General features: G+C 60.0%; 42 protein-coding genes and 1 pseudogene. 25 read left to right on the top strand and 18 right to left on the bottom strand.

Going from position 1 to position 47,437, the window contains the following annotated elements; translation table 11 throughout:
• The first annotated feature begins 323 nt into the window (after positions 1-323).
• On the top strand, positions 324-2,216 hold the full coding sequence (mrdA, locus tag AACY52_RS24410; protein ID WP_339428132.1) for a penicillin-binding protein 2: 1,893 nt from the start codon (positions 324-326) through the stop codon (positions 2,214-2,216).
• Position 2,217: 1 nt separating this feature from the next.
• Here mrdA and AACY52_RS24405 read toward each other — a convergent pair whose 3' ends face one another.
• The gene (locus AACY52_RS24405) at positions 2,218-2,619 is read right to left on the bottom strand and encodes a GFA family protein (protein WP_339421131.1); all 402 of its coding nucleotides are present in this window, start codon (positions 2,617-2,619) and stop codon (positions 2,218-2,220) included.
• 385 nt (positions 2,620-3,004) lie between these two features.
• On the opposite strand from AACY52_RS24405, the gene AACY52_RS24395 reads away from it, so the two are divergent.
• From AACY52_RS24395 to AACY52_RS24375, 5 genes are all read left to right on the top strand, one after another.
• A complete protein-coding gene (locus tag AACY52_RS24395) occupies positions 3,005-3,241 on the top strand; it encodes a hypothetical protein (protein WP_339421130.1) in 237 nt (78 codons plus the stop codon).
• Positions 3,242-3,320: 79 nt separating this feature from the next.
• Positions 3,321-3,785: an SRPBCC family protein gene (locus tag AACY52_RS24390; protein ID WP_339439436.1), complete on the top strand. Its 465-nt coding sequence runs from the start codon at positions 3,321-3,323 to the stop codon at positions 3,783-3,785.
• A gap of 105 nt (positions 3,786-3,890) precedes the next feature.
• The gene (locus tag AACY52_RS24385; RefSeq protein ID WP_339560860.1) at positions 3,891-6,248 is read left to right on the top strand and encodes a DNA polymerase II; all 2,358 of its coding nucleotides are present in this window, start codon (positions 3,891-3,893) and stop codon (positions 6,246-6,248) included.
• 66 nt (positions 6,249-6,314) lie between these two features.
• Complete coding sequence (locus tag AACY52_RS24380; protein WP_339560859.1) at positions 6,315-6,947, top strand: glutathione S-transferase; 633 nt, start codon at positions 6,315-6,317, stop codon at positions 6,945-6,947.
• Positions 6,948-7,111: 164 nt separating this feature from the next.
• The gene (locus tag AACY52_RS24375) at positions 7,112-7,693 is read left to right on the top strand and encodes a DUF4174 domain-containing protein (protein ID WP_339421126.1); all 582 of its coding nucleotides are present in this window, start codon (positions 7,112-7,114) and stop codon (positions 7,691-7,693) included.
• A gap of 150 nt (positions 7,694-7,843) precedes the next feature.
• On the opposite strand, the gene AACY52_RS24370 is transcribed toward AACY52_RS24375, so the two are convergent.
• Genes AACY52_RS24370 through AACY52_RS24315 form a run of 12 tightly spaced genes read right to left on the bottom strand, consistent with a single transcriptional unit; the run spans position 7,844 to position 23,208 of the window.
• Positions 7,844-8,899, bottom strand: a complete 1,056-nt coding sequence (locus AACY52_RS24370; RefSeq protein ID WP_339439440.1) for an acyltransferase family protein — start codon at positions 8,897-8,899, stop codon at positions 7,844-7,846.
• 22 nt (positions 8,900-8,921) lie between these two features.
• Entirely contained in the window at positions 8,922-10,325 is a 1,404-nt protein-coding gene (locus tag AACY52_RS24365; protein WP_339560858.1) for a murein biosynthesis integral membrane protein MurJ, read from the bottom strand.
• Complete coding sequence (locus tag AACY52_RS24360) at positions 10,325-11,752, bottom strand: O-antigen ligase family protein (RefSeq protein WP_339421135.1); 1,428 nt, start codon at positions 11,750-11,752, stop codon at positions 10,325-10,327. Before AACY52_RS24360 ends, AACY52_RS24365 begins: the two co-directional genes overlap by 1 nt.
• Positions 11,753-11,754: 2 nt before the next feature.
• On the bottom strand, positions 11,755-12,858 hold the full coding sequence (locus AACY52_RS24355) for a glycosyltransferase family 1 protein (protein ID WP_339560857.1): 1,104 nt from the start codon (positions 12,856-12,858) through the stop codon (positions 11,755-11,757).
• Entirely contained in the window at positions 12,849-14,066 is a 1,218-nt protein-coding gene (locus AACY52_RS24350; RefSeq protein ID WP_339421121.1) for a glycosyltransferase family 4 protein, read from the bottom strand. Before AACY52_RS24350 ends, AACY52_RS24355 begins: the two co-directional genes overlap by 10 nt.
• Positions 14,067-14,074: 8 nt before the next feature.
• Positions 14,075-15,403, bottom strand: coding sequence for a cellulase family glycosylhydrolase (locus AACY52_RS24345; protein WP_339421120.1), 1,329 nt, complete (start codon positions 15,401-15,403; stop codon positions 14,075-14,077).
• A complete protein-coding gene (locus AACY52_RS24340; RefSeq protein WP_339421119.1) occupies positions 15,393-16,583 on the bottom strand; it encodes a glycosyltransferase in 1,191 nt (396 codons plus the stop codon). Before AACY52_RS24340 ends, AACY52_RS24345 begins: the two co-directional genes overlap by 11 nt.
• The gene (locus AACY52_RS24335) at positions 16,583-18,574 is read right to left on the bottom strand and encodes an exopolysaccharide transport family protein (RefSeq protein ID WP_339421117.1); all 1,992 of its coding nucleotides are present in this window, start codon (positions 18,572-18,574) and stop codon (positions 16,583-16,585) included. The genes AACY52_RS24340 and AACY52_RS24335 overlap by 1 nt, the downstream gene beginning before the upstream one ends.
• A 15-nt stretch (positions 18,575-18,589) precedes the next feature.
• Complete coding sequence (locus AACY52_RS24330) at positions 18,590-19,366, bottom strand: polysaccharide biosynthesis/export family protein (protein WP_339421116.1); 777 nt, start codon at positions 19,364-19,366, stop codon at positions 18,590-18,592.
• A gap of 29 nt (positions 19,367-19,395) precedes the next feature.
• Positions 19,396-20,307: a glycosyltransferase gene (locus AACY52_RS24325; RefSeq protein ID WP_339439445.1), complete on the bottom strand. Its 912-nt coding sequence runs from the start codon at positions 20,305-20,307 to the stop codon at positions 19,396-19,398.
• A gap of 1 nt (position 20,308) precedes the next feature.
• Positions 20,309-21,769, bottom strand: coding sequence for a mannose-1-phosphate guanylyltransferase/mannose-6-phosphate isomerase (locus AACY52_RS24320; RefSeq protein ID WP_339421112.1), 1,461 nt, complete (start codon positions 21,767-21,769; stop codon positions 20,309-20,311).
• Positions 21,769-23,208 (bottom strand): undecaprenyl-phosphate glucose phosphotransferase, encoded by a 1,440-nt coding sequence (locus tag AACY52_RS24315; protein ID WP_339421110.1) that lies wholly within the window; start codon positions 23,206-23,208, stop codon positions 21,769-21,771. Before AACY52_RS24315 ends, AACY52_RS24320 begins: the two co-directional genes overlap by 1 nt.
• A 669-nt stretch (positions 23,209-23,877) precedes the next feature.
• Here AACY52_RS24315 and AACY52_RS24310 point away from each other — a divergent pair.
• On the top strand, positions 23,878-24,507 hold the full coding sequence (locus AACY52_RS24310) for a LysE family translocator (protein WP_339493525.1): 630 nt from the start codon (positions 23,878-23,880) through the stop codon (positions 24,505-24,507).
• A 14-nt stretch (positions 24,508-24,521) separates the two neighbouring features.
• On the opposite strand, the gene inhA is transcribed toward AACY52_RS24310, so the two are convergent.
• Positions 24,522-25,202 (bottom strand): isonitrile hydratase, encoded by a 681-nt coding sequence (gene inhA / locus AACY52_RS24305; RefSeq protein ID WP_339439447.1) that lies wholly within the window; start codon positions 25,200-25,202, stop codon positions 24,522-24,524.
• Positions 25,203-25,292: 90 nt separating this feature from the next.
• Here inhA and AACY52_RS24300 point away from each other — a divergent pair, with 90 nt between their 5' ends.
• The gene (locus AACY52_RS24300) at positions 25,293-26,261 is read left to right on the top strand and encodes a GlxA family transcriptional regulator (RefSeq protein WP_339421106.1); all 969 of its coding nucleotides are present in this window, start codon (positions 25,293-25,295) and stop codon (positions 26,259-26,261) included.
• Here the strand turns inward: AACY52_RS24300 and AACY52_RS24295 are convergent.
• The 3 genes from AACY52_RS24295 to AACY52_RS24285 all read right to left on the bottom strand — a co-directional run bounded on the left by AACY52_RS24295 (position 26,258) and on the right by AACY52_RS24285 (position 29,896).
• Positions 26,258-27,157: an alpha/beta hydrolase gene (locus AACY52_RS24295; RefSeq protein WP_339421104.1), complete on the bottom strand. Its 900-nt coding sequence runs from the start codon at positions 27,155-27,157 to the stop codon at positions 26,258-26,260. The two genes, AACY52_RS24300 and AACY52_RS24295, sit on opposite strands and share 4 nt — an antisense overlap.
• Positions 27,158-27,279: 122 nt before the next feature.
• The gene (locus AACY52_RS24290) at positions 27,280-29,103 is read right to left on the bottom strand and encodes a glycoside hydrolase family 15 protein (RefSeq protein WP_339421103.1); all 1,824 of its coding nucleotides are present in this window, start codon (positions 29,101-29,103) and stop codon (positions 27,280-27,282) included.
• The gene (locus AACY52_RS24285; RefSeq protein ID WP_339421102.1) at positions 29,096-29,896 is read right to left on the bottom strand and encodes a glucose 1-dehydrogenase; all 801 of its coding nucleotides are present in this window, start codon (positions 29,894-29,896) and stop codon (positions 29,096-29,098) included. The genes AACY52_RS24290 and AACY52_RS24285 overlap by 8 nt, the downstream gene beginning before the upstream one ends.
• A 254-nt stretch (positions 29,897-30,150) precedes the next feature.
• Between AACY52_RS24285 and AACY52_RS24280 the strand changes: the two genes are divergently transcribed.
• The 13 genes and pseudogenes from AACY52_RS24280 (at position 30,151) to AACY52_RS24225 (ending at position 40,982) form a co-directional block, all read left to right on the top strand.
• Entirely contained in the window at positions 30,151-30,855 is a 705-nt protein-coding gene (locus tag AACY52_RS24280) for an HAD-IA family hydrolase (RefSeq protein ID WP_339439450.1), read from the top strand.
• A gap of 25 nt (positions 30,856-30,880) precedes the next feature.
• Positions 30,881-32,104 carry a transaldolase family protein gene (locus AACY52_RS24275; RefSeq protein ID WP_339421099.1) on the top strand — a complete coding sequence of 408 codons (1,224 nt, stop codon included), beginning with the start codon at positions 30,881-30,883 and terminating at the stop codon, positions 32,102-32,104.
• The gene (locus AACY52_RS24270; RefSeq protein ID WP_339421097.1) at positions 32,101-32,829 is read left to right on the top strand and encodes a sulfotransferase family protein; all 729 of its coding nucleotides are present in this window, start codon (positions 32,101-32,103) and stop codon (positions 32,827-32,829) included. Before AACY52_RS24275 ends, AACY52_RS24270 begins: the two co-directional genes overlap by 4 nt.
• Positions 32,830-32,839: 10 nt before the next feature.
• Positions 32,840-33,565, top strand: a complete 726-nt coding sequence (locus tag AACY52_RS24265; RefSeq protein WP_339421095.1) for an SDR family oxidoreductase — start codon at positions 32,840-32,842, stop codon at positions 33,563-33,565.
• The gene (locus tag AACY52_RS24260) at positions 33,562-34,698 is read left to right on the top strand and encodes a hypothetical protein (protein WP_339428141.1); all 1,137 of its coding nucleotides are present in this window, start codon (positions 33,562-33,564) and stop codon (positions 34,696-34,698) included. The genes AACY52_RS24265 and AACY52_RS24260 overlap by 4 nt, the downstream gene beginning before the upstream one ends.
• Positions 34,699-34,705: 7 nt before the next feature.
• Positions 34,706-35,476, top strand: coding sequence for a class I SAM-dependent methyltransferase (locus AACY52_RS24255; RefSeq protein ID WP_339421092.1), 771 nt, complete (start codon positions 34,706-34,708; stop codon positions 35,474-35,476).
• A 10-nt stretch (positions 35,477-35,486) separates the two neighbouring features.
• A complete protein-coding gene (locus tag AACY52_RS24250; protein ID WP_339428142.1) occupies positions 35,487-36,716 on the top strand; it encodes an MFS transporter in 1,230 nt (409 codons plus the stop codon).
• The gene (cysC, locus tag AACY52_RS24245; RefSeq protein ID WP_339421089.1) at positions 36,713-37,327 is read left to right on the top strand and encodes an adenylyl-sulfate kinase; all 615 of its coding nucleotides are present in this window, start codon (positions 36,713-36,715) and stop codon (positions 37,325-37,327) included. Before AACY52_RS24250 ends, cysC begins: the two co-directional genes overlap by 4 nt.
• Positions 37,328-37,434: 107 nt before the next feature.
• On the top strand, positions 37,435-38,079 hold the full coding sequence (locus tag AACY52_RS24240; protein WP_339421087.1) for a CGNR zinc finger domain-containing protein: 645 nt from the start codon (positions 37,435-37,437) through the stop codon (positions 38,077-38,079).
• An 82-nt stretch (positions 38,080-38,161) separates the two neighbouring features.
• Positions 38,162-38,377 (top strand): annotated as a pseudogene (locus tag AACY52_RS32345) (hypothetical protein); the annotation flags it as partial.
• 473 nt (positions 38,378-38,850) lie between these two features.
• Positions 38,851-39,423, top strand: a complete 573-nt coding sequence (locus AACY52_RS24235) for a hypothetical protein (protein ID WP_339419978.1) — start codon at positions 38,851-38,853, stop codon at positions 39,421-39,423.
• Between the two features lie 169 nt (positions 39,424-39,592).
• On the top strand, positions 39,593-39,847 hold the full coding sequence (locus AACY52_RS24230; protein ID WP_339419980.1) for a hypothetical protein: 255 nt from the start codon (positions 39,593-39,595) through the stop codon (positions 39,845-39,847).
• A 217-nt stretch (positions 39,848-40,064) separates the two neighbouring features.
• Positions 40,065-40,982 carry a hypothetical protein gene (locus AACY52_RS24225; RefSeq protein WP_339419982.1) on the top strand — a complete coding sequence of 306 codons (918 nt, stop codon included), beginning with the start codon at positions 40,065-40,067 and terminating at the stop codon, positions 40,980-40,982.
• Positions 40,983-41,035: 53 nt separating this feature from the next.
• On the opposite strand, the gene AACY52_RS24220 is transcribed toward AACY52_RS24225, so the two are convergent.
• Positions 41,036-42,187 (bottom strand): MFS transporter, encoded by a 1,152-nt coding sequence (locus tag AACY52_RS24220; protein ID WP_339560856.1) that lies wholly within the window; start codon positions 42,185-42,187, stop codon positions 41,036-41,038.
• Between the two features lie 349 nt (positions 42,188-42,536).
• Between AACY52_RS24220 and AACY52_RS24215 the strand changes: the two genes are divergently transcribed.
• From AACY52_RS24215 to AACY52_RS24200, 4 genes are all read left to right on the top strand, one after another.
• Positions 42,537-43,523 (top strand): diaminopimelate epimerase, encoded by a 987-nt coding sequence (locus tag AACY52_RS24215; RefSeq protein ID WP_339419986.1) that lies wholly within the window; start codon positions 42,537-42,539, stop codon positions 43,521-43,523.
• Positions 43,524-43,827: 304 nt separating this feature from the next.
• On the top strand, positions 43,828-45,846 hold the full coding sequence (gene tssI, locus AACY52_RS24210) for a type VI secretion system tip protein TssI/VgrG (RefSeq protein ID WP_339419988.1): 2,019 nt from the start codon (positions 43,828-43,830) through the stop codon (positions 45,844-45,846).
• A complete protein-coding gene (locus tag AACY52_RS24205; RefSeq protein WP_339560855.1) occupies positions 45,846-46,682 on the top strand; it encodes a DUF4123 domain-containing protein in 837 nt (278 codons plus the stop codon). Before tssI ends, AACY52_RS24205 begins: the two co-directional genes overlap by 1 nt.
• Positions 46,675-47,361 (top strand): hypothetical protein, encoded by a 687-nt coding sequence (locus AACY52_RS24200; RefSeq protein ID WP_339560854.1) that lies wholly within the window; start codon positions 46,675-46,677, stop codon positions 47,359-47,361. Before AACY52_RS24205 ends, AACY52_RS24200 begins: the two co-directional genes overlap by 8 nt.
• Positions 47,362-47,437: the final 76 nt, after the last annotated feature.

Genomic DNA, 47,437 nt, shown 5'->3' with positions numbered 1-47,437 from the left:
TGAAACGATGCATCGCCGATGGTAGTGTGGGGTTTCCCCATGTGAGAGTAGGTCATCGTCAAGATTAAATTCCGAAACCCCTGTTTGCTAACGCAAACAGGGGTTTTGTTTTGGGCGGTTGGAAAGTCCCAGGAGGAAGGGCTTGTCACCGTTCCCCTTACCGTAATCCGAGCCTCCATGAAAAATCCCTCATCCGGCATACCGTTGGGTAAAACGATACAAAGTGTTTCTGCATTTTTGGTATGGTGCAGCACATTTTCACAGGGATTGATCTTTAATCCGCAGGACGCGGCGTCGACCTTCTTTAACGAGATGCTGTAGAAATGCCTGAACCGATACCGATCAAAGATCACGAAAAAGAAAACCGCCTTGTCAACAAGCGCCTGCTCGCCTGCGCACTGTTAGTGATTGGCATCACCTGCGCCTTGGTAGGCCGTATGTATTTTCTGCAGGTGGTGCAGTACGACTATCACTCCACGATTTCTGAAAACAACCGTGTCCACGTGTTGCCCATCACACCAACGCGCGGGTTGATCTATGACCGCAATGGTGTGGTGCTTGCCGACAACCGCCCCAGCTACAACCTGATCATCACCCGTGAGCGCACCACTGACCTCAAAGGTGAGCTGGACGCCATCATTCGTTTGCTGCACCTGCCCGCCGAAGAACGTGCTGTGTTCGACAAGGCGCTCAAACAAGCACGACACCCCTTCGTGCCTGTGACATTGTTTTACGAGCTGACCGAAGAACAGATCGCGCTGCTGGCTGTGAACGAATTCCGCCTGCCTGGGGTAGACGTAGAACCGCAATTCGTTCGCCACTATCCTCTGGGCGCCCACTTTGCCCATTCCATCGGGTATGTGGGGCGGATCAATGAGAAAGAATCCAAAGCCCTCGACTCTGTGGAGTATCGCGGTACGCAATCCATCGGCAAGACCGGTATCGAGCGCTTCTACGAGTCCGAGCTGCATGGTCACGTAGGCTATGAAGAAGTCGAGACCAATGCTCAGGGCCGCGTACTTCGCGTACTCAAACACACGGATCCGATCCCGGGCAAAAACATTGTGCTGAGCCTCGACGTGCACCTTCAGGAAGCGGCGGAAGAAGCCCTCGGTAATCGCCGTGGCTCGGTGGTTGCCCTCGACCCGCAAACCGGGGAAGTGCTGGCCATGGTCAGCAAGCCGAGTTTCGACCCAAACCTGTTCGTCACCGGCATCAGCTTCAAGGAATATGCCGCGTTGCATGACTCCATCGACCGGCCACTGTTCAACCGCGTCCTTAGAGGACTTTACGCGCCGGGCTCGACCATCAAGCCTGAAGTCGCCATTGCCGGCCTCGACAGCGGTGTCGTCACGCCGCAAACCCGTGTCTTCGACCCCGGTTACTACCAACTGCCGGATTTTGACCACAAATACCGCAATTGGAACCACAGCGGCGACGGCTGGGTAGACATGGACGCCGCCATCATGCGCTCCAACGACACCTACTTTTACGAACTGGCCCACAAGCTGGGCATTGACCGCCTGCATGACTACTTGGCGGAATTCGGCCTGGGCCAGAAAGTGTCGCTGGATATGTTCGAAGAGTCAGCTGGCCTGATGCCATCCCAGGCCTGGAAGCGCGCCACCCGGCGTCAGCCGTGGTTCCCGGGCGAAACCGTGATCCTCGGCATCGGCCAGGGCTATATGCAAGTCACGCCGTTGCAACTGGCCCAGGCCACTGCTTTGATCGCCAATAAAGGTGTGTGGAACCGACCGCATCTGGCCAAGACCATCAACGGCGTGCCGCCCGTGGATGAAAATCCGATGCCTAACGTGGTCCTTAAGGACCCGCGCGATTGGGAGCAGGTCAACCACGGCATGCAACTGGTCATGCACGATCCACGCGGTATTGCACGCGCGGCGGCACAAGGCGCGCAATACCGCATTGCCGGCAAGAGTGGTACAGCGCAAGTCGTGGCGATCAAGCAGGGTGAGCGTTACAACCGCGAAAAGACCCAGGAGCGCCACCGTGACAACGCCTTGTTCGTTGGTTTCGCTCCGGCGGAGCATCCGAAAATCGTGATCTCGGTGATGATCGAAAACGGCGAGGCCGGAGGCCGCGTCGCGGGGCCGGTAGTACGTCAGATTATGGATGCCTGGTTGCTCGATCAGGAAGGCCACCTGAAACCGCAATATGCGACGCCGACTAAGGCGCCTGGCGACCCAAAGGTTTAAATCATACTTGCCATTCGTCCCATTGCTCTACGCCTTGGTAGGTAAGCCAGGGCACGTCATGGGCTGTCCAGATATGCGCGGTGGCCGTGACACCCGGATCATCATCCAGCGTCGCCACCCGCACAATGACATGGGGTTGATGCACACGCTCTGCCATCAGATGCGAGCCACAGCGCGAGCAGAAATGCCTGAGTTTGCCTGGCGAAGATTCGAAAGACGCCAGCAGCTCCACGCCCCGCGTCCAGCGAAAGTGTTCGCGCATCACGCCGGCCGTCGCCACAAAGGCCGCCGCATGCACCTTGCGGCAGCTGTAACAATGGCAGTGACTGACGGGCATATCCAAGCTGTCTAGCTGATACTGCACGGCTTTGCAGAAACAACTTCCATGGAGCTGTTCAGTCATGGTGCGTCACCTCAGGGGGGGGGAGGTGGGAGAATCTACCTTTTGCCGCCGCGTTGCGCATCACTGTCATACAAGCCATTTGCCTTAGTGCTAAATTGCGAAGCGTTCTCATTCTTACGCAATATCACTATGCCGTTGTCCGCTGGGCCTCATCCTACCCACGAACCTATTGGCCAACTCTACAGTGGCCACCCCCGCTGATTGGTCAGTTGGTTACCTGCGCGCCTGGGTTGTTCCCATCAGGCTGCAGACCTGGCTCAAGACACCTTATCCGTTTGTTGCTGGCCGAGCGCGCGAAGCCGGTGGCCGCTGACTTGAAGGAGGCCCGGCACTTTCTTGTGACGATTGCCAAGCGCGTGATGATACAGCTTTCGCCGAAAAGCCCTTGAGCACGCCTACCTCCAGGCCATCGCTGGCACCACCACGCGCGGTGTCGAAACTGAGATTTCCGGTGAATTGGCCGCAGGCTGGAACGTGTTCGGCGGCTATACCTCCCGCGAGTCTCACGGCGAACGTCAACAACCTGTTCGACAAAAAATATTACGACGGCATGGGCACATTCAACTCAGGTTCCTACGGCGATCCGCGCAATGCGATGGTCAACGCCAAATGGAAATTCTGAAGTAAGTAGCAACACCAATGCGTGACCGAAAGGTTGCGCATTAGTCGATGTCGCCTACTGTCAATGCAGGAGGTGACGTATGCACGTATTGGACCGCATAGAACGAAAAGTACTGCTCAATGCTCCACGTAAACAGGTGTGGGAAGCACTGACAGACGCCGAACAATTCGGCCGATGGTTTCGGATTGCACTCACGGGCAAGGCGTTTGTCGCGGGGCAAACCGTTGAAGCGCCTATCACCTACCCAGGTTACGAACATGTGATCTGGAAGGTGAAAATCGAACGCATCCTGCCGCAAACACTGTTCTCTTTCTGGTGGCATCCGTTCGCGGTAGAAGAGGGCGTCGACTATGACCAGGAGACCCCGACGTTGGTGGAGTTCACCATTGAAGACCGTGCTCCGGGCATTCTGCTACGGGTGGTCGAATCGGGTTTTGACGCAGTGCCTGAGGCGAGGCGGCAAAAAGCCTTCAAAATGAATTCCCGTGGCTGGGACGAACAGATGAGCAACATCGAAACCTATCTGAGCCAGGCTGGGCCCTAAACAGCATCATGATTGTTGGGGCAGCCGTCATGAGCGTTAACGTGCCGCACTCGTGCGATGCCGAGTAGAATCACGCCCTGAAAGCGATTCCTGAGGTGCGTTACGGTGGATTTACAGCAGGGTTTTGTCCTGACCCGGCATTGGCGTGATACCCCGGCGGGCACGGAGGTGAGCTTCTGGCTGGCGACCGACCACGGCCCTAGGTTTATCCGCCTCCCCGTGCAGACCTCGGTGATGTTTATCCCCGAAGCCCATCGCAAGCCGCTGGATTGGCTGCTCAAGGGTGAGCGCGACATCGAATTGCGCCCGTTGCAGTTGTGCGATTTCCATCACCGCCCGGTCCTGGGTCTTTACACCCGCCAGCACCGCCAGGCGATGGACGTGGAAAAACGCCTGCGCGCTGCCGGTGTGGATGTCTACGAAGGTGACGTGCGCCCACCCGAGCGCTACATGATGGAGCGTTTCATCACCGCACCGGTGTGGTTCGGTGGCACTCCCGACGCAAACGGCGTGCTCTGCGACGCGCAGATGAAACCCGCGCCCGACTACCGCCCGCCGCTGAAACTGGTGTCCCTCGACATCGAGACTACCGCCGAGGGGGATCTCTATTCCATCGCCCTCGAAGGCTGCGGCGAGCGCCAGGTGTACATGCTCGGCCCGCCGAACAACACCGACGCAGTGGACTTCAAGCTCGACTACAGCGACACCCGCGCGCAATTGCTCGAACGACTCAACCAATGGCTTGCCCAGCACGACCCCGATGCGATCATCGGTTGGAACGTGGTGCAGTTCGACCTGCGTGTCCTCCACGAACACGCCCAGCGCCTCAACGTGCCGCTGATGCTTGGGCGTGGCGAAGAGCCGATGGCCTGGCGCGAACACGGTAGCCGTAATCACTACTTCGCGGCGGCGGCGGGGCGGCTGATCATCGATGGCATCGAGGCCCTGCGCTCGGCCACCTGGAGCTTCGAATCCTTCAGCCTGGAAAACGTCGCGCAAACCCTGTTGGGCGAGGGCAAGGACATCTCCACGCCGTACCAGCGCATGGACGAAATCAACCGCATGTTCGCCGAGGACAAGCCCGCCCTGGCACGCTACAACCTCAAGGACTGCGAGCTGGTCACGCGGATTTTCAAGAAGACTGAGCTGCTCAAGTTCTTGTTGGAGCGCGCCAGCGTCACCGGGTTGCCGGCTGACCGCAACGGTGGCTCTGTCGCCGCGTTCACCCATTTGTATATGCCGTTGATGCACCGCCAGGGCTTTGTCGCGCCAAACCTGGGCGACAAACCGCCCCAGGCCAGCCCCGGCGGGTTTGTCATGGACTCGCGCCCCGGTCTCTACGAATCGGTGCTGGTACTCGATTACAAAAGCCTCTACCCATCGATCATCCGCAGTTTCCTGATCGACCCGGTGGGCCTGATCGAAGGCCTCAAGTACCCCGATGACAGTGCGTCGGTGGAAGGCTTTCGCGGCGCGCGTTTTTCCCGCACCCGGCACTGCCTGCCCTCAATCGTCGCGCGGGTCTCCGAAGGCCGCGAAGTGGCCAAGCGCGAACACAATGCGCCGCTGTCCCAGGCCCTGAAAATCATCATGAACGCCTTCTACGGCGTACTCGGTTCCAGCGGCTGCCGTTTCTTCGATACACGGCTCGCTTCGTCAATCACCCTGCGCGGTCACCAGATCATGCGCCAGACCCGCGAACTGGTCGAAGCCCAAGGCTATGAGGTGATCTACGGCGACACCGACTCCACCTTCGTCTGGCTCGGCAGCGCGCATTCTCAGGAAGAGGCCAGCCGCATTGGACGGGCGTTGGTACTGCACGTCAACGACTGGTGGCGCGAGCACCTGCTAACGGCGTTCGGCCTGCAAAGCGCCCTGGAACTGCAATACGAAACCCACTTCACGCGCTTCCTCATGCCGACCATTCGTGGCGCGGAGGAGGGCAGCAAGAAGCGCTACGCGGGCCTTGTCGTGCGTAGCGATGGCAGCGAAGAAATGGTCTACAAAGGCCTGGAAACCGTGCGCAGCGACTGGTCGCCCCTGGCCCGCCGATTCCAGCAGGAGCTGTACCAGCGCATCTTCCATCGCCAGCCCCACCAGGACTACATACGCGACTACGTGCGCCGTACCCTGAGCGGCGAATTCGATGAGTTGCTGATCTACCGCAAACGCCTGCGCCGACGGCTGGACGATTACGAGCGCAACGTGCCGCCGCATGTGCGTGCTGCGCGCCTGGCGGACGAATACAACGACCGGCTGAACCGCCCCCGTCAATACCAGCGCGGTGGCTGGATCAGCTACGTGATCAGCGTCAACGGCCCGGAACCCCTCGAAGTGCGGCAAGCACCCATCGACTACGACCACTACGTCACCCGGCAATTGCAGCCGGTGGCCGACGCTATCCTGCCGTTTGTGAATGACGATTTCAGCACGCTGGTCGGCGGGCAAATGGGCTTGTTTTAAAACACTTGATTCGACTCCGTGGTTACTTGCACTCTTGGGCGCAGGCACCGCTAGGAGGACAGGCCCATGTACACGCTCTACGGCATCGACGAATCCGGTTCCTGCATGATTGAAATCGCCCTGCAACGATGTGCGGTGCCGTGGCGAAGGGTAGACGCGGCCTCCTGGGCGGAAGGTGAGGGCAGTGCGGAACTGGCCCGTATCAACCCGCTCAAACAGGTGCCCACCCTGGTAACCCCCGACGGCCAGGTGCTGACGGAAAGCGCAGCGATCCTGATCCATCTGGGCCTGGAGTTTCCCGGCTCCGACCTGCTGGCCGGCAACCGTGCGCAGATCATTCGCGGCCTGGTGTATATCGCGGCCAATTGCTATTCGGCGATCGGCATTATCGATTACCCCCAACGCTGGATCGGCGACGTCAACGAAACGGTGCAGGCGCAGCTTGTTACGGGCACCCGGCGCTACCTGCACCAGGCCTGGGTGGTATTTGCCGATCAGTTTGCCGGGCATTTGTTTGGCCCGAACCACACTCCGAATGCACTGGGCTTGATGGCCGCAGCGGTGTCGCGCTGGGACGAGGCACGGGACGCATTGAACGGGCTGGCGCCGAGCTTTGCCCAGAGTCTGGCGCAAGTGGATGCCGACCCCATCGTCGCCCCCGTATTGGCGAGGCATTGGCCGGAGTGGAAGGTCTCATGAAGTTTCCGCAATCAGTGGAAACAATGACAGTTGAACCCACCAAACCCTTGCGTAGCGGGCGTCCTGACCTACGCTTTATTAAGGTGATGTAGGAATCATCCTTGAATTTGACTGTCGCAGACATGAAACTCAAGAACCCTGCATGGAATTCAAAGGAGGTGCGCATGCTCATCCGGTCGCTGACCCTGGCTACCTTGATGGCTTTAACGGGGCCGCTGTTGGCTGCTGATGATATCAACCCGCTCAAGCAGGACTTGGGCAAAGCCCGGCCGCTGGTGGTGGTGGAGCTTGATGCTGGCAACGACACCTTGGCGACCCTAAAGAAACAGTTGGACGAGCCTGCGACCAAGCAGTCCTTTGAAGAGCGCAGCATGGTGTTCTACACCGTGAAATTCGGCAGCATTGGTGCCGAAGGGGAGAAGTTCGCCAAGGACCCAAAGGACAACAAAAAGCTCACGCCGCCCGAAACCAATGCGCTGATTCGTGCCCTCAAACTGGGCGCCGGCAGTGGCACTAAAGTGATCCTGGTGGGCAAGGACGGTGAGAAGAAAGTCGAGAAGACCGTGCCACCGGATACCCTCGACTTGAAGGAGTTTTTCGCGGCTATTGACCAAATGCCGATGGCGGAAAAAGAAGCTGCCGCGGCCGCAGAGCCTGAACCAGCAGCACCCGCTGCTGCGCCGACCAAGGGTGCCAAACCGGCCAAGCACGGCAGTAAGCCAGCTTCGCAACAACTCGACGACTGAAATACATAACCCTTTGTGGGCGTCCGTCGTCCGTCTTGCCCGCGATGGCTATAAGTATCTGCACAACCCTGTAGGGGGCGGGGCAAGCCCGCTCACACAGGTTGCTCTCGAGATGTGTAGATACCAATGCTGCGCATCTTCAAGTGTTCCTTACGTTGCCGCCTTCTCCCCGGTCGCCTTACGCACTGGAAACGGAAAGTAGAGAAACCGCAAAAACGCCACCCGCTTGATCACTTCCCCGATCAATAACGGCACCACCACCGCCACCACAAACCCCACGCACGCCGCCGGCAGTGCAGGCAGCCCCAAGCGCTCCATCAGGTCGAAGGACTTGTGCTGGATCTCGCCGTGGAAGATCAGCAGGATCAAGGTGTTCTGGCCGATGTAGGTCATGGCCCGGGTGACCCAGGCCGAGACCATCAGCACCCGCGCCAGCGCCCAGCAGGCATAAACGCCGATCGCGGCCGGCAGTGTGGTCCAGAACCAATGGTCGTAGCGTCGCTGTGCCAGGTCCATGGTGTCCCAGGTGAAGGTGAACACCAGGGCGAACAGCGCGATCGAGATCAACAGCGTCAGCCAGGAACCCGAGTGCCGGCGCAACCAATCGCGCAACAGGTAGCCGACAATGAAGTAAGTGCTGCTGATCAGCGTGATATCCAGGCTAAACGGCAGGCCGGGCAGCACCCACGTATGCTCGCCGAAGGTGACCGGCAGTTGCCAGAACCACGGCAGCATCCAGGCGCCTAGGATCAATTGCAGTGCCACCAGCGCGAGGCTCAACCACAGCGACAGCTTCAAGCGCTGGATCAACCGCAGCATCACCCAACTGAACAGGATCGCCACCCAGAAGTGCGGCAGAAACCACAGCGCCTGCCACGGGAGGGTGTCCACCGAGGCATACAGCACGCCACCCACATCCGGTAGCAGCGGCTGGCCGCGCAGAATGCTGCGCACGACCACATAGGTGAGCATGGTGAAGAGAAACGGCTTGAGCAGGCCATCGGCCTTGCGCACCGCCATCTCCACGAACGGTTGTTCAGGCTTGAAGAACACCCCCGACAAAAAGAAGAACAACGGCAAAATAAACGACGCCAGCACCGGGTACAGCAAGTCCGGCGAGGTGGCGACGAACCAGCTGTGGGCAAATACGATCACCAGGATGCCGATACCCTTGGCAATATCCATTTGAATCCAGCGATGTTTCATCTGAGTTGTCCCGATTGATCGTTCATGCCTTGCGCCACGGCTTCAGCCACAGCCCCATCCCGAGCAACACCACCGCGCCGGTCAGGGTGCTCAGCCCCAGTTGCAGCCACACGCCTTCAACCCGAAACAGCGCCACCACGCCCATCAGCACTGCACTGAGCAGCCAATGCCGGGCCCAGGGCAGGGCGCCAAGCAAGGCTTGGCGCTGCATCAGCAGTAACGCGGTGCAGATCACCCCGGCCAGCGCAGCCAGAGGAATGCCGGCCAGGCCGAACATAAAAGGCAGGGCGCCGAGCAGCAGCACATTGACCAAGCTACCGAGCAATTCGCAGCGCAGTGGCTGGCGTGTATCGCCAGCGGCATAGGCATAGCGCGCGAGCAAGGCGTTCCAGGCGCCGAACACCAGTGGCACAGCAAACCAGGCCAGCAACAGTGGCAACGGCGAGTCCACCGATTGCCTGGGCAGCAGCAACGCCACCAGGCTCGGTGCCGCCGCCACCAGGCCAACGCCAGCGGGCAGGGTCAGCACGCTGGCGGTTTCCAGGCCGCGCTTGAGCAGGGCCAGGCGTTCATCGCCCTGGCGACGGCTCATCATGCCCAGCAGTACTTGGTTGAGGCTCATAAGCGCAATCAGCGGCAGGTTCATCAGCTTGCGCGCCAGGTTGATCCAGGTCACCGCGCCTTCCCCCAGCAACGACGCCACAAGCCGCTCGATCAGCGCCAGGCCCTGGCTGGCGCCATTGCTCAACAACAGTGGGCCGATGCGCTGGCCCAACTCCCGTAGTGGCGCCAACGACAATTGCCAATGCCATGGCCGCCAACCCTGACGCCACATCGACGGCAGCAGCGCCAACGCCATCAACAGGCTGCCGGCCAGGCACGCCAGTGCCAGGGAGTGCGGTTGGGTGGCGGTACCCGCGAACGCGAGGTAGGTCACCGGCGGCAGATTGAACAACAATGAGCCCAAGCCTGCCAGCACAAAACGCTCGCTGGCCTGCAACGGAATACTGAACAGTGCATGCAGCATCAGCCCCGGCACGCACCACGCGACAATCTGCAAGTTGCTGCTCGCCAAAGCCGTCGCACTGGCCGCCAAGCCCGGCCCAAGCAGTTGCACCAGCCACGGCGCCCACAGCGTCAGCAGCAGGCTGATGACCAGCGCGATCAGCAGCAACGTCGGAAACAACTCCGTCAACCAGCCCTGCCGCTCGTCGTCTTTGCGCGCGAGATAAAGCGGCAGCGCAGCGGCGCTCAGCACACCGCCAGCCAGAGACATGCGCAGCGCCTCCGGCAAAAACAGCGCGATCAGGAACGCATCACTGCGCTCACTCGCACCCCAGGCCGCCACCAGCAACCATTCGCGGGCGAAGCCCAGGCACAAGCCCAGCAGCGTCGCCAGGGTCAGCCAGACCGCGGAGCCCAGCATCAGGGTTGCGCACCATCAATCAGCGGTTTGCGCAACGCCACGCTTTTTACCTGTGGCAGGCGCGCCGGAAACAGTCGGCGGGCCTCCAGCACATTGATCCCCACCATCAGCCAGAACAGCGCGACCATCACCACCGCAAAGCTGAAGTAGTGGTCGAACAGGCCGCTGACCAGCGCCGAGAGAATCCCGGCGGTGGTGCCCAGCCATAGCGCATTGTCTTTCGTCAGGCGGATCGGGCCGCTGTCCGGGCGCGCTTCACGCCACCAGCGCACCGTCACCGCCACAAAAAACAGCATGCCGACGATGCCGGTCTTGTAGACGAAGTTCAGCCACAGGTTCGAGATGCCCAGCAACTGAGTGCCCGGTACCGGTGGATCCACCTTGAAGCCAATACCGAACGGGTAGGACCCCACCGCCTGCGGGAACATGCGGTACTCGTCGAAACGCACTTCGGTACTGGCGTTATCCGACGAAAAGATCGTCGCCAGGCGCTCCTGCAACGGTGGATAAGCCATCACCAACGCCACCGTCAGCGCCGCACCGATCATCAGCAGGCGACCGGTGTAGGGCACCCGGCGCGTGGCCATCCACATCAGCACCAATGCCAGGCTGACCATCGCACCGCGGCTGCTGGCCAACAGCAGCGCCGCCGCGCCCAGGCACGCCACGCTCAGGCCAAGCGCGCGCTTCCAGCCTTGCTCGGTCATGCCAAAACAGAAGGCCAGGGGCAGCAGCAACGCCATGATCCCGCCGATGGCATTCGGGTGCATCCACGGCGAGCCCATGCGCGAAGACATGGCCTCCAGGCCGAACTTCAACATGTCGAAGTTGGCATAGTTGAACAGCCCCAGGATCGGCGCAATGCCGGCCGCGGATCGCGTGCGCACAAACACTGCAATCGACAGCACCAGCATCGCCAGGCTGCCCAGCAGCAGGGCGATTACCAGCGATTCGCGGTGCTTGTGATCCACCAGCAATTTAGCGCAGAGGAATACCGCCGACAGGCTCAACAACCAGCGCAACCAGTTGGCCACGCCGCTGGTGTCGGCGTGGATGGTGACTTGGCCGACGATAAACGGGAACACACTGAACAGCATCAGCCACAGCAGCATCTGGTCGGTAGGCCGGCGGGAGAGGCTCGGTGTGTCGGGCAGGCGCGCCAGGAAGTTGTGCCACAGCACCGCGCCCCATGTCAGCGCCAGGATGGCTTCGCTGACGGTACTGCGAATGCCCAGGTTGACCGTGGAGTACGGCATGAACGTGGCGATCAGGGCAAACAGCAACAAGCCCCAGAACGGAAAGCGCAGGATGGTAACGGCCCCGGCCAGGCCGATCACGGCGAGGAACGCCTTGGCCGGTGACAGCAGCAGCGCGAGGGCGCCAAACAGCAGGCCGAAGAGGATCGCGAAGAGGCTGGTTAAATTTATTTTCACTTCAGCTCCTCAATCAGTTCGCCCAGGCGCCGGCGATAGGCGTGATGGTTGAAGCGCTCCGCCCACTGGCGCCGTTGCTCGGGCGATTCCTCATTGGCGCGCTCGCCCAGGCTGACCATCAACTGCGTCAGCGCCGGGCCATCGGTGGGCGAGAAGCGCGGTGCCGACGGCGGGGTGATTTCATCCAGCGACGTACCGCTGGCCACCGCCACCGGGGTGCCCACGCTCAGGGCTTCGATCACAGGCAGACCAAAGCCCTCGGCATACGAAGGTTGCCACAAGCGTAATGCCCGGCGGTACAGCGAGTGCAATTCGGCATCCGACACGCCACTCAGCGCGCGAATACCCGGTAGGGCACGCAGGGCTTCGGGCAAATGGTCGAGGCTGCCCACCAGCACCAAATCCGGCACGGCAGGGGATTGGCGTCGCGCTTTCTGCCAGGCCTCCACCAGGAATGGCACGTTTTTGCGCAGCTCGCGGGTGCCCACCAGCAGCCAGTAGCGCTCGGGGAGTTGGCGGGCGCTGAGGTCCGCCGCCAGTTCGGAAAAACCGTCGACCTGGTTGGGCAGCACGCGAATCTTGCCCGCCGACTTGGGAAACAACCGCGCGGTTTCGTCGGCGCTGTACTGCGACGGCGTCCACACCCGGTCGGCGCTGTGCACCGCGTAGGCAATCGACAGGCGATCGCTGGTCTTGTAGATCAGCGCCTTCAAACGGTTGGCGTGGTAGTTGTCCAAGGTGATCTGAAACAGGTCATGCAGCAGCACCACGGTACGCAATCCTTTCGGCTTGGGCGGCAACGGCAGGCCCATGTTAAAGGTGCTGATGTACAGATCGATAGGCTGCTCACGCAACGCGCGCGGTAGAAAACCGGCCTCGAAACGCAGGCGATTCTGCGGCTGGTGCATGGCGGTCTTCGCGCAGCCCCAGGCTGGGCAGTGGGCCTGCAAACGGGTTTCATCGCCCAGGGGCGCCACGGTAAACCGCTCAAGCTCAATGCCCGGCAGGCTGTGCAGGGCGCTTTCCAGCGCGTACACCTGGCGGCTGATGCCCGATTGCGGCGAAGTGCCGACGGTGCGGTAATCCAGGCCTACACGCATGCGGGCTCCTTTTGATTCAACGGCGAAAGGCTCGCGTACACCTGCTCTAGCTGGCTGGCGGCGACGCTCCAGTCATGGGCGCGACGCACATACGCGCGGCCCGCTTCACCCATGGGCCCGGCGGCGTCGGGGAACTGCAGCAGACGCACCACGGCGTCTGCCAGGCTCGCGGCGGTTTGGCCGCCTAGGTAGTCCAGGCCTTCTATCAGGTCGAGCCCCGAGACACCTTGCTCGGTACTTGCCAGCGGCAGGCCGGCGGCCAAGGCTTCAAGCACCTTGAGTTTGGAACCGCCGCCATGGCGCAACGGCGCAAGAAAAACCGAGCAACTCGATTGCAGGTCTATCAGGTTAGGCACAAAACCTTGCCACTCAATGCGTGGGTCCTGCCAGCGCTCGCGCCAGCTGGCTGGCATGCCGAAACCACACACGCTCATGCGTGCCTGCGGGCAGCGTTCCCAGACCTTGGGCAGGATCTCATCCAGCGCCCACTCGATAGCGTCCACATTGGGGGCGTATTCGTAATTGCCCAGGAACAGCACGCGGCGTGCCGATGGATCGGGATGGGCCACCGCGAAGTGATCGCAATCCACGCCATTGACCACCACCGACACCGGTTTGCCGGCGATCTTGGTCAGGGTCTGTGCGTCGCTGTCAGTCACCGCCACTACCTGCGTGGCCTGGCGCATCACACGACGCTCCCAGCGCGTGTAGCGCCATTGATCGTAGCGAATGAAGGGCAGCGCCCAGCCCGGCAAGCGGTCATAGGTGGCCGCGCCGAGGGCCGACTCGACATTGTGTTCGGTCAGCACGAACGGCTGGGATTTACGCGCCAGCGCGTCCTCGTAAGGCTGGAAGCTGTAGCTGTGCTCAATCTGCACCACGTCCCAGTGGTCATCCAACAACCCGTTGAAGGTTTCCTGCAGTTCATTCGACAGGCCATTCACACTGGCCAGCAGCGGGTAGGGTGCAAACAGCCCGGCCACGAGGGTCTTCACACTGCGCAGTGGGCGGCGCGGCAGGATGATCAGTTGTTCGAGAAATGCTTCCAGCACTTTGCGGTCTGTGAGCGACACCGGGTGCTTGTCATGCAGCAGCAAGGTGATCCGATGCCCGCGCGCGGCCAGGCTGCGCAGCAGGTGAAACTGGCGCGTCTTGCCGCCGCTGGTGGCGGGCCAGGGTGAGTAGGGCAGGATCCATAAAATGCGCATCGCAGGCCTCAATCCCATAGCAGAATTTGCAGGTTCGACTTGACCGGTACAGTCAGGCCGTTGGTGCCGCTCACCGGGGTCTGGGTGCCGCGCAACGGGTCGTACAGGGTGGCGCTGGCCAGGCCCGGCAAATGCGCGTTGCCGCCTTGGGCAGACCAGAAAAACCACAGCTTGCGCCCGTCCGCACGGGTCCAGCCGATGCTGAACAAACCGCCGGGCAACTGGTCGGCAACCGGTGGATCGCCCGGCGTGAGTTGCGGCCCGCTGACGTCGAGGAAGTTTTTCAGCGCGGTGTAGGCGGGCTTGGGGTTGGCGTCGATATCGAGCAGGCCATACGACTGGTCGCGCACGCTGGCGCGCTGGTCGAGGTCGCTGAGGGTGAACAGGAAGATTTTGTCGTAATCCATCGCGCTCATCAGCGCCACACGCCGCACGATGTAATCGGCCTGGGCTTGTAGCGTGATGATGTCCTGGGCGTCTTTTGGCCCGTGGTAAGTCGACCAGCCCCACTCGGTGCTCCACAGGGTTTGTACACCGCCGTTGCGCAAGGCCTGGTTGAGTTGGGTGGTCTTGGCGATGAAGTCCAGGTTCGCCGGATCGTTGCCTTCAGGCAGTTGGGTGTAGGGGTGGTAGGAAATTACCGTGTTCAAGCTGGCTACACCCAGCGCACCGAGGGCCGCGAGCATGGTCTGCCCATTAGGCATTTCGCTGAAGAACGCCATACCAGCGGCCACCACCGGTGTGTTCGGGTTCACGGTGCGCAAGGCATTGGCGGTGGCCGTCAAAAGGGCGGCATAACCGGCCGGGTCCGCTACCGGGCGCCAGAAGCCCAGCAGGTTCGGCTCATTCCACACCTGCCAGGCATCCACACTGGGATAACGCTGGGCCAACAGCGCCATGCGATTGGCGAACACGTTCGGATCCTTGGGCGGGTACTGATCCTGATACGGCGCCCCGGCTGGCGCGGTCGTAGCGAAGGGCGCCGAGCCGACCAGGTAGAACACCGACTTGAGCTGGTTGTCCTGCAACTTGCCGACCAACTGATCCAGGGTTGCGACCTGGTACTGGTTCTCGGCGGGTTCAAGCTGATCCCAGTGCAGGTCCAGGCGCACCCATTCCAGGCCCAGGGCCTTTAGGCGGTCGATCTGCATCTGGTAACGCACCGGGCTGAACCACAGGAATTGCGCGTTCACCCCCAGGAAATCCTTCCACACCACGACTTTGCTGCCCTTGAGCACAGGGTTCTCGGCATCGGCCTGGCGCCCCCACAAAAACGCGCTGAGGCCCAGGGCGGCGACTACCGCCAGGGTGACCAGGTAAGTGCGTTTACGCGACATGGCGGGCTCCGACGATGGCCTCGCCAAACAGCGTGACAAATTTCTGCGCCGTCAACGGCCACAACCGTTCGCGACCAATTTCCCCGGCGCGCTCGGCCCAATCCCGCGCCAGCAGCGGCGTGCGTGCCAGGCGCAACAGTTGTTCGCCGAGGGCAGCCACATCACCCTCTGGGTAAATGGCGCCGTTGCCACTGGCGACTTCCTCGGCAAACGCGCGCGCATCGGAGGTGATCGCGCCGCGCCCGCAGGCGGTCGCCCAGGACAACGCCCCACTGGTGCCGCGCTGGCGCCCGAGCAGGCCAAGTTTTTTCGATTCGCGGTACGGCAGCACCATCGCATGGTGGGCCTGGATGGTATGGGCAATTTCATCGGCGGGCAGGTTCAGCCGCCAGTCGATGGACGCGGTCAGGCCCAGTGACGCGATCTGCGCGTTCAGTTGCGCCAGGTAATTACCGCCCGCGCCAAATGCCATCTCCGGGGCAGTGCCGCCGGCCAGGGTCAGGCGCACGCGATCGCGTAATTCGGGGGCGTGTTTGAACACATCCGCCAGGGCCTGCACCAGGTCTTCGATGCCTTTGCCGCGGTAGATGAAGCCGAAGTACAGCAGGTGCAGCGTGTCCAGCGATGGCAGCGGTGCCGGTGTAATCGCCAGGTTGGCATGGTTGATCACCGCCACTTTGGCGGCGGGCAATTGCATGCGCTGGCTCAAGCACTTGGCACCCAGGCGGGTGAGGGTCACCAGCCGGGTCAACCCTTTGGCGACCTGGCGTTCTTCGCGCAACGTCAGCGGGTCGGCCAGCACCACGGCCGCTTGGGGTAACGGGCTGGGCAAACGCTCCAGCAGGCTCAAAGGGAACGGCAGATGCTCACGCCGCCACACCAAGCGTTCCGGGTCATGCACGGTGGCGGTCAGTGGCAGTTGCGGGTAAGCCTTGCGCAGCTCGCGCAGGGCCAGGAACTCCCCCAGCCGCCCGCCGCCCAGCTCGGCGTGCACCAAGTCGACGGTTTGCCAATCGAAGCCGGCGACGGCCTGCTCTATCGCTTTGGAGTTGCCCGCCACCCCGGCCAGCGGCGTCAGCACCGTCACACCGAGTTGTTCCAGCGCCGTACGGAAATGGTTCGCGTAGTCGGCGATGCCGTTTTTTTCCGGCGGCAAGGGCGCGAGCAGGGCGATACGCATCAGAACGCTCCCCGGTATTTGCCAATGGTCTGCAGCACCTTGCTCGGCACTTCGAACTTGCGCCGGTTGATGATGATGCCGTCCACCTTGCCGAACGCCGTGTTGAGAATCGACAGCGCATGCTCCACCACCGGCACGGTACTTTTGCGCGCCTCCACCACCAGCGCGATCAGGTCGGCGCAGCGCAGGGTCACAAACGCATCGCGGTTAGCCAGCAACGCCGAGGCATCCAGCAGCACCACCTCGCCGGGCGCCGCCGCTTCAAGCCCGCCGACCCGCACATCGATGCCGTTTTCGGCCAGCAACTGGCGCAGTTGCTCGACCACAAAGGTCACCCCCTCGCCGTGACGCGCTGAGGTCAGCCCGAGTGTCAGGCCCTTCTCGGCGATACGGTCGGGCTGCAGCAAGCTGTATAGCCGGTAGATGCTCGCATTGAACGCGTTGGCGCTTTGCGCGGTGGTGGTGTCCAGCTCGGGCAGGGTGGTCCACAGCGGCAGGCCGAACTTGCGCTCCACCAGGCCACCGTCGTGAATACGCTGGTCGAGCAGGTAGCACAGGTAGATCACCAGCAAGCCGACGACGATCGCAAACGGGATCGCCAGGATTAGCATCACCAGGGTTTTCGGGAAGATGCGGCCTGGGTTCAGGGTTGCTTCTTCGATCACGGCAATGTTGCTGATCTGGCTGTTGTCCAGCTCACGGTCGATGCGCGATTTTTCCAGGTTATCCACGTACAACGCGTAATTGCGCTCTGTGGTGTTCAGCTCTCGGGAGAGGCGGGCCAGCTCCGGTTCTATCTCCAGGGCTTGCTTGCGCTGCGCTTCCAGGTTCACCAATTGTTTCTGCTGTTGAACCAGCTGCGTGCGCAGCGCCAGGTTGTTACTGGTTTCATCCAGCAGCACGCGCTGTAAGTGGATTTCCAGGGTGTTCGGCGCACGGTTTTCCGAGGCTTGAACGGTGTTGCTTTCGCTGGCGACCTGGACCTGCATGGCACGAATCGACGCGTCCAGGGCTTTGACCGGCGGCGCATTGTCCGTGTACGTGCGCATCATGTCGGCCTTTTCCAGCAGCTTCTGGTTAAGCAGGCGACGTAAGTCCTGCTGCTGCGGGTTCAGAGCGATCTGGCGCACCGTGGTGACTTCCTTCGGCTGGCTCTTGAGTTGCTTGCGTGTGCTCTGGATTGCGCTGTCGGACGAGGCGATCAGCCGCGTAGTGTTGAAGGTCTCGCCGCGCAGCACGTTGATGCGCTCGGACAAGTCTTCCAGGCGATCGGTGATGCTCGCTGCGCCGATCTCGTTGAGGTGCGTGAGGATCTGTTGCTTGTAGCTCTTGATCTCGGTCGCGCTGTTGGCCGCCTGGCCTTCATAAAAGGCGTACAGGCTCTTGCGCCCCAAGGCCTGGGTGCGTTCGTTGATATAGGTTTCGACCCAATCCTTGACCACCGCCTGGGCGATCTCCGGGTCGCCCCACTTGAAGCTGATATCCATCACCGTCGAGCCGGCGGCGTGGCTCACTTCAAAGTTCTTCTCCAGGCTGACGGCCAGGCGTTCAACCGGGGTAGTCTTTTCAACCACGCCAACGGTTTCCAGCACCACGCGCAGGCCATCGAATACCGCACCCAGGCCGCTCTTGACGTAGTACTTGGTGCGCTTCCAGAAGCCTTCCGGCGGTGGCGCGTTGTCGATCACTTCCAGGTAGTGCTCCGCCACCGCGCGCACGATCGGGCGACCGGTGAGCAGGCGTTCTTCGTCGACAATCGGGTCTCGCTGCGTGCTGGGCATCACCAGCGCCTGGCGGTTACTGATCTCGATGGGCAGGGTCGAATCCCGCCCAGGCTTGACCAGCAGGCGCGCAGTGGATTCGTACTTGGCCGGCAGCAAGAAAGCCCCCAGCAGGATGATCACCAGCGCGGCAATCGCCGCCAGTTTGAACTCGCGCCGGAAAATGAAGAACAGACGCAGAAGATCACGAAAAGAACGGATCTCGATCATAGGGATGTCGCTCCTTTAGTTACTGCCGCCGCTGGTTCGTGTGTAGTTGTAGCCAACCCCAATGGACTTGGTGAAGGGGATTAGTTGGTTCAGGTAGGTATCCACCCCTTGGATGCGCTCGCCCACGTTGGATTTGGGCACGAACACCACATCGCCGCGTTGCAGGCGAACAGGCTTGCGCCCGTTGGGGCCGGTCTTGAGCAGTTGGCTGAAGTCCAGGAAGTAGGCGCGATAGGCACCCTGTGCGTCTTCACGCAGCAGGGCGACCATGCTGGCATTGCCCGCCGGGCTGACCCCGCCGGCACCGATGATTGCCTGCTCAAGGGTGTTGGCCGTGGCAATCTGCACTGCCGTCGGGTTGTTCACCGCGCCGCCGACGATGATCGAGCTGGCCGGTGCCTGGTTGATGTTTACGGTCACGCGCGGTTCGCGGTAGATCGGCGCGAGCTTGGTGGTCAGCTCCGTGGCCAATTCCGAAGGCTGGCGCCCGGCCACTTGGATCGGCCCCAGGAACGGGTAGTTGATCTTGCCGTCGGTCTGCACTGTGTATAGCGTCAGCTCATAGATGGTGCTGACGTTGAACGCTGACAGCGTCGGCATCTCACCGGCATCGCGCACGATGCGCAGCTGGTCGCCGATGCGGATACGTTCCATCGCCGGCGGTAGCTGTGCAAGCTGCTCGAGGGCGCGCTTGCCTTCTTCGACGGTCTTGCCGTCCGGCGGCACAATGCGCGCAGGCGTGTTACAGCCTGCCGCAGTCAGCAGGGCGAGCACGAGCAGGGTTCGTTTCATCAAGGGGGACTTCCTGTAGGTCATGATGCTCACCTCCAATAACCGGGAAACATGCTGATGCGCCGCTTTAGGGAGAGGGGGAGACGGCGCTCCAGATGGCCCAGCCGGTAGCCGAGCAATTTGAACGCGCTGCGTACCAGCACTTCGGGAATGCGGTGCAAGGCTCGGGCCTTGCGCAAGGCCCTGAGTTCAGCCAGCACATAGCGCTTGCCTTCGCCACCCGCATCGCCAAAGGCCTGCTTGATCCACGGCTCGCGGCCGTAGAACACGCCAATGTCGAAGTAGCGGTGAAACTCATCCATGAGTTTGTAATCGTGGGAGTGGTGCACCAGCGCCGTGGCGGCGTAGCGCACCTTGTAGCCTTCGAGCAGCATGCGTGCGGCCACGAAGGCGTCTTCGCTGCCGATCACGTCTGCCGGGAAACCGCCCACCGCCTCCAGCACGCTGCGCCGGTACACGGAAAACGAGTCGGAGCTGAAGCAGGTCTTGATCCCTAATTCCGCTGCATCGGCCAGGCTTTTGCTGCGGCTCTGTTCCGGATAGTTGAAGTGCCGCGATTGCGCGCCCAACACACCGGCATCGGGGTGAGGCAGCTGGCGCCCGTAGGCCACGCCATTGAGCGGGTCCTGCTGCAATTCGGCGAGCAGGTTGGCGAAGGTCTCGGGGGTGGCGGGGATCGCGTCCTGGGTCATCACGATCAGCGCCTCACCGCCCACCTGTTCGCTGGCCCAGCGCCGCGTACCGCCATGGTTGAAATCACGCGCGTCGATCACCTCAACCCGTGCACCGAACGCGCGAAAGCGCGCCACGGTGTCGTCGCTGGACGCGCTGTCCACCACCAGCAACTCGTCAGGTTGCAGGGTTTGCATCTCCAGCGCCGGCAGCAGGCGTGCCAAGTGGCTGGAGGCGTTACGGGTCGGGATGATCAGAGACGTACGCATGTCATTTTTTCACTTCAGCCGGGGCGCGCCCGTAGATGTCGTCGAAGCGCACGATGTCGTCTTCGCCCAGGTACTCGCCGCTCTGCACCTCGATCATCACCAGGTCGATAATGCCGGGGTTGGTCAGCCGGTGTTTATTCCCGGCGGGGATGTAGGTGGACTCGTTGGCGTTGATCAGGAATTCGCGCTCGCCGTTGGTGATCTGCGCTGCGCCGCTGACCACCACCCAGTGTTCGCTGCGGTGGTGGTGCATCTGCAGTGACAGCGACGCCTGCGGCTTGACCACGATGCGTTTGATCTTGAAGCGGCTGCTTTCCTCCAGCACGGTGTAGGTACCCCACGGCCGGGTGACGGTGCGGTGCAGGCTGTACGCCGGATGGTTCTGGCGCTTGAGTTCGGCGACGATGTAGCGCACATCCTGGCTACGGTGGGCGTCGGCGATCAGCAGCGCGTCGGGCGTGTCGACGATAATCAGGTCGCGCACGCCTACCGCGCCGAGTACGCGCTTGGGCGAGTCGATGTAGCAGTTGTGCACGTCATGCAAAATCGCTTCGCCATTGACCTGGTTGCCATGCGCGTCGCTGGGGGTGAGCTGGCGCAGGGCTTCCCACGAGCCGATATCGCTCCAGCCGATGTCGCAGGGCACCACGGCGACTTGCTTGGACTTTTCCATCAAGGCCACGTCGATGGAAATATCTGGCGCGCTGCCGAAGGCCTCCGAGTCCAGCTCACACTGGCGCGAGGTTTTGTTTTGCAGGCTCTGGCTATGGTCCAGCGCGGTGCGGGCGGCTTCCAGCACGTCGGGCGCATGGGTGGCGAGTTCGTCCACCAGGGTGCTGGCCTTGAAGCAGAACATGCCGGCGTTCCACAGGTGCTTGCCGCCGTCGAGATAGCCCTGGGCGATGACCAGGTCGGGTTTTTCGACGAAGCGTTTGACCCGGTTGCCCGTGCTCAGCGGCTCACCCTGTTCAATGTAGCCAAAGCCGGTTTCCGGGTGATCCGGCTGGATACCAAACGTCACCAGGTAACCGGCTTCGGCCAGGTCGCGGGCCTGGGTCACGGCCTCGGCAAACGCCACTTCATTGAGGATCAAATGGTCGGCGGGCATGACCAACAACTGCGCGTCGCCGCCAAAATGTTCCTGTACGTGCAACGCCGCCACCGCAATTGCCGCTGCCGTATTACGCCCGAACGGCTCCAGAAGCAGGTCCAGGGGCAGGTGAGCCTTGTTGACCAGGCGGTAGTCATCCAGGGTGCGGAACAGCAGGTCGCGGTTGGTCACCGTCAACACGCTTTCCACGCCGGGCAGTTTGGCCGCCCGCTGAAAGGTTTTCTGCAGCAGGCTTATGCCATCGCGCATGCGCATGAACGGCTTGGGCATGTTCTGCCGGGACACCGGCCACAGCCGCGTGCCCGAACCACCGGAAATGATGCAGGGAATCAATCCGTTGAGGGTGTTCATCAATAGACTTCCTTGGTGGAAAGGACGGCCGGGATCGTCATGAAGACGATGTACAGGTCAAACCACACCGACCACTTGGAGATGTACTCCAGGTCGTACTCGACGCGTTTCTGGATCTTGAACAGGGTGTCGGTCTCCCCCCGGTAACCGTTGATCTGCGCCCAGCCGGTGATACCGGGCTTGACTCGGTGACGCGAGCTGTATTCGCTGACCGCCACTTCGAAGGGCACGCCCGCCGCCTTGGTCGCCGTGGCGTGCGGGCGCGGGCCGACCATGGACATGTTTCCCAGCAGCACATTGAACAGTTGCGGCAGCTCGTCAATGCTGGTCTTGCGGATGATGCGGCCCACGCGCGTGATGCGCGGGTCTGTGCGCGTCGTTTGGCGCTCGGCGGTGAAGTCGCTCTGGTCGGTGTACATCGAGCGGAACTTGAACACGCGGATTTCGTTGTCGTTGTAGCCATAGCGGTTCTGGCGAAACAGCACTGGGCCCTTGGAGTCGAGCTTGATCGCAATCGCTGTCGCCACCATCAGCGGTGACAGGCACACCAACGCCAGGCTGGCCAGCAGGAAATCCTCACAGCGCTTGATCACTGGCGACCAGCCGCGCAATGGCAACTGCGAGGTGTTGAACATTAGGATGCCGCCCACATCGGTGATTTTGCTGTGGCCGTAGCGCAGGGCCGCCATGTCCGGCACCAGCATGACGTTCACCGACAGCTGCCGCAGGCGGTTGACCAAGCCGTGGATGCGCTGCTCGGCGGCCCAGGGCAGGCAGATCATCACTTGGTTGACCTGCTCGGCACGGATCAGTTTTTCGAGGTCGCGGGTATTGCCCAGCAGGGGCAGCTTGCTCAGCTCCTTGGGAATGCGCTCGGTGCGGTCGTCGATAAAACCGACCAGGCCGGAACGGATATCGCCGTGGCGCTGCAGGTGATCGGCGACGTGCACAGCGGTGTCGGTAAAGCCCAGGATCACCGTGCGTTGCAGGTATTTGCCAGCCCGCATCAGCCTGCGATAAAGGCGCAACATCACCAGGCGCTCCAGGCAGAACAACGTCAGGCTGGCGACATACCACGTCGCCAGGTTACGCGGGGTTAATTGCGGGAACATGTGCAGGATCTGGTACATGAACAACAGAATGCAAAACGCCGCCGACCAGGCTTTGATCTTGGTTTTCAAGCGCAGCCGGTTGCTGAACAATTCTTCGGAATATATGCCCAGGGCCTGAAAGAGAATAATGGTCAGGACCGCGAAAAACACCAACATGCCCACGAAATGAGCGCGCAGTTCAGGGTCAATCGGGTCGAGGAAAAGCACCAGGACCAGTGGAGGCAAAATGGCCGACAGGCCGTGGATCAATTTGACGAAGACAACAAAGAATTCAACAAAACCAGCACGCGTTAAAAACAAGCTGTCGACTGACGACTTCTCTCGCATAAACCATCCCTCATTGCACGCCAAGCGGCACTGTTCGACTGTTCGCTCAATAAAGCAGCGGGCCGCTTTAGCGTTCAGCTCGAACTGACTGCACTGGGTAATACGCAACTTTCCAATTCAAATGCACCCTCCAAACACAGCGATTCATTTGAATTGATTTTGCGGGGTAGTGACTAAAGGCGTTTTCCCTTTATTTGCTTAGTCAATAAGTTGACTGTTATGCGAGGCCCCCATACTAGAGAGTTCTATCATTATTTTTAGTGGCATTTTATTGACATTCCTTGTCTGGGCACTAGGTGATTGGGTATGTTTTTGAGTGTAGGAACAAATAAGGAATTTTTCCTGCTTTAAGGAAAAAGCTTTTTTGCAGTGCGCTGGGAAAGAGGGACAAAAGAGAGGTGGCAGGGCGCACTAAGTGCCCTGCCCATCGGGTTTGCGCCCGCTCAGAAGTTACCTTTCAAACTAATCAAAAAAATGACGCGGTTCACCCTGGAAATTGCCGCAGAAGCTACGCCTACGTTCCATTTCGACAGTGCGGTGTCCAGCGGGTATTCACACCACGAGCGTGCGGCCATTCGCGATTACCAGAAACAATGTATCCATCACAATTTTTTGTTCGCACACGGTACGCCGATTAGTCTGCAGGCTTTTCCGGTGGATGGCTTGAGCATGATTGACCTTGCAACCCTGGCGGTTTTTTCGGGTGCTGTGCTGTTGCTGCTGTTATCGCCTGGGCCGAACATGGCCTTTGTGATCAGCCACGGCGTGACTCATGGCTGGCGCGGGGGAGTGGCATCAGCCTTGGGTATCAGCGTGGCCGACCTGTTGCTGACCGCATTGACCGCCACGGGGGTGACGGCGTTGGTCGCCAGTTGGCCGCCATCCTTCGATTTGATCCGCTATGCGGGAGTGGTCTACCTGCTGTGGCTGGTGGTCAAGACGTTGCAGAAAAATCCAGGGCTGGGCGCGGCCCAGGTCAATCACGTGCCCCTTGGACGAGTGTTTCTGCAGGCCATGTTCAACAGCCTGCTCAACCCCAAGGCATTGCTGTTTTTCGTGGTGTTTTTGCCGCAGTTTATACGGCCGCAGGGGGGGTCAATTGCCGTGCAGTTGATGGTGCTCGGGGGTGTGCTGACGTTAATCGCTGGGGTGTTTCATGCGGTGCTGGGCATTTTTGGTGGTGCGCTGAGCCGATTCTTCGCCAGGCGCTCAAAAGGCGCCTGGCTACAGAAATGGGGTTTGGCGACGGTGCTGATGGTGCTGGCCGTGCGCCTGGCGCTGATGTCTCGCCCAAGCTGATTCAACGCACGATGTCAGCCCAGGCGTGCAACTGCGCGTGCGACGATCTCGCCGCGAACTCTGCGCGATTCGGCCGTGCGCTTGTTGGCTTCCTCCAACACGTGCTTGGGCGCAGTGTCCGGTCGGCCTGCGTCGAACGGTGGCGCTGGCGCATATTCAATCTGCAACTGCACCAGTTGCGCCGCCGCGTCGCTGTACAACTCGGCCGCCAGGGTCAGGGCGAAGTCGATGCCGGCGGTGATGCCGCCACCGGTGAACAGGTTGCCATCACGCACCACGCGCTCTTGCACCGGGGTCGCGCCGAGCGGGGCGAGCAGGTCGTGGTAAGCCCAGTGAGTCGTTGCCCTGCGCCCGCGCAGCAAACCCGCCGCGCCCAGTACCAGCGAGCCGGTGCACACCGAGGTCACATAGCGTGCGGTTTGCGCCTGGGCCTTGAGGAAGTCCAGGGTGAGCGGGTCTTCCATCAACGCGCCGACGCCGGAGCCGCCCGGTACGCAGACCACATCCAGGCGCGGGCAGTCGGCATAAGTCATGGTCGGGGTGAACACCAGGCCGGTGCTCGAGGTGACCGGTTGCAGGTCTTTCCACACCAGGTGCAACTTCACGTCCGGCAGCGAACCGAGTACGTCATAGGGGCCGGTCAGATCCAGTTGTTGGATACCGGGGAACAACACAAAGCCGATCTGCAAGGTCATGAATAGCGCTCCGTCAAAAGGGTGGACGGCTTCACTCTAGAGGCCTAGGCTTTGGCGAATACGCCATTGAGCCCACGAATCACGCCAATTATGCCCAGAATCGTCCATGTCCTCGCTTTTGATAATGCCCAGGTGCTTGATGTGACCGGGCCGTTGCAGGTATTTGCCTCTACCAATGACCTGGCGCGCCAGCGTGGCGAACCCTTGCCTTACGCCGTCTCGGTGATCGCCGCGCAAACGCCGCCGGTGATGACCTCCGCTGGCCTGGCATTGGTGGCCGAGCCGCTGCCTACCGTCGATGCACCGTGCGACACACTGGTGATCGCAGGCGGTTGGGGCGTGTACGGCGCTGCCGAAGACCCGGCCCTGGTGGGTTGGGTGCGTGAGAAAGCCAAGCACACCCGACGCATGACTTCGGTGTGTACCGGTGCGTTCCTGCTGGCCGCCAGCGGCATGCTCGACGGCTGCCGCGTGGCTACCCACTGGACGCGTTGCGAAGAGCTGGCGCGCCAGTTCCCCTCGTTGACGGTGGAATCCAACCCGATCTTTATCCAGCAGGGCGCCGTCTGGACCTCTGCCGGCGTCACCGCTGGCATTGACCTGTGCCTGGCGTTGGTGGAACAAGACCTGGGCCGCGCCGTGGCCCTGGAAGTGGCGCGGCACCTGGTGGTATTCCTTAAGCGCCCCGGTGGCCAGTCGCAATTCAGCGTAACCCTCTCCCTGCAAAAAGAGGGCAGCCGTTTCGCGGACCTCCACGCCTGGATGGCCGAAAACCTTACCCTGGATTTGAACATCCCGACACTGGCCGCCCAGGCCGGCATGAGTGAACGCAGCTTTGTACGCCACTATCGCGCCGAGACGGGTCAGACCCCGGCGCGTGCCGTCGAATTGATCCGCGTCGAAACCGCGCGCCGGCAACTGGCCGACAGCACGGCGTCGATCAAACGCATTGCCGTGCAGTGCGGGTTTGGCTGCGAGGAAACCCTGCGCCGCAGCTTTCTTCGTGCCTTGTCGGTAACGCCCCAGGCTTATCGTGAACGCTTCGCGCCGGTGACTTAGGCGAGCAATTCCAGCAGCGCATCAAGCGTGGCGTGCGGCGCTTCCTGAGGGATGTTGTGGCCCACGCCGGGCAACACCTGGCGCCGGTAAAACCCACTGAAATGCGCCACGTCATCATCCTCTTCGGGGGGCGGGCCCACCCCGTCATCGGCACCGCACAACGAAATGCTCGGCACCGAAATCGCCGGCTGCAACATCAGGGCCTGCTCGATGGCTTCGAGTGCGGGGTCGCCAGGCGCATACATGAAACGGTGGCGATAGGAATGGATCACCACCTCGACAAAGTCCGGGTTATCAAACGACGGCGCCGTCTGCTCATACAGCCCCGGTCCTTCGGTCCAGGACGGCGACCACAGTGACCACAGCAGTTCGCAGAGTTCGCGGCGGTTGGCGGTCAAGCCGTCGACACCGCGCTGGGTATGAAAGTAGTACTGGTACCACAAGCGATGTTCCGTCTCGGGTGCCTGTGGCGCCAGCGACTTGGCGATGTCCTGGATGTTGTAGCCGTCACCGGTCACCAATCCACTGACGCGCTCGGGCCACAGCGCCGCGACGATACACGCGGCACGTCCACCCCAGTCGTAGCCGGCGAGGGTCGCCTGTGGGATGCCCAGCGCATCCATGAAGTCCAGCAGGTCCTTGGCCAATGCCGCCTGCTGTCCGGAGCGCATGACGTGTTCGTTGATAAAACGCGTCGGACCGTAACCGCGCAGGTACGGCACCAGCACTCGCAAGCCATGCCCGGCCAGTACCGGCGCTATCGCGTCATAGGCGCGAGGGTCGTAGGGGAAACCGTGCAGCAGGATTACAGGTTTTCCGTCAGCGGGGCCGTGGGCTTCATACGCCACATCGAGCATGGAAGTACGGATGTAAAGCAGCGGGGCATTGGTGGTCATGGTGAGCGTTCATCGGCTGGCCAGAGGTGCTGGAACTCTAGCCGAAAGCCGTGAACGGAAGGGGTGGAATTTAAGGTAATGGGCTGACGTGTGTGGCCCGAGGTCAGCGCCGCTCGGCGACCTCAGGGTTGCCAGGTGGTTTTTTCCCCGCTGAGTTTACGGTCCAGGAACGTCGCTGCGCTGATCAACGCCAAGTGGCTCAAGGCCTGAGGCGTATTGCCCAAGTGGCGGGCCTGGCTGTCGAACTCTTCTGCGTACAGCCCCAGCGGGTTGGCGTAGCGCAGCAGTTGTTCGAATTCCAGGTGGGCCTTTTCCACTTGCCCGGCGCGGGCCAGGCATTCGACGTACCAGAACGAGCAGGCCGCAAATGCGCCTTCGGTGCCTTGCAGGCCGTCGATCTGGCTGTCGTCGTTGCGATAGCGGTAGACCATGCCGTCGCGCACCAGGCTTTTCTGGATGGCTTCCAGCGTTGAGAGCCAGCGTGGATCGGTCGCCGCGACGAAGCGCACCAACGGCATCAGTAGCATCGAACCGTCGAGCGCGGTGCTGCCGATATGCTGCACAAAATGTCCGCGTTCCTCGTTCCAGAAGTTGCTCCAGATGTCGGCATAGATCGCTTGGCGGGTCTGGTCCCAACGTGCAAAAGGCGCCGGCAGCGAACGCTTGGACGCCAGGCGGATGGCGCGGTCCAGCGCGACCCAGCACATCAGTCGCGAGTGCAGGAAGTGATGCTGCTCGCCGCGCATTTCCCAGATGCCTACGTCTTTGGTGTTCCAGATCTCGCAGACCTGATCGGTGACTTCTACCGTATGTTTCCAGCCCTCATGAGAGATGGCTTCGCCGTACTTGTTGACCAGGTACACCGCGTCCATCAGTTCGCCGTAGATGTCGAGCTGAATCTGGTCGAACGCCTCGTTGCCAATGCGCACCGGCTTGGCGCCGCCGTGGCCGCTGAAGTGGTCCAGTTGGGCTTCCGGCAGCTCCTGGCGACCATCGATGCCGTAGAGAATATTGATTTTGGTCGGCTGGCCGCAGCAGTCACTGACGCGTCCTTTGAGCCAGCTCATGTAAGCGTTGGCTTCTTCGACAAACCCCAGGCGCATAAAGGCGTAGACGGTGAACGAGGCGTCGCGGATCCAGGTGTAGCGGTAGTCCCAGTTACGTTCGCCACCCGGCGTTTCCGGCAGGCCGAAGGTGGCAGCGGCGATGATTGCGCCGTGTTTGCGCGAGGTCAAAAGCTTGAGCGCGAGGGCCGAGCGGTTGACCATTTCGCGCCAGCGGCCACGGTAGTTCGACTGCGCGATCCAGCCGCGCCAGAACTTCAAGGTGTGGGCCAGCGCCAGGTCGGTGCAGCCGCCGTCGACGCGTTCATCCTCCTGGCCGCCCAAGACGAACTCGGCACCTTCTTCCTGGTCCAGGGTAAAACTGGCCACGGCTTCGCCGTCCTTGATCTGCAACGGCTGGCTGCTGGCCAGGCGCAGGCCAGGTTGGCCGTCGGCGCTGAAGCACACCTTGCCGTTGTCGAGGCTGGCGTGGGTAGGCGTACGCGCGTAGTCGTGGCGCACCGCGCAACGCAGATGAAGGGTGGCCTTGCCACTGACCACGCGCACTCGGCGGATCAGCAGCGGCAGGTCTTCGATTTCTTCGCTGATGACCAGCAGATCAGTGATCTCCACCACGGCTTCGTCGCTGAGCCAGCGGGTTTGCAGCACGTTGGTGTCGGGCAGGTAAATTTGTTCGCGCCGCGCGTTGGGCAGGTCCGGCGCGAGTTGGAAAATGCCGGCGTCGGGGGTGTCCAGCAGCGAGCAGAAGATCGACGGGCTGTCGAATTCCGGCCAGCAAAAGAAGTCGATGCTGCCTTTATCGTTTACCAGGGCCGCACTGCGCATATCGCCGATGATGCCGTGGGCATCGATGGCGCTTTGTTGCTCGTTCTGATCAACCATTTCCACGAAACTCCGGATAAAGGCTCATGCCGCCATCGATAAAGAGCGTGCTGCCCACGACGTAGTCGGAAGCATCACTGGCCAGCCACACCACGGCGCTGGCTACATCTTCTACATCGCCGACGCGGCCATAGGGAATCAGCTTCAGCAGTTCCTTCTCTGCGGCGCCTTCAGTGGTCGCACGGTTGATCGCCGTACGAATCGCGCCGGGCGCAATGCCATTGATGCGGATGCGCTGTTCGCTGACCTCCTGGGCGAGTGTGCGCATCAGCATTTCCACGCCACCTTTGGACGCCGCGTAATTCACATGCCCGGCCCAGGGGATCAACTGGTGCACCGAGCTCATGTGGATGATTTTGCCTGCCGCCCGCGACACACCCTCGCGCACGCCCTGGCGATTGAAGATCCGCACAGCCGCCCGCGCACACAGAAACTGGCCGGTGAGGTTGACGCCGATCACTGCATTCCAGTCGTCGAGGCTCATGTCGACCAGGTTGGCGTCCTTTTGCATGCCGGAATTGGCTACCAGGATGTCCAGGTGGCCGAAGGCATCCAGCGTCTGGGCAAACAGCCGCTCCACGTCCGCTTCTTTAGACACGTCGGCGCCGATCGCAATCGCCCGGCCGCCGCTGGCATTGATCTGCGCGGCGAGGGATTCGGCGGGCGCCGCCTGGGTGTTGTAATTCAGCACCACGGCCGCTCCGGCCTGTGCCAGAGCCTTGGCCGCGCCGGCACCGATGCCCGAACTGGCGCCTGTCACCAGTGCCACTTGTTGTTCCAACGAAATACGCATTGCTCACCCAGCCCTAAATTCGTGAGTTCAAGTAGCTGACTGATAGCGCGCAAGGGAAGTTCACCCGTGTGAAATGAGCGACTACAACCATGGTGAAAAATGGAATAACAGAACTATAAAAAATAACCATAAGATACTAAAAAACCGTTCAAAAGCGTTTGACAGGATTTTTCGCCCCGTGTTTTATAGGCACACCTCAACCCGCTCCGTTGGTAGTTCGGAAGTCATCGCGGGGCCAGCGATAAGAGATATCTATGTGCCGCTTGGCCGATACAGGGGAACTGCCCGTTCAGGAAACAGCCGCGGCCTTAGTGGGTGTGCCTAAGTTAGTTATCTTTGATTGCGACGGTGTGCTTGTCCAAAGCGAAGAAATAACCCTGTCGGTGTTGATTGCGCGGCTAAATGCATTAGTGCCGGACGACGCGATGCTGGATGTCACACGTTTTATCGAGCACTTCCGTGGGCGCAAGATCGTTGAATGTTTACGCGAAGCGGAACAGCTTTTAAATATTCGTCTAAACAGTCAGTTTGAACAGCACTTTCGCAAGCAGGCATTGGACGCACTGACAAAAAGTTTAAAAGCCACTGAAGGCGTGATTGAAGTACTGCAAGCGCTGACGGTTCCCTTTTGCGTGGCGTCCAGTGCGCCACGTGACAAGATAGAACACTGTCTGCGCCTCACCGGGCTGTTCTCTTATTTCGAAGGGCGAATATTCAGCTGTTATGAGTTGGGCCGTTGGAAACCTGACCCCTTGGTGTTTCTGACAGCGTGCGACACTTACGGTATTGACGTGAGTGATGCATTGGTTGTTGAAGACAGTGTTACCGGTATTCAGGCTGCTGTTGCCGCCCATCTACGTGTCCTGGGTTTTGGCCCTGCGCATCGGCATCCGCAGTTAGTGGCTGCTGGTGCACTGCCGATTGCCGATATACGTGAAATGTTGGCCGTTTTTAATTGATCTTATTACTCAGGGAGGAGGCGTCGTGAATACACGTGGTTACGTAGAACGGCTTAAACGCAACGATCACACTTCAGAAGTGTGGTGGGATTCATCGCCTGCCGTGTACCTGCCTTATAAACTGCACCTGCTGGAAAAGTACCCGGCGGCGACGCCTTATATAGATGCGTTGATGCCGGATGATATCTCCCAGCCCAGGGGCGTGTGCAGCGTGACCACCAACCCGCGGTTGGTGACGGCCGTTATCCTCGAAAAGCGCGAGTATTGGTCATCGCGTTTCAATCTCGCGAGCCTGTCTCCCAGGGAGTTGCGCAAGCAGTTGTACAACGAAGTCATCCTCGAAGGCGCCGCGACGCTCACGCCGCTGTGGGTTCAGTCGGCGCAGGTCGAGGGCTGGATTTCCGCCCAGGTAGACCCGGTGGATGTGCGATGCACCGAGCGCATGACCGCCAGGGGCCTGGAACTGCATTGCCTCGCACCGAACGTGATGGTCAAGGTGCCTGGCAGCCTGGAGGGGCTGGCGACTGTCGAACAGCTGGTAGCCCTGGGCGCGTCGGTGAATATCACCTTCTGCTTCACGGTGGCGCAGTTCCAGGCCGGTATCCAAGCCATCGAGCGCGGCATGGCGACTGCACACAGCAACGGGCTCGACACCCGTCGCTGCAAGTACGTCATCACCTTCATGATCGGGCGTTTCGCCTGCCAGCCCGAATTCACCTTGCAGGCGGCGGAGCGTGGCCTGGTCTTGAGTGCCGAGGAGCTGCGCTGGGCCGAATTGATGATCTACGAGCAGGTGCAGGCGCTGGTCGCGGCCTCGACCGTGCCGGTCAAAACCTTGCTCTCCAGCATAAAAGTCGACGTGGACGAGCGTGGCAACAAACACTGCTGGCACTTGGAAAAAACCGGACAGACGGCGACGTGCTACACGCTGACGCCGGAGGTGGTGGAGTTTCTGATCGAGCGCGAGAGCCACGGCAAGCCGGTAATGCCTGCGGTGGGCCCTCAGAAGCCGCCTGCGTCGACCTTCGCCAAGCTGATCCGCATCCCGTATTTCTACGAAGCCTATTTCATCGACAGCATCGAGCCGTACGACTTTGGCAACCACGAGGCGTTTATCAACGCCTGCAATGAAGCCAACAGCGCGCACCGACGCCTGGCGGACTACTGCGTACGGTTGTGCCCGGTGACCAAACTTTTCAAACGCGCGCTCAACGCGCTGCTGGCCGCCGAATTCGGGGTGATCGCATGAACCGGATGATCGGATTGTGGGCCCACCCACGTTCGCGCTCCACCGTATTGGAGCGCGTGTTTATCGAGCGAGGGGATTTCGAGGTCTTTCACGAGCCCTTTGCGCATATGGCGTTTTCAGAGGAATCGGCGATCCCTTCGGATGAGTGGGATCACAGTTTCCCCACCACTTACCAAGGCATAAAAGAACACTTAGTCACTGCGCGCGAACGCACTAACGTTTTTCATAAAGATATGTGTTACCACTGTTTGGATGATTTGAAAGTTGATGTCGGCTTTCTGGCGCAACAGGACAATATCTTTCTTATTCGCGAACCTGCCAGCAGCATTATTTCTCATCATCGGGTCCACCCCGATATGCCGTTGCAGGCCATCGGGCATAAAGCGCTCTACGACATATTCTGCGTGGTCACTAAACTCACCGGCAACGTGCCTTACGTGATCAATGCAGATGATTTGGCCGCCGAACCGGAGCGGGTGATTCGCCAGTTATGTGATCACTTGGGTATTGAGTTCTTGCCGCACGCCATGACGTGGAAGCGAGCGTGTCCACAACAATGGAACACCTGGCGGCGTTGGCATGTGGCGGCGGAAAACAGCGAGCGTATTGTTCCGCCGCACGAGCAGCACATTGATATCGAGGCGTTCGACCGACATTCGAAGTTAAAGGAAATGTATGAGTACCACCGGACGTTTTACGCGCGCATGAATGAATTTTGCCGATAAGGATTGTTGTATGAAGAAGTTAATTGTCACCGGGGCGGCCAACGGAATTGGTCGGGCGACTGTTGAAATGGCCATTCAGCAGGGTTATTTCGTTATCGGTGCCGACAAGGACGCCGACGGCCTGAAAGTGCTGCAGGATCTCTATGATGCTGATGTGTTTGAAGCGCACAGTGCCGACTTTTCCGATAAGGCAGTTATCAAGGGTTTTATTCCCGCCTTGTATGAGCGTCACGCGACCTTCTTTGGACTCGTCAATAATGCGGGTATTTACCACGGCAAAAGTGTCTACGCCTATTCCGATGAACAAATAGACGAGATCCTCAACGTCAACCTCAAGGCGCTGGTCTATCTCTCCAAAGACTTCGCCGAACGGGAAATGAAGCACGAGGCCCCGCGCAGTATCGTCAATATCGCCTCGGTGGCGGGTGAAGTCGGCAGCTGCGACGCCCTCTACGGTGCCACCAAGGCGGCGGTGATCGGCCTAACCAAGGCCAACGCCTGGAATTTCGCACCGTTTGTGCGGGTGAACGCGGTGTCCCCGGCGCTGATCCACGAAACCGCCATCTACGACACCATCCCCGAATACCGGCGTGCTGAGTACGCGCGCCAGGAAGTCCTCAAGGACCCCATCCTGCCGAGCGGCGTTGCCGAGGTCATCATGCTGCTGGTCGGCGATGCGATGCGCCACATCACCGGCAGGGTCATTCCGGTCGATAACGGAGCCTACCCACGATGAGCCAGTCGATGCCCAGGAAAAAACTGCTGGTGGTCGGCGCCGGCAACCTGTGCCTGCAGATCCTCAAGATTCTCGGCCCCAAAAACGCTTTCGACTTTGTAGTATTGGGCCGCAATGAAGAGGCGACGATTCGGCTGTGTAACCTGGTAGCACTGTCGTGTGCGCAATTGGGGCAATTCATTGCCATCAAACCGGTGGTCGCCGACCTGACAAATATCGCGAAAGTCGCGCAACTGCTGCGTGAAGAAGCGCCGGATATGCTGGTGAACTGCGCGTCGCTGCAGTCCTGGCGGGTTATTACCGGGTTACCCAAGCTTTCGTTCGAGAAGCTTGACCAAGCCCAGTTCGGTCCCTGGCTGCCCATGCACCTGACGCTGATGCATTGCCTGATGCGAGCGGTAAAAGCCTCGGGCATCACCACTAAAACCATCAATGCGGCGTTCCCCGATGCGGTCAATCCGATTCTGGCGCGCATTGGCCTGGCGCCGGATATCGGCGTGGGCAATGTGGCCAACCTGGTTCCTGCCGTGCGTTTTTCCATCGCCCGCTTGCTCGAATGCGCGCCCGCTGATGTGCAAGTGCAGCTGTATGCCCAGCATTACTTCAGCCACTACGTGCCGCGTGGTGGCTTGCCCCCGCGTGCCAGTTACCGGCTGTTGTATGAGGTGCGCGACCGGCCGGAACTGGCTGGTCCGGCCGCCGAGGCGATTTTCTCTACGGTGAAATCCGAACTCCGCCGCCTGGGCGGGGTGGATGGCCAGTTCCTCACGGCATGTTCCGCCGTCACGGTCATCGAAGGGCTGTTTTCACCCACGCCAGTGTTGGTGCATGCGCCAGGCCCGCTCGGGCTTCCGGGCGGTTACCCGGTGTTGCTGCACGAGGGGCGGATCGAGGTGCAGTTCTCCGAGGCTTGCCCAAAGGACGAAGCGGTGCGCATCAATACCATTTGCCAGGGCCAGGATGGCATTGACGAAATCCATTGTGATGGATCAGTCAGCTACAACCCGCAATGCATGGCCGTCATGCAATCGATGCTGGGGTATTCCAAGAACACCATGTCTATCGAGCAGTCCGCCGAGTTCGCCCTCGAGTTGGCGAGCAAGTACCTGTCCTTCAAGAACTCAACCTGGTAGGTGTGTGATGAATCAGATTTCCGAGCGCAAGCACAACGAAGTGGCCAGTTATTCCACGCAGTACTCGGCGGATTTCGTCGAGCGTTGGGATGAGTTGATCGACTGGGAAAAACGCAAGGCAGGGGAGGGCGGGTTCTTTGAAAACCTGCTGCACAAGCACGGCGTGCGCTCGGTCATCGACGTATCGACGGGCAGTGGTTTTCATGCGGTGCAGCTCAAGCAGGCGCGCTTTGATGTGGTCGCCACGGATGGCAGCAGCACGATGTTGACCAAGGCGCGGGCGAACTTTCGCAAACACGGGCTGGACATCGAGTCCTATTACCGCGACTGGCACTCACTGGACCCGCAGGAGCTGGGCCAATTCGACGCCGTGGTGTGCCTGGGCAGTTCGCTGTGCCATGTGTTCGCCGCTCATGACCGATTGAGCGTGTTGGCGAAGTTCAGGGCATTGCTCAAGCCGGGTGGCTTGTTGATTGTGGATCAGCGTAATTTCCTGGCCATTCGCGCGGGTAACTTCAAAGCCAGCGGGAATTATTATTATTGCGGTACACACGCATCCGTGAGCTTGGGGCAGGTCGATGAGCACCTGTGTGAGTTCATCTACAACTTTGATAACGAAGAACGGTACACGCTGAAGGTTTACCCGTTGTTGCCGGGTGAGTTGGCCACTGAAATGCTCGCTTCCGGGTTTCGAGCCCATGAGAGCTACGGTGATTTCAAGTCTGTCTACGACATGATGAATTGTGATTTCGTCATCCACACCGCGCGCGCTGAATGAGAGGTCGATGATGAGCACACTTGTTCAGAGCAATACCCGCCCCTTGGACAGCGTCGTATTGGCGGTCGTCCTCACTGGCTTCGTGGCCAGCACCTACGGGTTTGGCGTGTACCTGTTCGCCAACCTCGTGGTAGACATGCGCCGCGACATCGGCTTCGACTACACCACAGTGGGCTTGATCACCGGCGGCGCGCAGATCGGATTCCTGTTGTTCTCGTCAGTGACCAGCTATATCAGCCGGTTTTTCGAGGGCTGGAAAATCAGCCTGGTGTCTACGGTGATGACCTCCCTGGCGCTGCTGGGCCTGAGTATCAGTGACAGTATCTGGCTGTCGGGCGCTCTTTTGATCCTGCTCGGTGGCTGTTCCGCCTCGGTGTACATACCGTTGGTGGAAATCGTCACCAAGGGTTTCAGCCCGGGTAATCGCTCCCGGGTCATGGGGCTGATTTCCAGTGGCACCAGCTACGGCGTGTTTATCAATGGCTTGCTGGTGTCGTTCCTGACATTGAATGGCGGCTGGCGCTCGATCTGGCTTACCGCTGGCCTGATATCGGGTGTGCTGTGCGTGGTGGCGTGGTTTCTGTTGCGCACCCTGGCCACGAGCCGCGACACCGAATTTTCCGAGGAGCGCGCCGCTGCATTTGACAGTCAACGACCCTGGCTCAGCCGTTCGTTGTACCTGACGTGGGCCATCGCCTTTCTCAATGGCATGGCGCTGCTGCCGTTCCAGACGTACCTCGCGCCGTTCCTGCGTGATGAGTTGGGTGTGTCGGTACAAGACGCCGGGTTTATCTGGACCACCATCGGTGCCGTGGGCATGGCGTCGGGTTTTCTGGTGGGGTGGATTGCCGACAAGGTCGGTGTGCGGGCGTCGCTGGCGATGTGTTTTCTCAGTGCCGGGCTGGCCGCCACCCTGGTGTTCAGTTTCAACAGCCTCCCGCTGTTCTACCTGGCGGCGTTTCTCTTTGCACTGGCGTTTTACCCCATCTTTGGGCTGGTCCCCAGTTACATCGGGCAAATCGTGCCGGTCAACCGGTTGATCCAGGCCTTTGGCATCGCCAACGTTCTGATCGGCTTGGGTGGGGTGTGCGGCAACTTCCTGGGCGGCTTTTCCAAGGACCTGACCGGGTCGTTCTCGACGGTCTACTGGGGTGTTGCGCTGTTGTTGTTCGTGCAATGCGTGATGGTGTTCATGTTGGGTAAACAGCCTGTTTCGGTCGAGGAGGGCGAGCAGTCATGAGTTATTTTCCAGACAGTCAAAACCAGAATCTGCATGCGTTCGCATTCAGCCACCGGCGCGCCGAACACAGGCGGACGAACCACAAGCCCGCCGTCATCTGGATGACCGGTATCTCTGCTTCCGGTAAGTCGACCATCGCTGATGCGCTGGACATTGCCCTGCAGGAACAAGGGCGGATCACGGCCATTATTGATGGCGACTCGGTACGTGGTGGGCTGTGCCGGGACTTGGGTTTTACCGACAGCGACCGCGATGAGAATATCCGCCGGGTCGCCGAGGTCGCGCGGCTGATGCTCGACGCGGGGCTGATGGTGATTGTCGCGCTGATTTCACCCTCATCGGCCAGCCGGCACTACGCGCGCTCTATTATCGGCAATGAATACTTCGTGGAAGTGCATGTGGACGCGCCGCTGGAAACTGCCGAACAGCGTGATCCTAAAGGCCTGTATAAAAAGGCTCGCGCGGGGTTGATCAAGAACTTCACCGGTATTGACTCCAATTATGACGTGCCGGTGTTTCCGGAAGTGCACGTGAACACCCAGGCGCTTTCCGTGGCGCAGTCTGTGGCGGCTATCCTTGATTGGGTGGCGCATAACGACGAGCGCACCTAGCCGTCTGTCTTTGCGTCAGGTTTGCGCCGGGATCGCAATGTCTGCCCTTCAAAAAAACAAGGTAATCTGCGCCATCGCAAGGAGAATGCGTTTTTTCAGGAGCAGGCATGACACATTTTACGGGCACTGCAAAATCGATCCGTCTGATTGGTGGGGCTCGGGTATTGGACTTTATCAATACCACCAATGGTCGTCGTCCCGGCACCGCACTCAAGGTCCTGGAAGAGCGACTCACCAGCTTTCAGTTCTTCTTTGAATGGGCATTCCATGCGTCGTTGATCTCGGCCCAGGAGTTTGCTGACTACAAGCCGATGGTGCTTGAGTCATCGATCGCCTACCAACCGGACCTGGATGCCGTTATTGCATTCAGGGAGTGCCTGTACGAGGTGTTCTATCCGTTGTCGTTGCGCGGCGCTGCACCCGATGAGGCGTTGCAGCAGATTAACCAAACGTTCCAGCACGGCGTCGCACGGCGCGTGCTGCGTTCTGTCGACGGTAAGCCTGCCTGGGAGTGGAAGCCCTGCAGTACGGCACAGGAACTGACGGCCACGGTGCTGGGGCGCCTGGCGATAGACGCCACGCAATTGCTGGTATCGGGTGATTTGCAGACGTTGCGCAGTTGCACCTCGACTGACTGCGATTGGGTGTTTCTGGACGTCTCCAAGAACAAACAGCGCAAATGGTGTCAGATGAGCGTGTGCGGCAGCCGCGAGAAACTCAGCCGACTCAAGCAGGTTGGCGGCGCGCAATAGTTTCGAGGTCATATGGCGGGTAGCAATTGCGCCACTTAATAGGAAACATTACTATTCACGCCCGCCTCACCCGTGCCCCCGCAACGATCCCTCCCTCAACGTCGGTGTACGTGGCCTGACGTCGCACCTGTCACCACGCTCCACCGTGCTGATCGATGGTGTATCGGCTGCATTCGCGCCGTACGGCCAGCCACAGCTGTCGATGGCGCCGATTTCGCTGGGTAACCTCGATAGCATTGACTCGACATGTCCGCTCATCCTGGCCAGGCTGGGCGGCGACCATGCCCATGGTGTGGTTTGTCTCTCACGCCTTCAGACGTTCTTCCTACCTCGATTCTGGAAACTATCAGCCGCCTCAGGAACCGGCTCCCACAGTTCTGCCACATAGGATATGCCTGCCTCCACGGGTTTCCTTGACGCCTCCTTAAGCGCCGGGGTAGCTGGAACAGTGAGGTCAGGCACCTGAATACACCGAACTGGAGAACTAGAATGTCGGTATCAGCATACAATCAGAGCGTCGCTCCTTCCCTCGATAACGCCTCTCTCGCAGATGCAAAGCCCAGCACCGAGCGGTCTGCTACCGCGTCCAGTGCCCAGGTCACGATAGGCGTCAATTTCACCTCTCATCCTGGTCAATGCGGCCCAGTTTTCGGTTGCCCGCCACCGCGGCCAGTCCCAGAAAACGTGCGCCCCAATCCCGGCCCGCCGCCGCGGCCAGTCCCAGGAAACGTGTGCCCTAATCCCGGCCCACCTCCGCGCCCGACCCCCACGTTGCCCGACCCTTATTACTCCAAGCAAAGCAACGAGCAACTGGCCCAGGGGCTTTTGAATAATTATGACGCGCTCAAGGGCCGCTGGCCTTCGCGCGAGGTCACGCGCCAGAGCTTGCAGAAAATGGCCAATCAACCGTTAACGGGCAACCCCTACAAGGACCCAAACATCCGATTGGCGAACGAGTTGCTGCGGCGTCCCGGGTTGCTGCAATCGCTTGACCGAAATGGCTGCACCGGTGCATTGGATGGCCGTTTGTCCAAGAACGATATCCGGAGCTTTGTTCGTTCAGATAACCCCTTGAAATTGAATGACGACAAACAGATCGTCCAAGACGTACTGAATAATTTCAACGCATTGAAGGGTGGCTACTTCAGCAGCACGATAAAGCTCAGGGAGCTCAAGGCACGCGCCATGCAGCCGTTGACGGGCAACCCTTACACCGACCATCTCACCCAGCTGTCGAGGGAAATCATGTCCCGTTCAGATCTGAGGTCGGCGATGGACAATATCGTCAGTTGGCAACGCGATGGCAAGATCTCTCGACAGGAATTGTACGCACTGCTTCGTTAGACCTGGGCTGTCTTCTGCCGTGCACACGCGGCAGAAGTTGACAGGCGTTTGATGCAGTAAATACAAACCTGGCATGCAGGAACCGTTTACGGAAATGCACCACCAAGAAAATATCCACCGGTCATTGATTACCGGTGGGGGCCTTCATCTACCGGATTAGGTCTGGACCATGAATTCGACATCATTTGAATCCCGTCATTCCCAGTACAACGCCTCGGCCCGGGCCGGGCTTACGCAGGAGGCAGAAAGCCCAAGAGCGTCCCAGCTGCAGGGGCTCAACCTCACATCCTCGCCCAAGTTCAGCTTCAAGGCGCCCACCGCCGAAGATTTTGACAAAGGCTCTCGGGTGTTCATGGAAGAGTCGGCGCCCAGCCCTGTGCTTTCAGTGTTTGCCAGCTTGTGGAGCAAGTTGTCCCGCCGCTAGCAGGCCATTCCAGGCCATGGATGGCCCGCAAAACTGAGGCGGTTACAAACGCTCAAGATTCACCGGGTCATATCGGGCGTCTTGGACGACCGTCTGCGGAACCATTGTTTTCTGAGAACCACTCAGTCGGTGCTTGTGCCATCTTGATTTCGAGGCGTTTTCGAGGATCAGGCAATCAGGCCCAGGCTACGGAATCTAGATAGGGTGGAGGTGAATCATGATTGGTAGTGTCAATAATCCGGGCTTTACGCAAACGGCGGCGCCAGCGACATCAGGGCCGACGGGAAACGGTCAGTCTCGTTTTGAGGTCGATGCTCGCGCATTAGGTAAACCGCTGCCAGCGGCGCAGCCAATCAACTCCCGATTCGCGAATGGCGCCGACCGGCACTTTGACGGTCAGAATCTGTACGGAGGCATGACGAAGGTTGGCAACCCCTTTGTCAGCTCAGACGACCATCTGCTGGCGACTGACCTGAAGAACAACCTGCCATTGCTGGACGCCTTCAAGAAAGAGGGACGACTGACCCAAGGCTCTTTGCAGGAGATTGCCAAAGAGGAACCCAACAGCAGCAAAGTCTCCGAGCGCACGATTATGTTGGCGCGAGAGATACTCAACCGCCCCCGGCTAAACGACGCCATTATTGCAAAGGGCGGTGAAATCACGCATGAAAGCCTTACCTCAGCGGCCGACGCACAGATCGGTAATACCAACCCCAACACGCAGAGCGCGGATCCGTTCCATGCGAAAACTGACGCGCAGGTCGTCCAGGCATTCAAGGGTATGTTCGATGATTTGCGGGACACGTCGGAAGACCGCACTTTCTTTTTCGGTACACAAAGACATCGTTACGTGAAAAAAGACACGATTATCGAAATCAGCAAGGACCCCAATCAGACGGGCAACAACGGTGAGCCTCTGCGGGATGTACGCACCGGGTTTCCTTTGAAAAAATACAGCGAACAACAAGTTTATCTGGCCAAGAATCTAATGGAGCGACCCGGGTTGATGGCTTCTCTGGATAGCTACAAAGCCAACGGTTACAGCCCGTTCGGTAGCCTGAATGACGATGGGTGGTTGAAGAACTACAGCATTGACCGCTGGCTGGAGAACGATAAGGCAGAGAGGGGGCATTAAGGGCACACGCGTGCATGAGCATCTTGAAAGACGCTGCTCATGCCGTTATGCGGTCATACCCGCAGTATTTTCCCACTGACCGCCACCGCTGCCAGCAACACGCCTATCAACAGGAAGGCGGTTGCCAGGCTGCTGCCATGGGCGATAAATCCAATCACGGCAGGCCCGGCTAATATCCCCGCGTAGCCCAAGGTTGTAATGGCTGGCACGGCAATGTGTTCTGGCATGACATTTTGTTTGCCGACCGCGGAATAGAGCACGGGAACAATATTGGAGCACCCGGCGCCTACGAGTGCATAACCCAACAATGCCACTTCCCAGTCTGGGGATAATGTGGCGAGGAATGTGCCGGCGGCGGCGAGGGCGCCACCGACCACGATGACCCAGGTCGCGCCCAGCCGGCGCACGATTGTGTCACCGGTCAACCGCCCGGCAGTCATGGTCAAGGCAAATGCCGCGTAACCCAGGCCAGCATAGGCTTCGTCCAGGCCGCGCTCGTCACTGAGGAACACTGCGCTCCAGTCGAGCACCGCACCTTCGGCGAGAAACACGATAAAACACAAACAACCGATGAACAGCACCACGCCGTGGGGCACGGCAAAAGCCGGGCCCGAACTCTCACTGCCATAAGGCAACAGATGCGGTGCGGCCTTGAGCAGCGCCGCCAGCGTAATGACGATCACCACGAGGGTTGCCTGTAGCGGCGACAGGCCCAGCCCCAGTAATGCCGAAACCCCCGCCGCGCCGACGATCCCTCCCAGGCTGAACAGCCCGTGAAAGCCAGACATCATGGTTTTGCCGCTGGCCCGCTCGACGATCACCGCCTGCAGGTTGACGGTGGAATCCACCGCGCCCAAGCCAGCACCAAACAGAAACAAGCCCGCTATCAGTAACGGGATTGAACTGACTGTCGCCAGCATCGGCAACGCCAGGCAAATCATGATTGTCCCGGCGCTCAACACCTTTCGGCAGCCATAGCGCGAAGCCAGCGCACCCGCCGCGGGCATGGCGATGATCGAGCCGACACCCAGGCACAACAACAGCAGGCCCAGCGTACCTTCGCTCAGCCCGGCGCGGGCCTTGGCATACGGCACCAGCGGCGCCCAGGCCGCGATGCCGAAACCGGCGATAAAGAAAGCGATACGGGTCGACATTTGCTCCAGCCGCCCGGGAGCCACGGGCGCTGAGGTGGGGATGGCAGTCATGAATAATCCTTGGTCTTGCGTTCAACGAACGATGTCCGGCGCCACATCGTTGCATATCAGGCCGTGGCAGGCGAGCCGGGCTCTCCTGGGATTCTGCTGGTCGTGGACTTGGTTTTTAAAACCTGGAACGTAAGGGCAGTTTGCAGCCACGTGTGCAGTATCGAGTGTGTAGGAGGCGGTCTGGAAGGTGCGTAATCCCTATGGGGGCTTTTGAACCCCTGGATGCTAACGGTGGATTCCCACCTTCCAGGCCGCTTCCCATCATTGGTAGGTTCTGTAATACGCTGTTGTCTCAATAGGTAGGCAAGCGGACGGACTCATTGATGAAACACTTCAGGCAAACAACGTCATGACCCTGTTCTATGACGCCCGCGGCAATATCTACGGCGTGGTCAGCCCGGCCTCATTAAGAGGCAAGGGTATTGATATGCCCGAAAGCGCTGCCTTGGCCGCGCAGACTCGTGACCGTTGGACAACATCCGCCATCGCCTGCGAATGCGATTGGGGCTCGACACCTCGCCTGGCCGGCGCAAAGGCCCACCGCAGTGACGGCCTGCTGGTCGGCCCGTTCCAGGCCGAGCCGCCGTTTGACCTGCTGATCGTTAACACCGACGGCTCTTTGGCCGAGCGCAGTGGCAATGGCTTGACGATTTTCGCCCAGGCGCTCACTGACCAGGGCCTGATGACTGGAGCCAGTGAGTTGCGGGTGCATCACGACAAGTCGGATGCGTTGACACCGGTACCGACACGGGTTGAGCCGGCAGTCCATGAACAGGTTGCGGGGTTCTGGCTTGAGCTAGGTTTTCCAGCTTTCGGGCCCATGGCGGTGGGGGCGCAGGCCGTTGGTCGGACGATGCTTGGCGCAATTGAACTGAGCCACGTGAGCGCGTTGGCGGTGATCAACCCACAGTGGGCAACCAGTCAGTTTGTGCGGGTGGGTAACCCTCATTGTGTGACGCTGGTCGAGCACGTTTCGGCATTGCCGGATAACGCACAGATGCAGCAGCCAGCCCTGTTCGAACCCTTGAAAGCGATTGCCTTCTCGCCTCCAGCGGGTGGCGGTGAACCCTGTGTGGCCGGTATCAACTTGCAATGGGCGGCGCGCCAGTCCGACAACCGAGTCATCGCACGGGTGTTTGAGCGCGGGGAAGGGCCCACTGCGTCTTCCGGAACCAGCGCCAGCGCTGTGGCTTGCGCGGCATGGCGTGCTGGATGGGTTGAGAGCGGTGAGGTTGCCGTGGTGATGCCGGGTGGCATTGCGCCGGTGCGTTTGCACGCTCAGGGCGAGACGTTACTGAGTGTCAGTCTCTTCGGGGCTGCAAAGCCGCAGGCGTGAGGTTGCTCAACCGCTGATGCTTCGATCCGGTGTCAGCTGTTTCTCTATCTGTTAGTCGTTCCAGCGAAAGTTTGCGTAGGGCATTTCTTATTACTAGGAAGTGGCTCATTGACTCATTTTCTTATTTTGTAAAAGACACTTCCAACATCGTCGTACGAAACTTCTTTTTTATTTTAAAACGGCCGATTTCTGCCTGGAGTCGCTAAGCTTCGAGGCGTTCAAAGACTTTTCTCAGCAACGTATTCCATGTTTAGCGAGAGGAAGTATCTCAGGGCGTTCATTCATTAACGGCGGGTAACAACGGATGGTTAACGCGTTTGTTTTTTCACGTTTCAATCTGATTCTTCCACGCATAAATATCGACTTACAAGTACTGGCATTCAAAGGCAGTGAGGTCCTTGATCAACCGTTCTTTATCCACGTGCAGGTGGTCAGTGAAAACCCTTCCCTTGATCTACAGGCGTTGCTTCACCAACCCGCCTACCTGGACTTTGGCGAAATCAACGAAGGCCTGCATGGTCAGGTTTACGCCGTGGGCCGGGATGACCCGGGCCGGCGCATCACTCGTTATCACCTGACCCTGGCGCCCCGCCTGGCTTACCTTGCACACCGGCATGACCAGCGGATTTTCCAGCAGCGCAGCGTGCCGCAGATCATCGCGGCGGTCCTGGAGCAGCATGGCATCCTGGCGGACGCCTATGCATTCGAGCTAGGCCCTGTGGTTTATCCGCCGCGCACGTTCTGTGTGCAGTACGCGGAAAGCGACTTGCACTTCATCCAGCGGCTGTGTGAAGAGGAGGGTATTCACTACCATTTTCGTCACAGTGCGGACGCTCACCTGTTGGTCTTTGGTGATGACCAGACCGTGTTTCGCCGCTTGCCCGTGCAGCGCTACTGCCCCGACGGCGGGCTGCAAGCGGATACAAAAGTGATCCAGCGTTTCGACCAGCGATTGGCCACCCGTAGCCAAAAGACGGTGCGCCGGGATCACGACTTTGAACATCCCTCGTTGCACCTGCAGGACAGCGCGGGTTCTGCTTCGATACTCCCGCTTGAGGACTATCGGTATCCCGCTGGATTTGCCGGCCATGCCCGTGGCAAGCAATTGGCGCGTCGAGGGCTGGAGCGTCACCAACGCGACCGGCATCGAGCATTGGGCAAGAGTGATCAACCCTTACTGCACAGTGGGCATTTCCTTGAACTGCGTGATCATCCAGACCCCTCCTGCAACGACCTTTGGCTGATCACTTCGGTGCGTCACGAGGGTTATCAACCGCAGGTGCTGGAGGAGGCTACACCTGCGGCTGACGTGTTCCGGGGGTATCGCAATCGCTTTATCGCGACACCCTGGCAAGCTGTGCATCGGCCGCCCCTCAAGCACCCCAAACCGACCATCAATGGCAGTCAGACCGCAACCGTGACGGGGCCAGACGGTGAGGACGTGCATTGCGACGCCTATGGCCGGGTGAAAGTGCGCTTTAACTGGGACCGCCTGGACAAGGCGGATGATAAAAGTAGTTGTTGGGTTCGGGTTGCGTCCGGGTGGGCCGGAGACGGGTTCGGCGCAACGATGATCCCGCGCGTGGGCATGGAAGTACTGGTGACCTTCCTGGAAGGGGACCCGGACCGGCCGCTGATCAACGGTTGCCTGCCGAACGCGCTGCACCGGCCGACCTATCCTTTGCCGCAGCACAAGACCCGCAGTGTTTTGCGCAGCCGCAGTTCCCTTGGCGGCGAGGGCTCCAACGAAATGTACCTGGAAGACCGTCGTGGCGAAGAGCTTGTTTACCTGCGTGCGCAGCGCGACTTGGAGCAACGGGTCGGTCATGACAGTCGGTTGGAGGTTGCGGGGGAACGGCGAGAAGTCATCCATGGTTTAAGCACGACTCACGTTGAAAGTGAAGAGCATCGTCATGTCACCGGCGATCGCAAAGTCGTGCTCAAGGCGAGCGACTACCTTGATGTGCAAGGCGATAGCCGGACCCACGTGACTCAGAACTTGGTCATTGAGGCGGGGCAGCAGCTTCACCTCAAGTCCGGCGCCAGCCTGGTGATTGATGCCGGTGCGCAACTGAGCCTCCGGGCGGGAGGAGAGCATCTGGTCATCCAGGCGGGCGGCATCTTCAGCAGTCGCCCTATCACCCTTGGTGGTTCACCGTCTGTGGTCCAACTGGCGAACGCCTTGACGGTGTCCGATGTGCCAAAGACCTCCAAGGTACAAGGCAGCATCATGAACCTGTCCAGGCACCTGGGGGCGGACTACTGCCCGGTATGCGAGCGCTGTCGTGAAGGCTTGTGTGAGCTGCCGGGGAGGGCTGCCTGATGCAGAACATGCCAGACCATTGGATGGCTCAACAGCAGCGCGCTGGGCGACAGCTGTGTTTGATCCTTGAGGGACAGAGTAACGCGCGACAGCCGCTGCTGGCGGCGCGCAGTTTGTCAGAGTATCGCAGCCTCTATGGCGAGACCGCGCTGGCGGAACTGGCGGTGGAAGGCCCGGTGATCCTTCTGTTGAAACAGATAAGCGAGCCCGTGCTGCTCAACCTCTTGCAACAGCCCGAAACGAACTGGGGCTGGCTGGGCTCTTTGCCAAGCGAGGACCTGACAGGCGTGGCTCAACACTGGCGCGACCGTTTGCTGGTGGGGCAGGAAGGCGAGCAATCGATGTACCGTTTTCATGACAACCGCACTCTGGCGCGTGCATTGGCCTATCTGTGCCTGGAGCACTGGCCGGTATTCCTCGGCCCGTTGATCAGCGTGTGCTACTGGCACGAAGACCGCTGGCGCACGGGTGACAACCCGGCTCCCGGTGAGTATCCGCTGCCTGACCCGATCCCTTGGCTGACCACGCCCAACCCAAACGCCGAAGCCATCCTGCGCGCCAATATCCTGCGTTACCTGTTGACCGAGCACAGCGAAAACTTGGTCTCACTGGTGGAATTCCAGGACCCGAGAATCTGGCTGACACAGGTGCTGGAACAGGCGCGCGCCTGGCAATGGCGGGAGCCGGAGCAGCTGGAGTTTTTGGTGGTACGCAGGTTGGAGGAGGCCACCAGGAACAGCTTTATCCGGTGGCAACCGAAGGAGGGAGAAACACCGCAGGATCATTTTCAACGGGTGGTGGAGCAGTGGAAATTGATGGGGGAAATGGATGGGTAGGCGGAGTGTTGGCGTGTTGGTCGCGTTAGGGCTAATGGGCTGTGCGGGAGAGCCGGTTGATAGCGTGACGTTGGAGGTGGATTTACCTGCGGAATTCCGCTTCATCGGCGGCGCCAACTATGGGCCAGCGACCGGGGAGATCTGCACGTTGCCGAGGCGTCGAGGCAAAAGACCCGAGAGGAAGATCTTTATTGCGCGTTACAAACCTGTGGCTGAACGGGTGAGTTTTAAACTGCCATTGGCTGAGGTGATTGAAGGTTGTCCTACGGTTTTGCGTAGTGTGAATTTTGATATTTATGCGAAGTGGGGAAAGCGTGATACGGACGTAAGTGGCGATATTGCAGGTTTCTCAATTAGAGATCCGTCGAACGCCGATTTACCTGGGATGCCAGAAACAGGGATTCAGGAACTGCATAAGCAATGTCAGTGGTTATTTCGGACGGTGGGGCCGCAGCACGCGATCATCAAGGTGCTTGTATGTAAGTCCTTCGGGCTGGCGAGTCAGCCGCAAGAAGAGCGTGCAGGATTTCTTGTTGAACGGGATCAATTGCCGGGAAAAACACTCAGGGTGGTACTGAGCGTTACTGATGAGGAAGCCCCCGCAGTGGGTGATAACTGGTTAGCCGTTTGTAGTGGTCAACTGATCCCGGACACGACGTTAAGTTTTTTCTCAGCCTGAGCCGGTGGCAGCCCACCATTAAATTGGTGCGGTCGAATCCAGTTGTACCGGTGCATCAAAAAATGGCTGATATCCC

This window comes from Pseudomonas sp. EA_65y_Pfl1_P113 (assembly GCF_963970525.1).
Lineage (GTDB): Bacteria > Pseudomonadota > Gammaproteobacteria > Pseudomonadales > Pseudomonadaceae > Aquipseudomonas > Aquipseudomonas tritici.
The sequence above is the reverse complement of the archived record's forward strand: the minus strand, read 5'-3'. Positions and strand labels throughout refer to the sequence as shown.

Coding starts and splice junctions, on each gene's coding strand:
- AACY52_RS24405 (WP_339421131.1), bottom strand. CDS start 2,619: ATGACTGAACAGCTCCATGGAAGTTGTTTCTGCAAAGCCGTGCAGTAT.
- AACY52_RS24200 (WP_339560854.1), top strand. CDS start 46,675: ATGGGTAGGCGGAGTGTTGGCGTGTTGGTCGCGTTAGGGCTAATGGGC.
- AACY52_RS24250 (WP_339428142.1), top strand. CDS start 35,487: ATGAGCACACTTGTTCAGAGCAATACCCGCCCCTTGGACAGCGTCGTA.
- AACY52_RS24270 (WP_339421097.1), top strand. CDS start 32,101: ATGAACCGGATGATCGGATTGTGGGCCCACCCACGTTCGCGCTCCACC.
- mrdA (WP_339428132.1), top strand. CDS start 324: ATGCCTGAACCGATACCGATCAAAGATCACGAAAAAGAAAACCGCCTT.
- AACY52_RS24240 (WP_339421087.1), top strand. CDS start 37,435: ATGACACATTTTACGGGCACTGCAAAATCGATCCGTCTGATTGGTGGG.
- AACY52_RS24350 (WP_339421121.1), bottom strand. CDS start 14,066: ATGCGCATTTTATGGATCCTGCCCTACTCACCCTGGCCCGCCACCAGC.
- AACY52_RS24215 (WP_339419986.1), top strand. CDS start 42,537: ATGACCCTGTTCTATGACGCCCGCGGCAATATCTACGGCGTGGTCAGC.
- AACY52_RS24370 (WP_339439440.1), bottom strand. CDS start 8,899: ATGAAACATCGCTGGATTCAAATGGATATTGCCAAGGGTATCGGCATC.
- AACY52_RS24365 (WP_339560858.1), bottom strand. CDS start 10,325: ATGCTGGGCTCCGCGGTCTGGCTGACCCTGGCGACGCTGCTGGGCTTG.
- AACY52_RS24315 (WP_339421110.1), bottom strand. CDS start 23,208: ATGCGAGAGAAGTCGTCAGTCGACAGCTTGTTTTTAACGCGTGCTGGT.
- AACY52_RS24230 (WP_339419980.1), top strand. CDS start 39,593: ATGAATTCGACATCATTTGAATCCCGTCATTCCCAGTACAACGCCTCG.
- AACY52_RS24390 (WP_339439436.1), top strand. CDS start 3,321: ATGCACGTATTGGACCGCATAGAACGAAAAGTACTGCTCAATGCTCCA.
- AACY52_RS24290 (WP_339421103.1), bottom strand. CDS start 29,103: ATGGTTGATCAGAACGAGCAACAAAGCGCCATCGATGCCCACGGCATC.
- cysC (WP_339421089.1), top strand. CDS start 36,713: ATGAGTTATTTTCCAGACAGTCAAAACCAGAATCTGCATGCGTTCGCA.
- AACY52_RS24355 (WP_339560857.1), bottom strand. CDS start 12,858: ATGCGTGTAGGCCTGGATTACCGCACCGTCGGCACTTCGCCGCAATCG.
- AACY52_RS24320 (WP_339421112.1), bottom strand. CDS start 21,769: ATGAACACCCTCAACGGATTGATTCCCTGCATCATTTCCGGTGGTTCG.
- tssI (WP_339419988.1), top strand. CDS start 43,828: ATGGTTAACGCGTTTGTTTTTTCACGTTTCAATCTGATTCTTCCACGC.
- AACY52_RS24335 (WP_339421117.1), bottom strand. CDS start 18,574: ATGATCGAGATCCGTTCTTTTCGTGATCTTCTGCGTCTGTTCTTCATT.
- AACY52_RS24375 (WP_339421126.1), top strand. CDS start 7,112: ATGCTCATCCGGTCGCTGACCCTGGCTACCTTGATGGCTTTAACGGGG.
- AACY52_RS24325 (WP_339439445.1), bottom strand. CDS start 20,307: ATGCGTACGTCTCTGATCATCCCGACCCGTAACGCCTCCAGCCACTTG.
- AACY52_RS24265 (WP_339421095.1), top strand. CDS start 32,840: ATGAAGAAGTTAATTGTCACCGGGGCGGCCAACGGAATTGGTCGGGCG.
- AACY52_RS24260 (WP_339428141.1), top strand. CDS start 33,562: ATGAGCCAGTCGATGCCCAGGAAAAAACTGCTGGTGGTCGGCGCCGGC.
- AACY52_RS24255 (WP_339421092.1), top strand. CDS start 34,706: ATGAATCAGATTTCCGAGCGCAAGCACAACGAAGTGGCCAGTTATTCC.
- AACY52_RS24340 (WP_339421119.1), bottom strand. CDS start 16,583: ATGCGTATCGCCCTGCTCGCGCCCTTGCCGCCGGAAAAAAACGGCATC.
- AACY52_RS24330 (WP_339421116.1), bottom strand. CDS start 19,366: ATGAAACGAACCCTGCTCGTGCTCGCCCTGCTGACTGCGGCAGGCTGT.
- AACY52_RS24280 (WP_339439450.1), top strand. CDS start 30,151: ATGTGCCGCTTGGCCGATACAGGGGAACTGCCCGTTCAGGAAACAGCC.
- AACY52_RS24300 (WP_339421106.1), top strand. CDS start 25,293: ATGCCCAGAATCGTCCATGTCCTCGCTTTTGATAATGCCCAGGTGCTT.
- AACY52_RS24295 (WP_339421104.1), bottom strand. CDS start 27,157: ATGACCACCAATGCCCCGCTGCTTTACATCCGTACTTCCATGCTCGAT.
- AACY52_RS24205 (WP_339560855.1), top strand. CDS start 45,846: ATGCAGAACATGCCAGACCATTGGATGGCTCAACAGCAGCGCGCTGGG.
- AACY52_RS24310 (WP_339493525.1), top strand. CDS start 23,878: ATGATTGACCTTGCAACCCTGGCGGTTTTTTCGGGTGCTGTGCTGTTG.
- inhA (WP_339439447.1), bottom strand. CDS start 25,202: ATGACCTTGCAGATCGGCTTTGTGTTGTTCCCCGGTATCCAACAACTG.
- AACY52_RS24225 (WP_339419982.1), top strand. CDS start 40,065: ATGATTGGTAGTGTCAATAATCCGGGCTTTACGCAAACGGCGGCGCCA.
- AACY52_RS24220 (WP_339560856.1), bottom strand. CDS start 42,187: ATGACTGCCATCCCCACCTCAGCGCCCGTGGCTCCCGGGCGGCTGGAG.
- AACY52_RS24345 (WP_339421120.1), bottom strand. CDS start 15,403: ATGTCGCGTAAACGCACTTACCTGGTCACCCTGGCGGTAGTCGCCGCC.
- AACY52_RS24285 (WP_339421102.1), bottom strand. CDS start 29,896: ATGCGTATTTCGTTGGAACAACAAGTGGCACTGGTGACAGGCGCCAGT.
- AACY52_RS24380 (WP_339560859.1), top strand. CDS start 6,315: ATGTACACGCTCTACGGCATCGACGAATCCGGTTCCTGCATGATTGAA.